Origin of the sequence: Legionella antarctica (assembly GCF_011764505.1) — a bacterium.
Classification (GTDB): domain Bacteria; phylum Pseudomonadota; class Gammaproteobacteria; order Legionellales; family Legionellaceae; genus Legionella; species Legionella antarctica.
Map to the genome: position 1 here is coordinate 2,026,081 of NZ_AP022839.1, position 57,671 is coordinate 2,083,751.

Sequence of the window (57,671 nt, forward strand, 5' to 3'; positions counted from 1 at the left end):
TTTATTTTTTGCTCTTTTAAGAGTTCTATAAAGGAAAGGCCGATGAGGTCTTGTCTGTTTTTATGAAATAGTTTTCGTGCCCCTGACAAATTAATATCTTGAATCACGAGTTCACTGTTTATTAATAAAATGATTGGATTAATTTCATCTTTATTATTTGTACCAAATAAAAGATCGTTGGTAGGTTTCGGTAATGATGAGTTCGGCCTTTTTATTTTTTTTGCCATTGTTTAACCATGAAGTGTAATCTAGGATTGGGATAACTCAAGTACCCGTTCAATATAGCTGGCCAACTTATCCATTGTATTATACTCACGAAACTCATGGTAATTTATACTTACAAGAAATGTTTCATTAATGGTTGCTAAAAAGAAGTACATACAAAGAGAAGAAACGCCATGCACCCAAAATTCTTTATTAATCAGCGCGTTGTCTCCGGTTATATTCCGCCACATTCCCTGTAATTGTTCAAGAATATTTGGTTCAGAAGAAGAGGCATCATTGCGGGTTATTGGCAATTGAAGTTTTTTCTTATCGAGCTTGCTATTCACTGTTAAAGGCCATTTTTCTATCCAGACATAAACAGAGGGATTAACCCACGAAACAACGTGTTGGCTTACTTTTAACTTAATATGATCAAAGCAAAATTTTTGTAGCCAGGGATTAAAAGGTTCGCGGCAATAACATCGATAATGATTATATTCAGTTTTAGTGAAGCATCGTACTAATGGACCGTGTTTTGGGTATAGGTGTACTGCAAGAGAAGTTGTTGGTTTTATTTCATCATATAGAACAAATTGATCATGTGAATTGTTTTCAAAATCAAGCTCTGTTAGAACCAGATTAAGACTATTTTTGTTATTTTCAAACTGTTCATTTGATGAGTCTATAGAAACATGTTGTGGAATTTCCAGATCAATTAACTGTATTAGTTTTTGTATAGCGGCATTAGGAATACTGTCAATAATTATTGGTTTAGTTGGGTTTGAATCTACTAGTTGCTTAATTTTTTTAATATTCAATGTTGGATCATAGGAAAAACTTATCGGTGTTAAATACTCTACAGGTTTATTAATGTGTAAAATAACATCGTATCTAAAATAGTTTAGTTCATTATCATGAGTCCCGTGTTTCACTGAAATATCTACATGTGTTATATCTTTAATATTTGCTTGCAGGGCATAAAAGAATTTAGGTGATAAAACTATTTCAGCATCTCGTGATTTGTAATAAAAACCATTTAAATCAATCGGTTGCTTTTCAGCAGTTGCGCTATTTCTCCTGATTCTTTCCAATAAATATACATCCATCAGTTCCAGCGATCGTACATCTCCAATTATAATGGTAGCTGATCGGGTAGATGCCTGAACAAGTTGGGTTATTGCAGTCACTAATGAATGAATTGATGGTAAATATTGGATAACGGAATTAACAATAATACAGCTGTATTTGTGATGATTGTGGACGTTAAGGATAGACTCGTTTTTAAAGATTGTTTTTAGCAACTGCTGTTTATTTAATCTACTTTCGACGTATTTAAGTGCCTGCGAGGATATTTCCACAACAGTGCAAGCTTGAGCTTTATCAATATATTCCAATAATAAAGAGCCAGTACCACAGCCCACTTCCAAAACATCAGTTAAATCGGATTGCTCAATAATTTTTCTGATAAAATGGTACGATTCGTTAAGTTCCTCAACATTAAATAATTGACCCGTAAATGAACTTTGCCAGCCGCAATTATTAATTATTCCATGTTCAAATTCATTGGCATGTGAGTAAGTTTCATCGTAGATATTTTTTAAAAAATGGGATACATCAAAACCTGGAGAATGGATACTATTTGAAAAGATTTGCTCTTCATCCACTTCAATGTAAGCAGCTAGGGTTTTATAGTAACCTTCCGTCTCATGTACTTTAACAACCGCTCTCTTTACAAATGGTTCTTGCTCAATAACGTTTTCAATTTCTCCTGCTTCAATACGAATGCCACCAAATTTTAATTGATCGTCACTGCGACCCACGTAATAAAGAGAATCTTCATCAGCAATGACCAGATCACCTGTTTTATAAAGTCGCATATTAGTTTTTGGGTGATAAATGAATTTTTCTTGGGTTAGCAGCTGATTATTCAGATACCCACGGGCTAATCCATCACCACCTATGTATAGCTCACCTTGGGATCCTGGAGCTACCCTGTTTAATTGATCATCTAAAATTTCAATAAATGTATTATTAAGGGTTTTTCCTAAAGGGACAGATTCAGAAGTCAGCGGTTTATTTACAAGATAACACATAGACCACATAGTGGTTTCAGTTGGCCCATACATATTCCAGACATTACCCTGCATATAATCAAGATGATCTGCTAACTGTGTTCTAAATTTCTCCCCACCAACAAGAATCTTTATATGACCTTCGTTTTTCCAACCCTGTTTTAAGAGAATTTCCCAAGTTAAAGGGGTCGCTTGTATCACGTTAATTATATTATTTTTTAAATAATATTTAATTTTAACCCCATCTGCCACGGTTCCTTGCTCTGTCAATAAAATAGTCGCGCCACATAATAAGGGCATTAACAATTCAATCAATGAAATATCAAAAGTATAGTCGGTTAAGGCCAGAAATTGATCTGATTCAGTTACTTTGATTTCAGCAATAAGACTTGAAAATAAATTCATCATTGAACCATGTTCAATGAGGACTCCTTTGGGATTACCCGTGCTACCAGACGTGTACATTAGATAGGCCAGATCGTTTGAATTGGCTGAATATAATGGAACATCCTGATTTGTTTTTTTTATAGTTGATGGTACCAGAATGTTAATTTTAGGGTCGATAATTGAACTAAGTTTATCAGGTATATTACTAATGACTACTGTAGCCCGAGAATCTTCAAAAATGAATTTTATTCTGGCGCAGGGTGTAATAGGGCTGATGGGTAAAAATACTTTTCCGAGTTTTAAAATAGCAAGTATGGCAATAATAGTATCTGCATCCCGCTCCATAAATAAAGGAATTATTGGTGTATGATTTCCCAGATCTGAAATGGATTGGGCGAAATCATTTGAGCGTTGATGAAGTTCTTTATAACTAATTGTTATGTCTTGAAAAATAATGGCAGGTTTATCAGGGTAACGTCCTACAGAAATTAGAAAAGAATTTAGAAAATTTATAAACATTTCTGACACCTGTTGAAAATAAAATTAATTATCTCTCCCTGATTCAAAGGAAGTGAATAATATACTATTTTTAAAATTAATACCCGAAGAATTATCTGGATGAATTTTTTTTCTACTTTAATAAAAAGTAGATCGTCTAAAAATGGCAACACTATAACTCCTGTGATATTCTTTACCATTGCAAAATGTTCATTAAATGAGCATGGTTGGTGTTTAAGTTCGAAGCAATTCAATAACGTTTAAGTGATAATTTAAGAGAATTATTTAATGAAAAGAATTAAATCCAGACCAGATCCTACCCCTCAAAAAGCCCAAATTGCTAATTTAAGTCATGATGGTAAGGGCGTGGCGCGCATCAACGGGAAAGCAACCTTTATTCAGGGGGCCTTAACTGATGAAACCGTTGAGTTTCAATATACTCGGGTCAAAAAAGACTTTGATGAAGGGCGATTATTATCTGTTATTGAGCACTCACCATTGCGGGTGGAGCCAAAATGCCCTCACTATCAGATGTGTGGAGGGTGCTCTCTACAGCATATGAGTGAACAAGAGCAAATTTATTTCAAACAAAAGCAGCTTTTAGATTTGTTATCACGATTTGGCCATACTAAACCGCAGATGATTTTACCGCCTTTAACCGGTGCGTATTGGAACTATAGGAATAAAGCTCGCTTAAGTGTTCGCTTTGTTGAAAAAAAACAATCGGCTATGGTTGGGTTTCGCGAACGAAATAATCCTCGATATATTACTGAGATAACTCAATGTCCTGTTTTAAATGCCAAAATTGATGCAGATATAATCCCTCTAAGACATTTAATAGACTCGATGAAAGATAAGCATTGTATTGCGCAGATAGAAGTTGCTGCGGGTGATGACGATATCGGACTTATCTTCCGTAATTTAAAATCGTTAGCTGATGAAGATGAAATCAAAATTGAGCAGTTTGCCAAACAATATCGATATAAGATATTCCTTCAACCAGGTGGTCCAGAGAGTGTTTATTGTTTTTATCCTCCAAACTCCAGTGAGTATTTAGCTTATAATTTGCCTGATTATAAAATTAACTTTCAATTTCATCCAACTGACTTTACTCAGGTAAATGCAGAGCTTAATCGCTCAATGGTAAAACTGGCACTACAGCTGATGGACTTAAAAAATACAGATATGGTGCTAGACTTATTTTGTGGGTTAGGCAATTTTTCACTTCCTATGGCTCAATTTTGTTCTAAAGTAGTTGGTGTTGAGGGCAGTAAAACCATGGTTGAAAGAGCTTACATGAATGCAAAAGCAAATCATCTGTCCAATGTAGATTTTTATGCTGCTAATTTAGATGATATAACGGAAATTAAAAATCTCGTTCGACAATCATTTAACAAAGTACTGATTGACCCCCCGAGATCAGGCGCTCTGGAAATTGTGAAACAGATTGATTCACTTAACCCGGAACGGATTGTATATGTATCGTGTAACCCAGTAACATTAGCACGAGATACAGATATATTAGTAAATCAAAAAGGTTATATTTTGATGAAAGCAGGGGTAATGGATATGTTCCCCCATACGGCACATGTTGAATCTATAGCCTTGTTTGAAAAAGGATAAAAGTCATGGTTAGAGTAAAAGATACCACTCCGTTGTCTTCTGATGGCACTATTGATGTAGGGATGTGGTTACATCAGCTTAGCTCAAAAGGCTACTTGGAAAATCTTGAGCTCATTCGTAACGCCTGCACCTTAAGTCAACTAGCGGGGCAAGAGCATGCAACAGAAACCGGACAAACCTGCTTACAACAAGGTCTGTCTATGGCTGACTTGCTTGCCGATCTTGAAGTTGATCAAGAAACGATAGCAGCCGCTATCATTTTTGAAAATGTTCACTATGCTGATTTGTCTATTGATGATGTAGAGGAACAGCTGGGGCACAATATTGCTAAACTGGTTAAAGGCATAGAAAAAATGAGTGCCATAAACAATTTTCAGGTATTAAATAAATATCCTCAAAATAAACAGCAAATTGATAACATTCGAAAAATGCTATTGGCCATGGTCGATGATGTTCGAGTTGTTTTAATCAAATTAGCAGAACGACTGTGCATCTTAAGGACAGCAGGTCATCTGCCAGAGACTATACGCAAACAACTGGCTACAGAAGCCATGAAGATTTATGCCCCCCTGGCTAACAGGTTAGGAATTGGTGCTATAAAATGGGAAATGGAGGATCTTGCTTTTCGATACTTGCATCCAGATGAATATAAAGCTATTGCCAAAGGACTCAAAGCCAAGCGATTGGATAGAGATAATTTTGTAAACAAGATTGTAGATCAGCTGAACAATCAAATTAAGACAATAGGTGCTCGCCATTTTGCAGTTTACGGTCGTTCGAAGCATATCCATAGTATTGCTAAAAAAATGCAGCGCAAAAATGTAGCTCTTGATGAAATATATGATGCAACCGCTGTGCGAGTTTTGGTAGATACTGAAATCCAGTGTTATGAAGTATTAGGAATGGTTCATACTTTATGGAAGCAGATTCCAGCAGAGTTTGATGACTACATTTTTAATCCAAAACCAAATGGATATCAATCTTTGCATACGGCCGTGGAGGGTCCGGAAGGGCGGGTGTTTGAAGTCCAAATCAGAACGTTTCATATGCATGATTTGGCCGAAATGGGTGTTGCAGCTCATTGGAAATATAAAGAAGGCGGGATCCAACAAAAAGAAAGTCATGAACGCAAAATTGAATGGCTACGTGACGTATTGGCTTGGCATCAGGAAATGGCGACCAACAAAGGTGTTGCTGAGAATATCGCTACAGAGTTTCTTGAAGATAGAGTTTATGTTTTTACCCCGGATGGTGATGTACTTGATATGCAACAAGGTGTAACTCCTCTTGATTTTGCATATCATGTTCATAGTGATTTAGGACATAGATGTCGTGGTGCAAAAATAAATGGGAACATTGTACCGTTAACATATCAGTTAAAAACAGGCGATAAAGTAGAGGTGTTAACCGGTAAGGAAATAAAACCATCTCGAGATTGGATTAATCCTCATTTGAATTACCTGAAAACTGCCAGAGCTAAAGCTAAAGTATTGCATTGGTTTAAGATGCAGGACTATGACAAAAATGTTCAGGATGGTCGAGAATTATTAGATAAAGAATTAAAATCTCTAGGTATAAAATCGGATAAATTAAATGATGTTGCTACTGCGCTGCATTTCAAAAAAACAGATGATCTTTATGCCAGTTTGGGACGTGGAGATATTAAAATGGGACAGGTTGTTAACCGTCTGGCCCCACCAGAAACTTCCGAGCAGAATATTATTAAGTTTGTTAAACCACAGCAGAAAAAACCGGAAGTTACTGGTAGTGATTTAAAAATTGAAGGTGTTGGTAATTTACTTACTTTTACGGCAAGATGTTGTCAACCTGTGCCGGGAGATGAAGTGATTGGTTATATTACAATTGGCCGTGGAGTTTCGGTTCATAGAAGAGATTGTCCAAACATTATTCATGCAAGTGAAAGGCAAAAGCAACGATTTTTACAAGTGAGCTGGGGTAGTTCCACACGAGAAAATTATGTGGTTGATGTCTTGATTAAAGCTTTTGATAGAGCAGAATTATTAAAAGACGTCACCTCTTTATTGTCTAACGAAAAAGCACATGTTTATGCATTACAGACGAATAGTAATCAGCATGAAAATATGGCTTATATCAATTTAACAGTTGAAATCGATGGGTTAAATAGTTTATCTCGATTACTGGCAAAATTAGAACAAATACCCAATGTTTTAGAGGCAAGAAGACAGATATGAGTGGTTGCACAAGACGATAGGTATATAAATCAATTATTATTTTCTGATCTACTTCACAGAGTAAGACGAACAGTATGAACGATAAATTGGACATCCTGGGTCAGCTACCACAGGACATCAAATTTGCAACAGCTTACTATTTACCTACATCTGATTTAATAAACCTATCTACTATTTCTAGGAAGCATTGGAATCTCTTTAAACCCATGTTGGATGTGCGTAGATTTTTATTCCATGTGGTTCATGGTGAGTATCATGCTGTTGTCGGAATGTTGAAAATAGATATTCATTTAATTTTTAAAAAAGGCCAGATATCGGATTGCTCTGGGCGTATTTTTGAATCTATCAGTGGTTTTGAATACTCGCTTTGGGCTCTGGATAAATACATGTGGGAGATGATGCTTGATTGTGTACATCAGGATGAAGAGGGTAAGAAGATACTGACAACATTACGCTCTCAACATCATCAAGTGAAAACAAAAGGTATTACATACTGCTTCAATGGCAATAAATTCACAGAGAATCATTTTGACTTCGAGAATACCATTATTAACGAACTGCAAACTCAATATGATTATCTAAGCCAATCCGATATAAAGGATGATCCTAAAATCTCAAAGCAGTGGAGGGAGGGCGTGGGTGGCGCACAGAAACTTTTTCCTATGCATGTCGTTTATGAATATTGCTCTGATGATCCAACACGAGCAATTAATTCTTGGCCGAAACCATCGACACAGTTTTATAATTGGGGAGCAAAAAACAAAGAAAATTGGTTCGCTATTGACTCCAAACTCGGTATTGAGTTCGCCATATACAAGGGTATGGAACGAGCTGGCGCATTTAACTCGATATTGTTGGGGAAGGATGGATGTTTGGTAGATTTAAATGCCATGAAGACACTGTATCAGTTAAGAACAAAGGAATTTATCGATCTTAAGTCACAATTTAAAGACCTGTCAATGAGTGAAGTCAATGTTTCTCAAATTGCGACAGGTTGTAAATAAAAAAGTTGTAGGACAGTGTTTACATAATAAAACCCGCTATAACTGCCCTATGTTCACTGAGTAAAACATTATAAGTCCGACATGCTGCCCCAATGGACATGAATTCAATTCCAACATGATGTGAGGCTAACTGATTAATAATTGACATTGGAGGAAATGTACCTGCGTTTTTATGGCCAATGATGACGAGTTCTGGTTTTAATTTTAACAATAAGTTAAGATAAGATTCGTCAATGTCTTGAATATGATTAATTGCGACATCACTGATGATTTCTTCTTTAGAAACAATTAAACTAGTTTCATAAATGATGGAATTTATCTGAATTTTCTTATCACTGTATGCTTGAACCGCGTGCTGTTCTGTTGCTTCCAAATTGATATGCATGATTTTGAAATTTCATTGAGTTATAGTATTAACAGTATATCACAGAGGTACATATTTATGAGTCAGTTTCCACGTATCAAACGCTTGCCCCCTTATGTATTTAATACATTGAATCAACTTAAAACAGAAGCTAGGGCGCGTGGAGAGGACATCATTGATTTTGGGATGGGTAATCCGGATCAACCAACACCCCCGCATATCGTAAATAAACTTATAGAAGCAGCGCAAAGGCCTGATACTCATCGCTATTCAATGTCTAAAGGAATACCCCGTTTACGTCGTGCCATGGCTGCATGGTATCATCGTAATTATGATGTTCGTTTAAATAGTGAAACACAAGTACTGGCCACAATTGGATCTAAAGAGGGGCTCGCTCATTTGGCTTTAGCAATAAGTGGTCCTGGTGATACGGTAATAGTACCGGATCCGGCCTATCCCATCCATACCTATGGGTTTATAATTGCTGGTGCCAATGTGAAGCAAGTGCCTTTAATAGACGAATCCCAGTTTCTGATTGCAGTTGAAGAGGCAATTACCCAAAGCTGGCCAAAACCTAAAGCGCTTGTGATTAATTTTCCGGCAAATCCAAGTACTCACTGTGTTGAGTATTCGTTCTTTGAACAAGTTGTGGATTTGGCTAAACGGCATAAAATCTGGATTATCCATGATTTAGCTTATGCAGATATTGTATTTGATGGTTATAAGGCCCCATCCATATTACAGGTTCCAGGGGCAATAGACGTCTCCATTGAAACATACTCCATGTCTAAGTCCTACAATATGCCTGGTTGGCGTGTTGGTTTTGCTTGCGGCAACGAAGAGTTAGTCGCAGCCCTTACTCGCATTAAGTCGTATCTGGATTACGGGACGTTTACTCCGATTCAGGTTGCTGCAATTGCAGCACTTGAAGGCCCTGATGATTGTGTTAGGGAAATCAGGGATCTATATGAAAAACGCCGAAATATACTATGTGATGGTTTGAATGAAATAGGTTGGGAAGTAACGAAACCTAAGGCCACCATGTTTGTGTGGGCACCGATTCCCCCTCATTATCTTTCAATGGGTTCCCTGGAATTTAGTAAATATCTGTTAAAAGAGGCTCAGGTTGCTGTATCTCCAGGAATAGGCTTTGGCCAACAAGGCGATGCTTATGTACGGTTTGGGCTTATCGAGAATAAAGATCGTATGCGTCAGGCATTAAGGAACTTAAAAGCCTTATTTAAACGGGACGGATTGCTTAAGGCTGTATAATATGAATGTTGTTATTGATTCAGAGTGTCCTTTTATTCCAGAACAGTCTAAATCTTGCATGTCTCAGGGAAAGGCAGTACTGAATTTTTTGACCTGTCTCGGATATGATGCAGTTGAAGTTCCTTTGGCAGACGTATTAAGACGAGTTCATCATCTTGAGGGGGATTGGCTTGTCGCAAGTCCTGTGCACTGGCAGGCCACTCATAATGACGCAATGATCGTGGCGGCTGATAAAGATCTTCAACTTGACGAAACCACCTCAAGATACTGGTTTCAATTGTATTCCGAGTATCTTGCAGCCGAACATATTAGTCTTTATTACCATGATGCTGAAACATGGTTATTACAGGCTATAAATAAACCAACTATAAACGCGAAACCGGTACATCAACTAGTAAATCATTCACTTATGCCCGAGTTATCACAGCTCGATTCGACCATGTCTTGGCAAAAGTTTTTTACTGAAGGTCAAATGTTTTTTGCATCACATTCCAATAAATCAACATTGAATGGAGTCTGGATATGGGGCGGAGTTCATTTAGAGGAAAAAAAATCAATTACTGTCTGTGCTGATGAGCATTTTTTTACTATTGCGCAAAATTGTTCTGATAATGTATCCCTTTATAACCCAGGTATATTTATAGAAGAATACTCCATTTTATTAATAAGCAATATGGATATTTTGAGCAAAGAACATAAAGAGCAATTGAAAAAAATACCTGCTTGCTGGTATTGGAATAACTTAGCATATAGCCTTAATGATCTTAATTGGCTTACTCGTCTTTGGAGAAAACTGACTCATGCTCATTAAACAACGCCAGCTAACTACCGATTTTATAAATTTACCCAACGTACCGAATGTTTTAAAGCGTATCTATGCTGCCAGAGGGATCACAGATGAGTCTCAACTGAATAAGCAACTGCAAACATTACTTCCTTTTAATACGCTTAAAGGTATTAATGAGGCATGTGTTCGTCTTGAAACAGCGTTGCGAGAGCAACAGCGCATGCTGATTATAGGAGACTTTGACGCGGATGGTGCTACCTCTACTGCTGTTGGCATTACAGCTTTGCGGGCCATGGGAGCAAAATTTGTTGAGTATTTAGTTCCTAATCGTTTTGAATATGGTTATGGCTTGACTCCGGCTATTGTTGAAGTAGCAAGTAAATGGCAACCCCACCTGATTATTACTGTAGATAATGGAATAGCCAGTTTTGAAGGGGTTGAAACGGCAAATCAATTGGGTATTGATGTATTGATAACAGATCATCATTTACCTGCTGAAACAGTTCCCAATGCTTGTGCCATTGTTAATCCTAATCAACAAGGTTGTGACTTTCCCAGTAAGTCTATTGCAGGTGTTGGAGTTATTTTTTATGTCATGCTTGCATTACGTCGACATCTTGCCAATACCAATTGGTTTAATGAAATGAACTTATCTGAGCCAAATATGGCAAGCTTTCTTGATCTGGTTGCATTAGGGACGGTAGCTGACGTCGTAGGTCTTGATCAAAATAATAGAATTATGGTGAATCAAGGAATGGCCAGAATACGTCAAGGAAATTGCCGCGAAGGAATCAAAGCACTTATTGAAATATCTGGTAGAGAGTGTTCTCGTTTAAGAGAGTCGGATCTGGGATTTGCTATAGCACCAAGGTTAAATGCAGCCGGAAGACTTGATGATATGGCTTTAGGCATAGAGTGCTTAATTAGTATAGACAGGCAACAAGCAAGAAATTATTGCCAGCAACTGGATGAGCTGAACCAGGAAAGAAAAAAAATTGAAATGGGAATGAAAGAACAGGCCATGCTTGCTTTAGATAAATTATCCCTAACTGCCGATTATAAAACCAGCCATTTGCCCATAGCACTGTGTCTTTATGATAAAACTTGGCATCAAGGGGTTATTGGTATTTTAGCTGGGCGAATGAAAGAACGATATCATCGCCCCGTAATTGCGTTTTCTTTAGTTAATGATCATGAGTTGAAAGGCTCTGCTCGCTCCGTCCCTGATTTAAATATCAGGGATGTACTGGCTGCTGTGGACAAAGATTATCCCGGATTAATTACTAAATTTGGCGGCCATGCAATGGCTGCAGGTTTAAGTATTAATATTGACTCCCTTGATGTGTTTCGTAGTGCCTTCGTTACTGAAGTGGATAAGCATCTTGAGTTATCTCAATGCGAAGGGGAGTTACTCACCGATGGACCATTGCAGGAAAAAGACTTGAGTTTGGAAACCGCACATGTTATCCAACAGGCAGGTCCTTGGGGGCAACAGTTTGCAGAGCCAGTTTTTGATAATATTTTTGAGATTCTCGATCAACGACTTGTTGGAACAAATCACTTGAAATTAACTTTAATTTCTCCACAAGGTGGTGATTGCCTTGATGCCATTGCCTTTAATATAGATTTAAAGTCATGGCCAAATCATCGAGTGAAATACATTCATGCTGCTTATAAACTAGATGTTAATTTTTTTCAAGGCAGAACGAGATTGCAATTATTGATACAAACGATGAATATTACTAATCAGGAAGCACTAGAGGCTAATAATTAGAGAGCTGGCGACAATTAGTCTGTCGAGCAACACTTAATTATTGGGCATTTTTAGGTTTGCGTATTCATGTTAACTTGGATGAGTGAGCCTGGTGAACAACATTATTTTTGTACAAATCCTTGTCATCAAGATATAATACGAAGTTTATTCAGGTTTAAATGTAATGGTATTGAATACTGCGTTATCTAAATTGTCTATTGCTCCCATGATAGATTGGACTTACAGCCATTTTCGTGTCCTGATGCGCCTGCTTGCACCCCAGGCTCTTTTGTACACAGAAATGCAAACGCCTGGTGCCATACATAATAACCCAACTCGTGCTTTGTATTTTGCTGGAATTGAACACCCGCTTGCCATTCAGTTAGGAGGCTCTGATCCAGACACTTTGGCCCATTGCGCCATCATCGCCGAAAAGGCCGGATACGATGAGATCAACTTAAATCTTGGATGTCCTAGTGATAAAGTTCAGGCTGGACGTTTTGGGGCCTGTCTAATGAATGAACCACGGCAAGTTGTTCAATGTATTCAGACAATAAAAAAAGCCGTAACTATTCCAGTTACGGCTAAAACCAGAATTGGCATTGACAATCAAGACAGCTTTGAGTTTTTTAGTTTTTTTGCTCATCAGCTCGTTGATGCCGGATGTGATAAATTGATTGTACATGCACGTAAAGCCTGGTTAAACGGTCTGAATCCTAAGCAAAATAGAACAATACCACCCGTTAATTATGATTTTGTGTATCAGTTAAAAAGTGAACTGCCTCATATTCCAATAGTTATTAACGGTAATATATTAACTATTGAAGAAATAAATACTCATTTGGATTATGTGGATGGAGTGATGCTAGGGAGGTTGGCTTGCGATAATCCCTATTTTCTTACCGAGATTCATCATGTGCTTTACCCTGAATTTCCAAAAGTAAAACGCAGTCAGGTATTCATTCAATATCTTGACTATTTAATTGAGGAGTACAGTAGAGGTATTCCATTAAGCCTTCTGGTTAAACCTGTTTTTAATTTGGTTTATGGTATACCCGGGACTAGTCAATGGAAAAAAAAATTAATGACCATTTTGCAATCCAAGGATTTGACCCATTTTGATGAGCTACGCCACTACCTATCAGACATGGAGTTAGCGGAACAAGATACCCCTTGTAAGTTGAGATAACTCCGTTTGCGGTATAGTAAGTTCGATATCCTGTGCTTATTTTTTATTCTGTGTTGTGCTTCCTACGACAACAATTTCAAAATAATCCCCAATTCTTGTGATTAATCATTCAAATCCAAGGTATTCGTGGCATTTTATATTGAATTCTAGTACATTAATGAGTTTGTTATTTGGAACCTCCAGAGGAATATCTAGGCCATGCTGAATACGTTGATCAAGAAAATGTTTGGAAGCCGAAATGAGCGTACATTACGGCGTATGGAAAAGGCAATAATGGCCGTCAATGCATTTGAATCCCAAATGCAGGCTTTAACCGATACTGAGTTGGCTGGAAAAACAGAGCATTTTAAAGCTCGTTTTGCTCAAGGTGAAACTCTTAATGAGTTACTGGCAGAAGCTTTTGCAACAGTCAGAGAGGTATCAGTTCGAACTCTAGGTCTGCGTCATTTTGACGTGCAATTAATTGGTGGAATGGTACTGCATGAAGGCAACATTGCAGAAATGCGTACCGGGGAAGGTAAAACTTTAGTTGCTACTTTACCAGCCTATCTTAATGCTATTAGTGGTCATGGAGTTCATGTTGTAACTGTTAATGATTATCTTGCTAAGCGTGACAGCCAGTGGATGAAACCTATTTTTGAATTTTTAGGGTTGAGTGTAGGGGTTATTTATCCTGATATGTCTCATACCGATAAACAGGCCGCTTATAAAGCGGACATAGTATATGGAACCAATAACGAATATGGATTTGATTATTTACGCGACAACATGGCTTTTAGTCTTGAAGATAAAGTACAAAGGGTACTTAATTTCGCAATAGTCGACGAAGTAGATTCAATTTTAATCGATGAGGCACGTACACCACTAATAATATCAGGTGCAGCTGAAGACAGTTCCGAACTTTATATTAAAATAAACACACTTATACCCCAGTTAACGAAACAAGAAGAAGAGGGTGGTGAAGGTGATTTTACTATTGATGAAAAGCAAAAACAGGCTCATTTAACTGATGCTGGTCATTTGCATATTGAGGAGTTACTCACTAAAGCCAAGTTGCTGGATCCTGGTGAGAGTTTATATCATGCCAGTAACATTATGTTAATGCATCATGTTAATGCTGCTTTAAAAGCACATTCTATGTTTCATCGTGATGTAGATTATATTGTTAAAGACAACCAGGTTGTGATAGTAGATGAACATACTGGGCGAACGATGCCTGGCAGACGTTGGTCAGAAGGCTTGCATCAAGCCGTTGAAGCGAAAGAAGGGGTGTCTATTCAAAATGAAAATCAAACTCTAGCTTCTATAACCTTCCAGAACTTTTTCAGGATGTATAATAAATTGTCTGGAATGACTGGAACAGCTGACACAGAAGCTTACGAATTCCAACAGATATACAATCTTGAAGTCGTAGTTATTCCTACTAATAAACCGATGATGCGTAAAGATGAGGCCGATTTAGTTTATTTGAATCAGATAGATAAATATGAGGCTATTATTGAAGATATTAAGGAGTGTGGTACTCGTAAGCAACCCGTATTAGTAGGTACAGCCTCTATTGAAGCATCAGAATATTTAAGCCAGCTGCTTAAAAAAGTGAATATCAAACATCAAGTTTTAAATGCGAAATTTCATGAAAAAGAGGCGCAAATTATAGCTGAGGCCGGACGTCCTGGTGCAGTGACTATTGCAACTAACATGGCAGGAAGGGGAACTGACATCGTTCTTGGTGGAAGTTTGGTTGCAGATTTAGCTCAATTACCAGAAACCGCGACTGATGAAGAGAAAGAAGCAATTAAAAAAGTATGGCAACAGCGGCATGATGAAGTATTAACCTCTGGGGGTTTAAGAATTATCGGTTCTGAGCGTCACGAGTCACGACGTATAGACAATCAATTGCGTGGTCGAGCGGGACGTCAGGGTGATCATGGAAGCAGTCGTTTTTATTTGTCTCTTGAAGATAATCTGATGCGCATTTTTGCTTCAGAGCGAGTTGCCTCAATGATGCGTCGTTTGGGTATGAAGCCTGGAGAGCCAATTGAACACAGTTTGGTAACTAAAGCCATAGAAAATGCACAACGTAAACTGGAAGGGCATCATTTTGACGTGAGAAAGCAATTACTGGATTATGACAACGTGGCTAATGATCAAAGACAAGTCATTTACACACAACGTGCTTCAATCATGGAAATGTCAGATACAGAAGAAATTGTTGCTATGATGCAAGAAGAGGTACTCTCCGACTTGGTCGATACGTATATTCCGCCGCAAAGTCTTGAAGATCAATGGGATTCTAAAGCTCTAGGTGATGTATTAGCTGACGAATTTAAGATTAAGGCACCAGTATCAGTGTGGATTGATGCGGATCATCACATTCAACCAGAGCAAATTAAAGATAAAATACGTGCTTTGGCAACAGACCTTTATGATGAAAAAGTAAGAAAGACAGGCAGACCAGTGTTATCACAATTTGAAAAATCAGTGATTTTACAAACTTTAGATAATCATTGGCGTGAACATTTAGCTGCCATGGATCAATTACGCCAAGGTATTCATCTCAGAGGCTATGCTCAAAAAGACCCTAAACAAGAGTATAAAAAAGAAGCATACACTTTGTTTACCATGATGTTGGATAATCTAAAGTACGATGTAATCAAGTTATTATTATCAGTAGAAATTCAGACTGAGGAAGATGCTAATGCTGTTGAGGAACAACGACGTGCAGAGCAAATACGTAAAATGAGTCTAAACCATGAAGACCCCTATGGTGATAATGAGAAAAGTCATGATCAAACCTACAAAAGACATGAAAAAAAAATAGGTCGAAATGATCCTTGTCCTTGTGGCTCAGGGAAAAAATTTAAATCTTGTCACGGCAGCCTCGCGTGAAGGTAGCTGTTGCCATTATAACGGATGAGAGAGACCGGATTTTGATTACCCAACGCTCTTATCATATACCACATGGAGGATTCTGGGAGTTTCCCGGTGGTAAGCTTGAGGCTAATGAAAGAGCGGAGCAGGCTCTGATAAGAGAGATTCGAGAGGAAGTGGGTCTTGAGATTAATAAGTTCCAGTTGCTTGGAGAAATTACTCATCAATATCCAGATAAATCAGTCCAATTAATTGTTTTTCAGGTGACTGAATTTAGTGGAAAACCTTCCTGTCTGGAAAGACAACTTAATATCAAATGGATGGAAAAAGAAAAGCTTAATCCTGAAGATTTTCCTGAGGCGAACAAAGGAATTTTTGATTTAATCTCAATAGAGTTAGCCCCTTTAGCCACAGATGATTGCATTAGTTCAAGTGTCTAACGCAAATGGATTCTGGGTATAAAGGGCTCGTCTTAACATTAGCACTGGCATTGCCTATTGCTGCATGGTGCTCCAGCAATCCCCCTTGCGGCGGTCCCACCGATTTACTTTCCATTATTGATCGACCAACTATTGCTGATAGTGTGTGCCTGGTTCCTAATAAATCTATTGTAATGGAATCTGGATACCAACACCTGTCCCTTTTAGGCGGAGGGACTCAACAAAACTTTCCTGAAGCTTTATTAAGGTTTGGTTTGGCAGACGAATTTGAGTTTAATATATTACTTCCTAATTACATTCATCAAAATATACTTCCATATACAGGGTATCAGGCAACCGTTATGGGAGTTAAACATCAAATTGGATCAAGTTCTGAATGGGTTACTGTTATTGATGGCTATGTCATTCTCCCTTCCGGTACTGCCAATTTTGGGAGTGAAAGAATAGGTGGAATAGTTAATGGTCTTTTTGGTTACAATTTTACTTCTGAAATAAATTTATCAGGTATGCTTGGAGTCAGCTCACAAACCCAATCCATTAATGAAGGAGGAATGCGATTCACCAGTGTCAATCCAGCTCTTGTATTATCCTGGTCAAAAGAAAAAGTTAGTGTTTATTGGGAAATATATGGCCAAAGTAAACCCTCGCCAGAGGATAATGCCGGGCTCAATACCGATGCAGGAGTCATTTATCTGATTAAAAAAAACATAGCTATAGATTTGGAGGCTGGACAACGTATCAATGGTAGCCTTGGTGGATTTAGCCATTTTTGGGGCGCAGGTATATCCATTCAATTTTCTTAAAACGCTGATAAGGCTTGGAGTCCGAGCGTCCTAATGATACAACCCTTCATGAATAGCTCCTATTTCATTTTCTCTAGAGGTTGCTCATGGCTCGGCAAGTTCTAATTTAAAGTGCGACAGTCAACAAAATTTACAGTCAATGAATTTTTCTATACCAATATATCAACAAAACATTCTAATATAGTAAAAATAAGACAATTAGTGGGGATGTTGTTCATGCCATTTGAAAAATCCGTGAAAATAAATGATTGGGCAATGAATCATGGAGTAGAAGCAGAGGATTCAGCCAATGATTATCAAGGCCAAACCTGGCAATTTCGCGTAGCAATTCTTCCCACTAAAACAAATCTTGAGAGCGCATTAAATGCGTTAAATGGATTATCTGTATTTAATGGTCCAAATCATCCAACAGCCAAGATAATTCAAATTGAAACCAATGATTTGACTCAGTGGGATGGAACGCTAGCCGATGCCGCTGATCGCGATCAACGGGGTAAAGAATTATGTGTTTATTTGCCCTATAATTCTGTGACAAATAAATTTTTATTTGATCAAGCTTATATTAAAAATTTGATGTTAGATATATGGAAAGCACTACAGGATGCCGGGGTTGAAATTAGTTACATTACACCCAATCAAGGTGAAGAAGAAATAAAAAGTGATCCTACAGTTTTAACACCATTTTGCTATTCTTCGTTCAAGCCATATTCTGCCCCGGAAGGGACTTTATATTCTGATAATTATAATCCCAACGGACATCCAGATCCTCTAGATGGGCTTCATTTTTCTGTTGCTGATTTGAGGGGTAAAGGTATAACCAATTTTGATGCTCAAACTGTCAGTAAATCTCGTATCCATTACATGCAGGATCATTACCAAATTACCATTCAGCAGTTAAATAAAACGATTGAGGAATTAACAAGCAGAGCAAAACCGAGCTCATATGCATCATCAAAAGATCGCATTAATCAAGCGCTCGCATCAAAGAATGAGAAGTTAATTAACGATTTGTTGACGGATTTACAGCATAATTATGTAAGTTTTTACACGTGTTTTCCTACTAAGTTTAATAAGGGATCTCGGTTCCCTATTTTAGAGGAAGGTCACATAAACTATTTAATCAATAAAGCCGAATTCAAGGAAAAGAAAGAAGTTTTAATTAAATTACAAGAAAAAACCGATGAAATAATTCAACAACTCCTGGTAGATTTAATGGCAGAAAATTGGCCGATTGATAAACCAGATGAGGCCGTGATTCGTGAACTTGTAAATACATTTCCTTTTGAGCTTCAAGCAGCAGTTCCCGTAACCTACTCAACAGTGCGCCAGTACTGCATCCCAACTATTTTATTTCGTAAACTTTTTTGCTATTTTATCTTTAATTTAAAACTGAATGATAGAATGTCCAAAGATGTTACCAATAAGAAAATTTTTGTCTGCAGTTGGGTTGATCACTGTAGTTCGTAAAGAGTTTCAGAAAATCAAATCTCCCCGTGATGCTGCGCCAGGGAAAAATGTTATTTCGTTGACGGATTGTTTGATGTCTGCCTTTGCGATGTTTAATCTCAAGTACCCTTCATTACTCCAATTTGATAGGAGTCACCGACTGGATCCCCAAGTTCAACATAATTTAGGAACTCTTTATGGCATTGAACAGATCCCTAGTGATACGTACATGCGCGAGCGATTGGATGAAGGAGCCCCATCTACTCTGCGTAAAGTCTATAAGCGGTTATTTGCCTTTCTTCAAAGAGGGAAATCCCTGGAATCTTATCGTTACCTAAACGGTCGTTATTTACTGGCTGGGGATGGAACTGGATTTTTTGCATCCAATGTAATTCATTGCGACCAATGTTGTATTAAGCATGATCACAAATTATCTGTAGTTTTAACCACAAAGCAATCTATTACCGACCTATCTCTGAAAGCACGTAGTTATATTTTAGCTAATCCACTACGAACATATTTTGCATTATGGTATATAGATGACCACAAAAAAATTACTTTGATTCCAATTAAAGATATCGATAGTTTGCCTACATTGCTGCATGATAAAAAAATGTATAAGGAATTATCAAAAGAAGTTAAGGCGGAAATAGAGCTGGCCATCAAATCCTATCATTATGCTCGATTTCCTGACGAGAAGGTCTCGTATTACCACAATATGTATTGCGCAGCCATAGTTCACCCGGATAAAAAAGTGGTTATTCCATTTGTACCAGAACTTATCATGAAAGAAGATGGCGATACTAAAAACGACTGTGAACGCAACGCTTCCAAACGGTTATATAGGGATTTGAAACGAGAACACCCACACTTAAAAGTCATTGTCGTTGAAGACAGCTTGGCTTCAAATTACCCTCACCTCAATGAGCTTAAAAACCTGGATATGCAGTTCATAACGGGTGCTAAAGAAGGGGATCACAAAGCACTATTTAAATGGCTCAACGAACATGAGTGTATTACTTATGAGCACAAAACAGAAGACGGGGTGACGCACAGTTACCGTTATATTAATGGCGCACCACTCAATACAAGCCATTATGATTTTAAAGTAAATTTCATGGAGTACTGGGAAACAAATAAAAAGGGTGGCAAGCAACATTTTAGCTGGGTCACTGACATAACGATTACCAATAACAATGCTTATGACATTATGCGAGGAGGACGTGCGAACTGGAAAATAGAAAATCCCATATTTAATACACTCAAAAACCTAAACTACCACTTTGGTCATAATTTTGGACATGGATATAAAAATCTCTCGACCATGCTAGCCTTATTGATGATGCTCGCTTTCTTTGTTGATCAGGTTCAGGAGCTTTGTTGTAATATGTTCCAAAAAGCACTAAAAATGCGCCAATCAAAAATTGGTCTCTGGGATAAAATGAAACGCCTATTCAGTGAATATTTTGTTGATAATTGGAATGATTTATTTAACGCAATTATTCATGGGCAGGAGAAAATCAAACTTAATCCCATTAATACCTCATAGCATCTTATTTTTGAACACGGCTATTGTTTTGGTTTTAAATGAGTTTTTGAGTTTTGATAACGATTAGTGCTTGTTTTGCAATCAGATGATTTGTGAATTGCTTGTTGCTGCCCATGAGGAATAGATAGGGAATATTCTATTACCTATCGGTGGGGAGAAACTGGTAGCGGGAACCGCTGAGCTTCAAGCAATTCAACGCCTACTTGCCCATATTAATCATGAACGTTTAATCATTGAAAAAGAAGAAACAAGATATATAAAACTGCAAAATTTAATCCCCCAATCTGACAGTCAAACTTCTCAGGCAATGGAAGCTACTCGTATCGGCGGTATAGCAGGTTTAATTGGATTAACTATCGGTGCAGCACTTGGCGTTACTCTTGTGTTGACGGGTGTTTTTGCGCCATTTGGTCTTGGAGTTTTAGGCGCTGTCGCGCTTGCGTCTGCAATGGGAGTTGGTGCTGGACTGTTTAGTGGGGGAGTTTTTGGAGTGCTTGCATTCAAAAATAGAACATCAGTAGAGACTGGGAGTACGTTGACTCAAGATCCTCAATCAGTGGTACAACCATTATTAACTCAAGAGTCTTCTAAAAAATTAAGTAAATTAACTTCTGAGATTTCCAGTTGTCCCGAGCGCACTACTCAAAACTCTCTAACGCAGAAAAATAGAAAAAACGCCGGTGTAGTTTCAAGCAATCCTGCAGTTGATATTTCTAACCCAGTAGAGGACCAACCCAGTGGAGAGATTGATCAATTTAAACCATAGTTGAATTTGTGCTGAACATTAAAATGAGGTTGCTAAACAAATCAACTAAAGTCAATATACAAAGCTGAGTGATCCGAAACTTCGTCATCCATAACGGTAAACTCATTAACTACAATCTCTGGTGAAGTAAGAATGTAGTCGGCAAATTTTTCTTCTTTGGGATAAAATCGGGTTCTTGTCGAGCGTATGTTGTTAATTCTTACCAAATTGATCATTCCCTGCTCTAGTATCTTCATGCTCTGTGTATCCGGCCTTAAGTTAAAGTCTCCACATAAAATTTTAGGGGTGTTTATTGTGTCCATAAAATGACGAATACGTTTGGATTGATTGATTCGTTCCGGGCTATCTTTTTTCCCTTTGCCATTCCAAAGACCATGTACATTGAGAACAGAGTAAATTTTCTTATTAATTTCACATTCAATCCACTGCAGGTTTCTATCGTGATTAAGACCTATTCCTGGATAATGTTGCTTTTGATGAATGTTAATTTCTCCTTCAGCAATGAGATCAATACTATTTTTAATCAGCATAGCAATTCCATAAACATTTTCTACGGCGGGTTTAAATATAGCGTTATGTATAGTGGACCCCAAAAATGAGACAGTGGTGTAAAATAGAAACCATTGTTAAACGGGGTACCAAGTGGCTAAAAAAAAATTTACATCTGACTTCAAAGCAAAGGTAGCAATTGAGGCATTAAAAAGTCACAAGACGACCAATGAATTGGCATCTGAATTTGAGGTGCATGCAACACAAATCAATCTGTGGAAAAAACAATTACTGGATGGAAGCAAGCAATTGTTTAGCGGCAAGCATGACAAAGACATGGACTCCATCATACAAGAACGAGATCGATTATACACGCAAATAGGCCAGCTAGCGGTTGAGTTAGACTGGCTTAAAAAAAAGACCGGTCATCTAAGTTGAGCGTGCGGGAGAAGCGAGCCATGATTGATGTCAATCACCCTACACTCAGCATCGTACGCCAATGTGCATTGGTTAATTTGTCACGCGCTAGCTACTATCGCACTGCTGGCGAAGGAATATGTACCGAGAGCCCAGAGAATCTGGCTTTGATGGTCTTGATTGATGAGGAATACATGCGCCATCCTTTCTATGGAAGCAGAAAGATGCGTTCTTATTTACGTCGCCTTGGCCATGACGTTAACCGTAAGAGAGTGCAGCGTTTGATGCGGATCATGGGTCTGGTTTCAGTGGCACCAAAGCCGAATACGAGTAAAAAGAACAAGGAACAAAAGGTTTATCCCTACTTGCTACGTGGTTTAGTGATTGATCGACCCAATCAGGTTTGGTGCACCGATATTACCTACGTTAGGATGCAAGGAGGCTTTGTATATTTGGTGGCAATAATGGACTGGTATAGCCGCAAGGTGCTCTCTTGGAAGGTATCAAACAGCATGGATGATGACTTTTGTGTAAGCGCGTTGGAGAGCGCCATCAGGCTCCACGGCAGGCCTGATATTTTTAATACGGATCAAGGCTCCCAGTTTACCAGTAAGGCGTTTACCGATGTTTTAAAAGACCATGACATCAAAATTAGCATGGACGGGAAAGGTCGATGGATGGATAATGTGTTCATTGAACGGCTATGGCGTTCAGTCAAATATGAAGATATTTACATAAAAGAATACGGAACAGTTTTAGCACTACGAAATGGTTTAAGGGTGTATTTCAAGTTTTATAACGACGAAAGACCTCATCAATCATTTGGAATATACACGCCGTCAGAGGTTTATGCTGGCCTATATGAGGCTGCAGCGTAATGGAATGCCTGTGGATATGTGGACGCGTCCTGCGGATCAGCCATCGCCCTTCGGGACATGTGGACAAGCCATGGATAACAAAAAGACGTTATCCACCGCTTGACCACACTCGATGGCTTCGCGCCCACATACCCACAGGCTCAATAACAGGTGTTTCATTAACTGCTATTGTGGTTGACTCGTGTGCTACGCACCCTCGTCAACGAAAGAAAGTAGAATTAAAGTTATATCTTAAATTAAACGGATCGCTGTCTTGACAATGGGGTCCACTGTAATGTTCTGGAAGCAGTTTTTTTAAATCAGAGAATATATTAAGGCTTAACTCCCTTTCTTTATCAACTATAGTACGATGAGCGTTATAGTAGACCTCCTGAAGACAAAAAATATCTACATCTCGATGCTCATGAATGAATTTCAATAGGGGGTTTCTAAGATGGCCTCCCCAGATATTTAAGGTTATCAATTTCATTTACAATTGGTTCTCTTTATGAGGCTGCTATTGTTTTATATCTGACAAAAAGCAATTTCCATATTAACCGCATTGTCGCGTATTTCCTGATTTGTTGATAACTCGTATAGTCTGATTGTTAAACTATGATGACCTAGTTGTAGTTTTGGAATAATTCCCATCAGTTTATCCATTTTCAATAAAATCAAATGATTCACGGATTTTGGGGAGATGCTATGTTGGTAAAATCCGTTATACGCAACAATTGGAATATATTGCGTTGCTTCTCGTAAAAGTGCCAAATAAATTGCCACGGTTTGTTCCAAATCCTTTAAACAATGGACCCATTGATGAATGCTTTTTTGTCTTAGTAAAGGATCCAGGTCAAACCAAGACACCAAATGAGGCGAGTTAAACTCACACTCCTTAGTATTTGGATGATGAATCTGTCTCAATATTTTCAAAAACTCATCATCGTGTATTGAATTACTAAAACGTCCAGGAACATAATTTAAAACATGAATTTGTGTTGCTAAATTATCAAATATTGGGGTGGTTTCGAGTAGATTATTTTTTTTTAAAACGTGTTCAATACGAATTAACTCTTTAAGAAATCTACTTTTTAATTCCGGCTTTTCAATAATATCAACAATTTCAATAATATGTTTTAAAGCAAAGCGATGGATGACTTCGTGGGATTCATAACATGCTTGATTGATAGTTTTAAATAAAAACTCCAGTCGTAAGGCAATTCTTGATAAAAAATGTGTGGCTAATTGAAAAGTAATTGTGTCGTTATACATAATCTGGCCATCCCTAGCGTAATCCGACTTCTAGCACTCAGTATTTTATCTCAGTGTGGTAAAATATATTGTAATTTTCTTCACACACTGTGCTCATATGAGTCGTTTTGCGCTGATTAACACTCAAAAATATTACAGTGCGAAAGTCCGTTTTTTGCACCTAGAATAACATAAAAGTCATTGAAAATAAAAGACATCTTGGTTTTTCAAATAGACTTTTATTCCACGACTAATGGGCTTCTTGTGTGTATTGAAGCACTTCTAAGGATAAGTACATTCATATTAATTTTTATTTGCTGATCACATTCGATGTTCATATGATACAAAATTAAGATACTTTAGATGTAGTTTTTCCAAGGCCTCTTTTAATAGATCAAGGCCTGAATCATTGATGAGTACATCGTCTGCACTTCTTAAACGCAAATTATCATCTGGTTGAGCGGATAATATAGCCAGGGCTTGCTCTTTAGAACATTGATCCCGTTCCATAACACGGGATATTTGCAGTTTTTTCGGCGCAGTAATTACTAATATTTTATTTAGGTATGGATAGTCCTTCTTATCTAGTAACAGCGGAATCTCAACAACACAGTACGGCGTGACACATGAATCAACCTTATTTTGCAAGTGCTTGCGAATCAGGGGATGTAACAGAGCTTCTAACCACTTACGTTCATTAGGATTAGAAAAAATAATATCCCTTATTAGCTTACGATTAAGCTCGCCGTTTTCGAGAACTATATGAGAACCATAATGTGCTATAATTTTTTCATATGCAGGTTTTTTTTTAGCTGTTAACTCTTTGGATATTGTATCTGCATTAATCACCATTACCCCAAAACTTGCAAAGATTTTGGCAGCTGTAGTTTTTCCGCTGGCTATATTACCAGTTAATCCAACAGCAAAAACCATTACAATCTAACTCCCTCTTGAAAACTCACACAGGTTACCAAATTGATATAACAAGTTTCGGGAATTGTACTGTTTTCTTTACAGTAAGCCCTGGCTCCCAAAGCTGCATCATCCCGTTGTGCATAAAAATTGCTTTGCCAAGGTACCGCAGTTCGATCTAATGCGGTACATTTCCACATAGGCCTTGTACTCATGCCTTGATTAAACCCCTCACAATCAGCCTTTGAGGCCTTACAGCTAGAAGGTGTTTTACTTTCTTTCTTACATGTTGCATAAGCAATATTGAGCGCTGCTTTTTGATAGGTGCTTTTTGCAGACCATTGTAGGTTTGCATTATCGTGGGTTGTACATATCCAATAGTTACTTCTATCCAAGTAGGGCGCTGTTATTCCACTGCCGCAGTAAAACGTAAGTAGCAGCAAACAATATTTAAAGGTGTGACTCATTTTCTTCTCCTTGTAACAGGTTAATTAATTTTTCAATAGATAACGCTTTTGAAAAATACCAACCCTGAAAAAACCTTACTCCATTTTCTGATAGATAATTAACTTGTTCACCAGTCTCAACACCTTCCGCTATAATAGCTAAACTTAATCGTTTCGCCATACTAATAATGGCATCATTTAACGACTCTGTAATTGCTTTTGTACCTATGGCCTGAATAAATAATTTATCAATTTTAAGATAGTTAAAGGGAAAGTTATTTAAATAACTAATACTTGCATGTCCTGTACCATAATCATCTACAGCCAAAGAAAATCCGGCCTGACGTAATTCCTGCATTTTTAGGAAAAAAATATTATTATTTTTATCTAATAAATCGCGCTCGGTTATTTCCAAAATAATTTGAGTAGGAGATATAGCATATTCCCTAACTAATGAATTGAACTTATTAAAAAAAGTTATATCAGTAAAATGTAATGCTGATATATTAAAAGCGAGATGAAAATATGGATAACTGTTTAAGATGTTCCTGGTTTGATTAAATGCAATTTCTATAATTTGTAAGGTAATTGGCACAATTAAGCCGTTAGATTCTGCCTCCTCAATAAATAAGTCAGGCATGATTATTTGATTTTGCTTGTCTTGCCAACGTAATAAAATCTCTGCTCCTGTATATCTGCCTTTTTCCCTGTCAAAAAGAGGCTGATACTCAGGGTAAAATTCATTGTTTTTTATAGCTGATTTCATCGCGCCGAGGAGTGAGTAACGTTTCGCGAGGATATTTTTCATCATTAAGTAAAATAAATATGAAGCCATAATAATGATTAAACTGGCTAGGATTTCGCTATATACTAAATAACGCAGGGCAGTATTTTCATTCTCGAAAACCACTACACTGACCCCAGGTATACTATATAGTTTATTAAAAGCAAACATTGTCTTATAGGTGGTCGGAGATAAAGAACCGAGATGGTTGCTCAGTACCCACCTTGAACGATCCTGATTAGATTCAACTCTTAAAATAGTTTTTCTCTCATAGCTATTATAAAGTTCGATTCTGCTCAAACTATGATCTGATGACGAGATTACGTTTTTAATAGTCGAAGCAAGAGTAAGGATAATTATATTATAACTTCCCATTCTCTGTTGAATTAAATAAACAGGCTGATCGAAGACTTTAAGATCGAAGGGGCCTGAAATACTCCTCCTGCGTGAATTCGATAAATTGAGTCCTTGAATATCATCCAGAGTAGAGCAGATGAGGTTTTTGCTATTTCTGATTATTAAGCCTGCAATTTTAGGATCATTAAGTGAGATGTGCTTCAAGTGAGGGGTTAATCCTGTTTTGCAATTCGAAAAATTCTTTTCAGGTACAGGCAGGGTATATACATCCTGGAAGAGATCCTCAAAAACCTTGTCCACATTATTGCTTAGTTTAAGTGCTGCTTTGGATAGGTCTCTATAGGACCTGTTCAGGCTCATTTGCCAGTTAATATACAAGCCAATTAGAAGCAGAATAATGGTAATTAGAATCCAGTAAATGGTGAATCGTTTAAAAATTACTTTTGATGGTTTTAGGGATAATTTATACATGACCTTGCGCTTTAATATAAGCTGCTTTTATAGAGTTTAGTGTTATTTGAGCTAATTTCCCAATAATTTCATTATCTGTATTTAAAGGAGGGAGCCAGTAGAGTGTTTTTCCTATGGGTCTAATCAGAGCCCCATATTTTAAAGCTTGCTGATACACCTCATTGCCTATTCTATAATCTCCAATGTCAACGAGATCCGCTGCCACAACAGCCCCAACTCCTCTAACATTGTTTAATTTACCAGACTCATCAGCAACCTGTTTTAGGAGACCTAGCATGGTATCCCCCAGACTTTGTGCCTGATTAACGGTGTTTTCATGGTGCATGGTTTTAATTGTGGCTAAAGCCGCACATACTGCAAGGGGATTACCGCTGTAGGTGTGGGAATGTAAAAATGAGTTACCGGTTTTGTAATCAGTATAAAAAAGATCATAAATGGAACTATCAATCATTACACAACTGAATGGAATAGACCCAGAGGTTAGACCTTTCGATAAACAGATTAAATCAGGTTCAACACCAGCATGATCACATGCCAGCCATTGTCCGGTTCGACCAATGCCAGTCATGATTTCATCAGCAATCAGATAAATGTCTTTTGATTTAGCCCATAAAGATATTTTTTTTAAAAAATCAGCACTGTAACATAACATCCCCCCAGCACCTTGAATGACAGGTTCTAAAATCAAAGCGCAGATGTTATCGCTGATTTTATCTAATTGAGAGACAACAGTTTCCCATTCCTTATCACAACAAGCCCAGAGAGGATCATTTACTCCAGTTACATAGGGAATATTATCAATAAAATGACAGGGAACACCGAAGGATTTATAGGGTTCTTTATAGATACCCAAGTCGCTTACACTCATTGTGCCGAGTGTCTCCCCATGGTATCCATTTTTAAGAGCTATGAATTGAGTTTTATCTTTGTGCCCCTTGATTTGATTAGCATGGATTGCTAACTTCATTGCAATTTCAACAGCACTTGCCCCATCACTTGCAAAAAAGACGTGCTGCTTACCCGTAATTTTTGTTAATTGCTCGGCTAACTCAACTACAACAGGATGAGTAGTGTTCGCTCCAATTACATGTTCAAACCGCTTCAATTGATGTTTAATAGCTGAAATAACAGCAGGATGTCCATGTCCGAGCGATTTACACCACCAGCTTGATATCGCATCAATTAATGGTCCTTGATTCGTATAAAGATAGCTGCCTTGTGCATAGTCAACCACTAGAGGTGGACAATTCTCAAAGTCTTTCATTTGCGAACACGGGTGCCAAATATGTTTTAAATCTCTTGAGATCAAATTTTTTACGTTGACCATTTTTAAAATTTTGGTTGACAAGTTTAACTGCCACTCTATCATGTTCATTATTATGAATAGAAGGGGAACGTTGTGACTGAGGTAAAAAAAAACTGGTCCATATCAGAGATTGCAGCAATTTATCAACAACCATTTAATGACTTACTGTACCAAGCTCATAAAATACATAAATTACATCATGAATCAAATTCCCTACAGTTCGCTACCTTACTAAGTATCAAAACAGGTGCATGCCCTGAAGATTGTGGCTATTGTTCGCAAAGTGGTCATTTTAAAACTCATGTTGAAAAAGAAAAGCTAATGCCTGTAGCTGAAGTTCTTAAAAGTGCTCAGGAAGCAAAGGACGGAGGGGCAAAACGTTTTTGTATGGGCGCTGCCTGGCGATGCGTCCCTGAGAAAGCGATGCCCGAATTAAAAGAAATGATTGAAGGGGTCAAAGCTTTGGGTTTAGAAACGTGTATGACTCTTGGTATGTTAAATCAGGATCAGGCAGTAAGCCTCAAAAAAGCTGGCTTGGATTTCTACAATCATAATATAGATACTTCTCCATCTTATTATGAAAAGGTAGTTACTACCCGTAAGTTCAGCGATCGCCTTGAGACTCTGAATACGGTTCGTGCTGCAGGAATAAATGTGTGTTGTGGTGGTATTTTAGGCCTAGGAGAGACACGTGAAGACCGTATAGAGTTTTTATTGACTTTGGCCAATATGGAGGTTCCTCCCGAAAGTATACCGATTAACAGATTGATACCTGTAGAAGGTACCAGACTTGCAAAAGCACAACCTGTAGAGGGTATCGAATTAGTCCGAACTATAGCTACTGCCAGAATACTCATGTCGCAGAGTGTTATTCGTCTTACAGCGGGGCGAACTGAAATGAGTGATGAACTCCAGGCCTTATGCTATTTTGCTGGTGCCAATTCAGTTTTTATTGGTGATAAATTACTAACGGAAGAAAATCCACAACGTGCTAAGGATAAAGCTCTTTTTAGTAAACTTGGTTTAACAGAGATGGTATAGATGAGTTTAACTGAAAAAGTTAAAAGCTACACTGAACAGCTAAATCAGCAAGGACTCTTGAGAGTTAGGCAATTGTATGAACCTGCCAATTCAGCGTTGATTCATTTTGACAGTAATGATTATTTATCATTAACCCATGATAAACGCCTCGCTAAGGCATATCAGGATGGATATGCTTTATATCCAGTAGGTAGTGGTGCTTCGATGTTGCTGAGTGGTTATCATCCTAATCATCACGCGGTGGAGCATGCTTTTGCTAACCTACTCAGTGTTGACGAGTGTATTCTATTTTCCTCTGGATATGCTGCAAATCTGGCTCTTACAGCTTTATTAGGTAAACTTAAAATCCATTCCCTGATTGATAAAAGCATACATGCCTCTGTTTATGATGGGTTAGCCTTGTCACGAGTCAGTTATTCACGTTACCGACACAATGATTTAAATAATTTGGCGCTGAAGCTAAAAGCAGTTCCTTTCAATTCAGTTGTATATACAGAAGGAGTTTTTAGTATGAGTGGTCGCATTGCGCCTCTGTCAAAAATTTCTGATCTTTGTTTTAAGAATAAGACAGAACTTCTGGTGGATGAAGCTCATTCCTTCGGCGTTTTTGGAAATCAGGGAAAAGGAGCCGTGGATTACCATGGATTAACCCAAAAAGAAGTCCCTCTTCGAATTATCCCGTTTGGCAAAGCATTTGCATCTCAAGGGGCTTTGATTGCTGGAAAAAAAGAGTGGATCGATGCCCTTTTACAGACGGGACGTTCCCTGGTGTACTCTACGGCGATAAGTCCTGCTTTGAGTTATGGCTTGTTAAAAACTTTAGATATTGTGGCTTCCTCTGATGATAGACGACAAAAATTAGCAGAACTCATTAAACTGTTTAGAGAGCACATCAAGCGCTCCCCATTACAGTGGAGTAATTCAGAGACTCCCATCCAACAACTACAGTTGGAATGTCCTCACTTGGCGTTACACTATGCTAAAGAACTCAAAAAAGAAGGTTTTAGTTGCTCAGCTATTAGAACTCCAACAGTAAATATCAAGTCTACTGGTTTGCGTGTTATTCTTAATTACCGCCACCAACCAGAACAAATTCAACAATTATTTAAAAAATTGCATGATATTGATGAACATACACATTAATCGCTACGGGCAAGGGATACCGTTGGTACTATTTCATGGATGGGGGTTTGATAATCAAATCTGGTTATCATTAATTCCTTCTCTTCAAGATCGCTATCAATTGATATTAGTTGATCTCCCCGGTTTTGGTTTGACCCCCATGATGGATTGGCACACCTTTAAAGCTCATTTACTAGAGGAGTTGCCGGCCAACTTTGTTTTAGCCGGATGGTCGATGGGGGGGCTTTATGCCACAAGATTGGCGATAGAGGCCCCTTATAGAGTGCGTTGTTTAATAAATATATGCTCATCCCCCCGGTTTATTATGGATGGTTTATGGCCCGGCGTAGCCAAAAACGTGTTTCTTAATTTTTATAGAAACCTGTCTACTGATATTAATAAAACGCTTTATGAATTTATTGCCTTGCAATTAAACAATGATAAATTTAAATTTGTACTGGGCGTTCCGCCAAGTCCAGAGGGTCTGGAAAAGGGTTTGACTGTTTTAGACACATGGGATTTGCGCGAAGGAATAAAAAATCTTGTCCAACCAACGTGCTTTATGTTTGGTCGACTTGATCCAATTACACCTGTTAAAACGATGAAGGCCATGCAGCCCCTTTATCCGAACTTTAAATATGTTCTATTTAACAGAGCAGCTCATATGCCTTTTTTGTCGCACACTGAACTATTTATTGAAAAAATTTTAGAGTTTATCAAATGAAACGATATTTTATTACTGGTACTGATACTGATTGTGGCAAAACCTATGTCACTGTAAAACTGGTTGAATACTTTACCAACTCAGTAGCACTAAAACCTGTAGCTAGTGGGTGTATGGTTATAGAAAATGAATTAGTCAGCACGGATGCCCAACAACTGCAAAAAAATAGCTCTTTATCGTTAGATGAAATTAATCCGTGGCGATTTAAGTTACCAGTTTCACCCCATATAGCATCGAAAGAAGAGGGAATCAGTCTCTCGATAAAAGAAATAGCTGATTATTGTATGGATTTTCATTTAACAGGGGTTGAATCGCTTTTTATTGAGGGAGCAGGGGGGTTAATGGTTCCCTTAAATGAGAATGAAACCTGGATAGATTTTTTAAAACATACAGGCATTCCCGTTATACTAGTTGTTGGATTAAAATTAGGTTGCATTAATCATGCACTGCTTACCGAAGCGGCTTTGAAAGCCAATAAAATTAAGTGTGTGGGCTGGATAGCTAATTGCCATGATCCTGATATGTTGGCGCTATCAGATAATATCAGTACACTAAAGCGTATTCTAAAATTTCGCTTATTAGGGACTGTTTCCTATTCTAGTGGTCTTTCTAATGTCCAGAAGCAATTATTCTGAGGATAGGGTGGTTCATTATTTAAGGTATGAGGTGCTGTTGTATTTAAGATCTGGCTTAATTAAATTAATTATTCTTCAACATCAGAAGGCCGGCCATACACTTATCTGAACGAAAATATTTGTTTTATTAACCAACGGTTTGTAATGAGTTAATTAATAATGTGATTTAACACTATAAATTGTGACTCATGTATAAAGTGAAGGTCTGAAATCATGTCACTCTTGCAGTCCAGGAACTTAACCCACTTATAATGCGACAAATGTTGTTCATACTCTGTTAGTTAGTTATAATCGATTGTTAAATTAATGTTATTTCCAGTTAACGGAGTTTTTTCGATGCCAATTTATGAATATGAATGTAAAAGTTGTCATCATCATTTTGACTTAATACAAAAAATCAATGCTGAACCGGTAAAACAATGTCCAATATGTTTTGATAATTCAGTAGTTAAGCTGGTTTCTGCTGCTGGTTTCCAACTCAAAGGTACAGGTTGGTATGCTACTGATTTTAAAACAAAGGGTACTGCACCCAAGGATACTTCTGATAAAAAAGAAGAGTTTACTACTACCAGTACAACAGCAGCCAAGGATAATCCTCCTGCCCCGAGCAAAGAAAAATCAACTAAAGGTGATTCTGCGTGAAGCACATGTCGGTACGAAGTTACTTGCTTGCGGGTTTAGTCGTATGGTTACCTATACTGATCACCATGGGTGTTCTTCGTTTCATCATTGATTTACTGGATAATACGCTGGCTTTAATCCCTAGAGCCTATCAACCAGAACAATTGTTCGGTATACACATTCCGGGGCTTGGCGTCATATTGTCGTTGATTTTGCTCGTTAGCACCGGGATTTTTGCCACCAATTTTTTTGGTCAAAGATTAATGACTTGGGGGGAATCACTGCTTTCTAGAATTCCATTAGTTCGCTCTATATATAATTCAGTAAAGCAAGTAATTCACACTATTTTATCTACGAACAGCGAGGCCTTTCGCAAAGTATTATTAATAGAGTATCCTCGCAAAGGCCTATGGTCTATCGGTTTTCAAACGGGGGCAGTGAACTCTGAAATCAGCGATATAGTAAATCAAGAAATGGTCTCTTTGTTCGTGCCGACAACGCCTAATCCCACCTCCGGTTTTCTTATTATGATTCCTAAACAAGAAGCCATCGAATTAAATATGAGTATTGATGAGGCGTTGAAATTTATAATCTCTTTAGGCGTCATGCAGTCTAATACTGCCATGCCATTAGCTACAAACAATAAAAATTAAATAGGTGGTTTTATGCGCACACACTACTGTTCTGCAGTGAATGAATCAAGTATAAATATGGAAATCAGCGTCTGTGGCTGGGTACATAACAGACGTGATCATGGTGGTGTGGTTTTTTTGGATATTCGCGATCGTTCTGGTTTATTGCAAGTTGTTTATGAGCCGGAAAACAAAGACACATTTTCTATTGCTGAAAAACTGCGATCTGAATTTGTTGTACGTGTCACCGGACTAGTGCGCAGAAGACCTGATGGTATGATAAATGATAGAATGGCCACAGGCAGTGTAGAAGTCATTGGTACTAAACTTGAAATTCTGAACGAGTCACCTACCCCCCCATTTTTGCCCGATGACCACCAAGTAGTCAACGAGGATTTGCGTTACAAATATCGTTATATTGATCTGCGTCGCACTGCCATGCAAAATAAAATGACATTAAGACATAATTTAAACAGGTGTATACGCGAATATCTAAACCAAAAGGATTTTCTGGATATTGAAACGCCCATGTTAACCAAGGCCACTCCAGAAGGTGCACGTGATTACCTGGTACCTTCACGAGTTCATCCTGGAGAATTTTATGCATTACCTCAATCACCACAGTTGTTTAAACAATTATTAATGATGTCAGGATTTGATAAATACTATCAAATTGTGCGTTGTTTTAGAGACGAGGATTTGCGTGCCGACAGACAGCCCGAGTTCACCCAGCTTGATATAGAGATGGCATTTATCGATGCAGAAGATATTTTATTGTTGATAGAAGGTCTATTAAAAAATGTGTTCAAACAAATTCTTGATGTGACTCTACCTGATAAACTACCAAGAATGTCCTATGCAGAAGCAATGCAGCGATTTGGCAGTGATAAACCTGATTTACGCAATCCTTTAGAGTTGGTTGATGTTGCTGATCTGGTAAAAAACTGTGATTTCAAAGTATTTTCCACCGCTGCCAATGATGTTGAGGGTAGAGTAGTTGCTTTAAAATTACCTAATGGCTGTGATCTGAGCCGAAAAGATCTCGATGGCTATGGTCAATTCGTTACTATTTACGGAGCCAAGGGACTTGCTTATATCAAAGTTAATGATCTTTCCGGTGAGATGTCTGGATTACAGTCTCCTATTTTGAAATTTTTATCTGAAGATACGATTCAGGCCATATTGAAACGTGTTGAAGCACAATCTGGTGATGTGGTTTTCTTTGGTGCTGATAAAATCCATATTGTAAATGAATCTATGGGGGCATTAAGAGTTAAACTGGGACAAGACCGAAACCTGTTAGGTGAAGGATGGAAGTTATTGTGGGTTATTGACTGGCCTATGTTTGAAATGGATCATCGAAATAATAAATTGCAGCCTATGCATCATCCATTTACATCACCTCAAGAGTTATCCCCAGAGGCACTGCGAGCTAATCCTGCTAAATCAGTAGCAAAGGCTTATGATATAGTCATTAACGGATATGAAATTGGTGGTGGTTCCATTCGTATTCATCAGTCAGATTTACAACAGACCGTATTTGAGTTGCTCGGAATTAATGAACAGGAAGCACAGGATAAATTTGGTTTTCTCCTCGAGGCACTTCAGTATGGTGCACCTCCTCATGGAGGAATTGCTTTAGGTATCGACAGGTTAGCGATGTTGCTTACTGATTCAACATCAATTAGAGATGTCATCGCATTTCCAAAAACGCAGACCGCATCATGTCTTTTAACCAGTGCACCATCCCCAACAGGAAATGCACAGCTTACTGAATTAGGAATCAGACTTGCGCCGACTATTAGCACAAAATAACTTATACCATAACACCATCAATCTTAAAGATTGGTGGTGCTTTTCTTTAGTTTTTTTCTTGATTTTTTTGTTTGTTAGTACTCATGTCAATGCAGTACCTGGTAAAATTACCCCTGTTCCTAACAAAGAAAGTAAAGCAACCCTTATTGAATATCTGGCCCAGGAAAAAACCCGTTTAACCATCGCTATTAATAATGCCGCTCGCAATACCTTACCCAAAAATGAGCAAGAATTTAATACAACAATGCAGCAAATTACCTCTATGCTGACTATGACCAGTGCTAAAATACAGAGTCTGGAGGGTTTTCTTGATAATCAGAACAAACAACAAATAAATCTAAATTTAAGACTAAACTATCTACAACAACTCCCTCTGGCCAGTGCAGAAGTAAGTATTCAAGAACGGGTCGCTAAAGTAGAAACGTTACTTACAGTAAATAAAAAAACCATTGAGCTTATTAATGAAAATTTGGAATTAGCTAGAGAGTTTGAAGGATCATTAAAAGAAGAAGTACACGAATTACAACTTTGGAAGCGCAAATATGAATTAGAACAAAAACTTGTTTTAATTAAATCCAGTAAAGCAAAATTAAACCAGGAGCTGGGGCAACTTTATCAAGCTAATCTTGGTAATCCTGATAAAAAGCATTCAGACAACAGTGCCAAGGCTCTGATAGGACATGAGATAAACTTACTGATTAATAATCAGCATATTGCGCTCATTCATCAAAATATAAATGCACTGAATATACAAAAAATGGTAATAAAGGCAAAAATTTTATTGCTTAAAAATCTGGATACTAAAACCTTACAGACAGTAAGTGATACATACAGAGAGAGTATTAAACAATATATTAATATTGAAAAATCATTGCAGCAAATGCAGGTTTCAATAAGTAATGAAGCCAGTCTTTCAGTTGAGTCCAGTATGAAAAACTCGTTTGGCTCGTTACAAAAGGCGCTAAATACGCAGATTGAAGACGCTAGATTACAAAGAAAAATGGTTTTGCAAGATATGGATGACATTCAAAATCAACTTAAAAAACTTATTTCTTCGCGCCAAAGTCTTGCTGAATATAATTTGGATAGTTTGCCCGTTATACTTCATAAATTAGTTGAAATTCCCAATTTACTTTATACCTATCTTAAAACTTTAACTTTGAAAGTTTATGATAGTTATACTTGGCTTGATACATTTCCTGCAACGATTTTGTGGGTAATACAGGCATTATCTATTGCCATTTTCTTTATGTTGAATCGGCTTTTAAAAACCTTGAGTAATGACAAGGAGCGTTTCAGATTGACAGGTTATCTTTATGATGGTGCGTTGGCCATTGTACAAAGAAACGTACCCTATCTTTGTTTGTTTATCATGTTGTGGTCGGTGTTGTATCTTACTAATATTTCATTTGCCAACTATCAATTACTGTTTAATTTAATTTATGTCTGGTTCACATTTAGAATATTAATTTTAATTGCACGTCTGGCTTTACTGGAACGAATCTCAGACTCTTCCGGTAAAGATGTAAAATTATATTATCGGTTAAAGTGGTTACTTTTATTTGGGGGCTGGACTACTGCCTTAATGGTATTTAGTCATATATTTCCTTTGTCTTTATTATTACAGGATATCTTTAACCGGTTATTTATGCTGTTCATTTTAGCCGTTTCTCTAGTTGCCTGGAAAAGTAAGGATGTAATTCCCTATTTATTAAGACCATTCTTAAAATATAAAAAGAGATATTTTAAGAATGCGATTTCTTTACTGGTTATCCTGGTACCCATTACTTTATTTACAACAGCAATTATTGGACTATTGGGTTTTGTTAATTTAGCCTGGACAATGTCTCGCTATCAGGCTTATCTGTTATTAGTTTTGGTGGGTTACATTCTCATCAGAGGATTACTCTTTGACGCATTAGAACTTTTTTCGGAATGGATGATCTCATCCTTGCGGAATGGATGGCTCTGGATAGAAGTATTCTTAAAACCAATTGACAAAATTCTTCGTATTATTTTGCTTTTGTTCAGTGCGCTTATTTTATTTCAGCTTTTCGGTTGGCACTCTGACTCTTTAGTCATGATTGGTCTGGAAAAAATGGCACAGTACTCTATTGTTAATTTAACAGGCATTCACATTACAGTTAAAAGTACTATAGAGTTTTTTGTTTTGCTGGCAATTTTTATTTGGGCGTCCAAATGGACACGTGAATTTTGTTATCGCTGGCTGTATAAAAATGCAAAGGATGCGGGAATTCGCAACAGCTTATCCGTATTCAGTCAGTACGCCATTATTTTATTGGGGGCATTTATAACGTTACACGTGCTTGGCCTCGATTTTAGCGGTATGTCTATGGTACTAGGTGGTTTGGCAGTAGGTATGGGTTTTGGTTTAAGAGACTTTGCCAGTAACATAGTTGGAGGCATAATGCTTCTTATCGAAAGGCCAGTCAGAGAAGGGGACTTGATTTCTCTCGGCGAATATGAAGGTCAAGTGACGCATATTGGCATCCGATCGATGCGAGTTTCTTCATGGGATAATATGGAGGTTTTAATACCTAATGCAGAAACTTTTAACAAACCATTTACTAATTGGACTCTACAAGACAGTATTGTGAGAACAGTAATTCCGATTAAAGTCTGTCGAGCTGATGATCCTGTTATGATCCAGCAATTAATCCTTGATGTGCTAGCAATTATTCCTGAAATACTTCCTGAGCCGCCTGCACAGGTTTTTCTTAAGAAAATTGATGAAGCATTAATTGAGTTTGAGGCGCGTTATTTTATTAATGTTCAGGTGCATACGCGATTTGAAGTTCGCTCAAATGTGCTTTTTGCCATTACTGCCCAATTCAAGGCTGCGGGGGTTAGACCTCCTGTAGAACCAATTTCTGTGGAGTTTAAAGAAAGACATGGTGAATTCCTTACTCAAAAAAATACCGCCGAAGACTGAAGAAGAACTAAGCGAACGCTGCAGCTGGATAGAAGCCTTTAGTTTCAGTCAATTAGCCATGAGTTTAGGACTAGCTATTCCAGCTAGTCCTGTTCGTAGAAAAGGATGGGTTGGACAAGCTCTTGAGTTGGCCTTAGGAACTGATGCAAGTAACAAATCCATCCCAGATTTTCAGTATCTAGGGATAGAACTTAAAACACTTCCTATCGCACCATCTGGTAAACCAACAGAATCCACTTTCATTACCTCAATTCCCCTGTTAACTATTCATCAACAAAATTGGAAGTCATCACAGTGTTATGCAAAGCTGAAGCGGATTTTATGGATTCCTATCGAAGGTGATACAAATATTCCATACCCCCAAAGAAGAATAGGTCGTGGATTTTTATGGTCACCTGATTTGCATCAGGAGTCGATACTAAGTGCTGATTGGGAGTATCTGACATTACAAATAAGCACAGGGAACCTTGAAACAATAGATGCCAAAGCTGGAGAATATTTACAGGTAAGACCAAAAGCTGCGAATGGAAAGTCCCTGTGTTATGGTTATGATAGTGAAGGGAATAAAATAAAAACTTTACCCAGAGGCTTTTATCTGCGCACTTCTTTTACTGAGCATATAATAGCCCAACAGAGAAATTAAGATAAAAACTTGTTCCCTAATTCTAGTGTTTATAATTTAGTTGCTATAACGTCCAGTACATCCCAGTTAACCGACTCACCATTACTTCCTGACTGTTTATAACGACGATTTAAGAAGTATCGAATTTCGAATCCATTTGCGTTTAAAATACTACTTAACTCATCTTTACTTATGCCATATGCTTGACCATTCTTTACAAAGGTATGATCATTACCAAAAAAGGTAACTGCAAAGATTGCATCGGGCTTCGTATGTTGACTAATTTTTCTGATGAGCTCTGGTAAATTATTTTTATCTCCAAAAGGTAATGCAAAAAATGACAGTACTAAATCATAATCCCCACTTAAAATTGCGTTCTCAAAGTCTGATAATTGAAAGTTAAATTTGCCATTAATATATTTCATTCGCTCGGTAATTAGTTCTCCTGCTCGTTGCGAAGTATCCACGCTGGTAACATCCCAACCTAATGCGGCAAGATTAAAATCAACATCACCTGCTCCTGATCCTAAATCAAGGGCTCTATAGTTTGATTTGTTCTGGAATGAACTGCTCATGACTTGATTATAGAGGTAGTAAATGTTTTTTCCGACTGAACCATCAAGATACGCCTGCCAATTATCTTGATTTTGATTAGCAAAAGACATATTTCCCACTGTTATGAGTAAAAAATAAGCTATTGTAGATATTTTAAATTTATACTTAGTGCACCCATTCATAGTTGTGGATCTCCTTGTGCTTAAGATAGCAACAGAGGATTAGCTCCAAGCAACCTTAAGAATCATTAGAACAAAGAGGCGTCAATGTAATATATATGAGTAAAAATTCCAATAATGTTTTTTTCTGGCTGTTTCTTGCGAGAGAAGTTGGAGGTTACCCGTGGGCAAATTATTAGATATTAAGCCTGATTACTTACATTTCTCAGTTTTAATGAATCCGCCATTCATAGTATTCAATGAAATTCAAAGCAAAAAAAAGCCCCAGGATATGGGGCTTTGAACAGGTTAGTTCTAAGGGCAAGATAACAAGATATCTTCAGCAATGCTCCTCCCAAAGATCTCGATCGCTGCCAGCCAAGGAAGCGAGGAACGAGCGAGGCTGGTAGTCCCTGGTAGCCTTAGAGCCGGATGTTTTGCCGCAGGCAAAATATAAGGCATCCGAAAAGGCGTCAGTCATTGGGGTAGCGTTGTTTTTGAACCCCGAATGGGGTGAAAAAACAAGCGGACACAGGACGGCCAGGGCCGCCGGAGGCATACTTGTCGCGTTTGCGAGTCGATTTCAGCCATGGATGGCTAAAATCAATCACGAGCTTAGCGACACTATCGTTATTTTAATATTTTGATCAATTGCTTTAATTTGCCGGCTTCGAGCACGTCGCCAGCGTCCTTTCTCATCCTGTCTGTAGCCAGGCCAATCCTCCTTTAATCAGATTCTCTTACCAGTTCAGGAAATAAACCGCCATCCTGCTCGTGATAGTTTCTATGTCGAAATCGGACCATGTGTTTTGCAAAGGCCTTCTTTTCTTCACGTCTACTCGCTGATTGTGTTAGTTCAAGACCATGCTCACCCATCATTTGATGAAAGGCTGATTAGTTTAATAGCTAGTTAGAGCTGGAGGGTGAAAAGCTTCCCATGAGAACACTTGGTAATCTATTTCTTGCTGTCTCAACAGGTTGTCTTATTTTTGCTGCCATTATGTCTCTAAAATCAGGACTGGTAGCAAAATATTTAATTGCCTGTTCCAATCCGTTAAATATCCCTACGTCAAAACCACGTGTTTCTACATTAACTTTTAACTCACGAATTCGATTGAGATCAGCGACAGGTTTTGCTGCTGTGGAAAATAAAGAAAATGCAGAAGACAGAGCAGTATAACCAGTTGAGAGGACGTTGGATAAGCCTCTTGTTTGTTCTTCTGCTGTTATCTCTTTGGTCCAGGCAAGCATAAATTCAGTGCTACACAATGGAGCGATTAACTTCAACATGCGTTGGATTTCAGGGTAAGCCAACTTATCTATATTTTCAGTACTTACTACTGGATTGTAATTTTCCAGCCCACCTTTTAAACACCAATTGTAAATAATTTTCATTTCTGCGAGTTGTTCAAAAAAATCAGTCATACTGAAACGTTCAAGAATATATCCAGCAACGCCGAAATAAAGAACAGCAGTTAAAAAATAATTAGCAAAGGCTGGAATGGGCAAGAAAAATCCTGCAACCCAGGCGCCTCCCCAAGTGGTTAAGCCAGAGCTCATCGCTTGAAAGAGATACATTTGGTTTGCAGTAAGCTCAAAGTTATCGATGTAATTTTTCAATGCTCGTGTATGTTCTTTATTATCCAGATCAAAAGGAGATGAGGTCAGGGATCTTAATTGTTCAGTTCGTTTAGCCCGTTCTGTTGCAATTTCACTCATTTTGATAGAGTTTATCTTACCCATACCTCTCTCCTTGAAATAAATACTTTAATTGGAAACAATCCAAAGATTGTACGAAGTTTTAAGCCGGCTCTATATTAATTAATAATTTTGAATCAGCTTCATAGAGTTTCAATAGATAATCCCTTTTATACTATATTTTTTGTTATTAATGAATGGAATTATACCCGGAAGTTGCAGAAATTTAACATTTTCAATGGTATGATGTATAATCCGACAAATTTTGTAAATTTAAGACATTTTTTGCATGGGCAATACAGTAAAAACACTTATTATACCTACAATGATTGGTGAGTTGGCTTCTGAAAAGACTCCATTAATTGCGGCTTTGACGTCTTTTTTTGACACTGATAAAATGGAAGGGGTCTGGGCAAGTCACAAAGAATATGAGTACACCTATAATGACATTACTTATCAATTTAGTTTTACTCAATCGATTTTAAAGCGTAAAAGAAAAGAGGGTAAATCAGGAGTAAGGTTTGATATCTACGATCCTGAGACAACACCACTTGGTAAAGGAGGCTATGGAATTGTATACCCTGTTGTAGGAACTATTTGTTTTAAGGCAGAACAACCCATTTTAAAAGCTGGCAATCACAGAATCGTTAAAATTCAGGATCATAGTGTAAAAGATTATTCGGCTGAAATAAGAAAAGAATATAAAGGGTTAATACAAGCAGGGCATCTGCATGTGAAACCACCTGTGTTTACAGACGGATCTGATGGAAAAAAAAGTTATTTAATCATGGATCTTGCGACAGGAGTTGCATTAGAAAAAATACTTCATCCTAATAAACGTGCTGAGATTAGTGATCAAATTCCAAATTTAACAGTATCAATTCGTTTAGAATTAACAATAGCTCTACTCAATGCTATTAAAACTCAGATCTTGGATAGAAAACTCATTCACAGAGATATAAAGCCCTGGAATCTTTTAGTCGATTTAAGTAGATCACCTCCAACAGTTACTGTTATTGATTATGGGTTTAATCTGGAAGAGGGCGAGCAGGATCATCGTAAAGTTGGAACCAGAGCATACAGGTCTCCTGAGTCATTTTCAGCCTGCCCAATTTATTCAATAAAGTCTGATGTATATTCAGTTGGAAGAGTCTTGAGTTATTTGTGGGGGGATAATTATCGAAATTATTATTTAGGCCATGATAGAGATTGGGATTATATAAAAAACAAGTCTGAAAATGTACAATTATTCCATGATCCTGATATTAAATTTTTTCTCAGTAAAGAAGAGCAAAATAATATCAGAAAATATATAAACCAGATGCTGAGCGATGATCCCAATATGCGATCCACGATCGAGGAATCAATTGCTCAATTTTCCCAAATTAATTTACAACCCTATGAGAATTTGAATAGGCATAGATCTTCTGAATTAGATCCAGATTTGTTTAAAATTCAATTAAATCAGCAAATTCAAGCAATTCGAAACCAGTTGAGACGTTTACAAATTAAAGAAGGAAATCTTAGACAAAGAGGATATGTTGATGCTGCAGATACAATGCAAAATTTAATCGATGAGCTCAGTATAAATACTGAATTGCTAGCAAGAAAACCTGAGTCGTCTATTCTCCTTGGGTATCGAAGATGTTGTTTACAGGAAATAAATACTGCAAAAAGCAAAGTGCAAAATCACAGAGACTCATGGTGGCTAGTTGCAGAAGTAGCAACAGCAATTGGTTTACTTGGAGTAGGGTATTTAATTGCTATTGGTATCAATTACATTAATACCAATAGAGTTGGTTTATTTTCTCAAACTGAATCAACTCAACTTATCGACGAAGTTAAAGATTTCATTATTGATTTTGACTCATAACCGCTTATAGTGATATGGGTCCGCATGTCTGGAACAAAATTAAGGAAAAATAAGAGCTATTCATCCATCATTTATAGTTAAAAATTCACTCAAATTAACCTATTTAAACCTACTCAATACCGTATGAATAGTGATTGCTACTACGAATTGTCTTAGGTCATTTTACCACAACTCTATCAGAATGACTTATCCACAAGTCCACAGGTCAGGAGAGCTTCACTTTCTCGTATAGGCCTGTGGGCCTTGTGGGTAAGTCATGACGCTCTCATTTAGGGTTTATGGTCTTTTCCGGCCATAATACACCTCTGCGGGCGTTAAATAATTAAAGGACTGGTGAAGCCTTCGGTTATTATAATACTCAAAATACTCCGTTAAGGCCAGCTCAACCTCTTCAATTGTATCAAAATCATACCGGTAGATTTTTTCTTGCTTAACACTACGCCACAATCGCTCGATAAATATATTATCTAAATAACGTCCTCGCCCATCCATGCTGATAGAAATGTGGTGAGATTTTAGCGTATTTATCCAATCTTTTGAGGTAAATTGAGAACCCTGATCCGTGTTAAAGATCTCACAACGCGAATGCAGCAAAGCGTTTCTAAGCGCCTCAATACAAAATTCAGCCTCCATAGTAGGTGAAATAGCCCATCCAATCACATAACGACTATACCAGTCCATAATAGCTACTAAATACACATGCTTTCCTTTCATGCGGATGTAGGTGATATCTGCGGCCCAAACCTGATTTGGTTTGGTGATATCCACCTCTTTTAATAAATAAGGGAACACCTCATGCTCCTTATTGGGAACGCTTGTATTTGGCTTTGGGTAAACAGTCGATAACCCCATCATTTCCATCAACTTTTTTACTCGACGTTTACCAACAGGATAGCCTACTTCTTTTGACAGCCATCTTGCCCGCTTAATTTTACCTTCACATGGATACTGCAGATAGTGCTCATCAAGTAGCGCCATAAGCGCTTCATCTTCGACAGAAATGGGCTTGGCACTATAATAATAACTTGAAACAGGCAAGTCTAATAGCAAGCATTGTTCACGAATGGTGAGCTCGGCAAGAGGATCAATCATGACGCGCTTTTCATCCAGACTAAAGTTCATGCTTTTTTTTTAGCCAAGATAGCTGCGCTTGAAGTCGACCAATTTCTTGATATAATGCCTCAACAAGCTGCTCTTGGGACTTGGCTTCTTTTTCATTAGCCCCAGAGAATAAATCGTTAATGGCTTTGATGGCCGATTGCTTCCAAGTTTTTACCTGCGTTGCGTGAACACCGTATTCACTGGTAATTTGCGCTTGTGTGAGTTTCCCCTCAATCGCAGCTAGCGTTATTTTTGCCTTCTTGGCCGCCGTATAATAAGCTCGCTTTTTAGACATTTTATTCTCCTCTTTGTATTAAGAAGAATAGCTCTTAAAAAACCTTTTTTTGTGTCCAGAAAACCGCGCCTATATTACACTTCCTGCGTACCGCTTTTATGCGTGTTATTTAGAATGATGTATAAAATTTTCGAAGTGATATATCCCCCTACAGCGTAATAATCAGGCAGTTAAAATTGCTGAGGGTCGTTTAGGATATGTTGCTTGACGGAGTGGATCAGTTAGCAACAGACTTTAAAACCTTTTGTCCATAGAGGAGCATTATGAATTATTCAATCTTATTAAAAATGATGCGTTTTTGGCCGCCTTTTTTAGGGGCTGGAATCAGTGTCAAAAAATTCAACTCTAATCACACATACATTTTAGTTCAAATGAAGATGCGTTTTTGGAATAGGAATTATGTCGGAACTCATTTTGGTGGTTCATTGTACTCCATGACCGACCCATTTTACATGTTGATGTTAATGAAACTCCTTGGAAAGGATTATATTGTTTGGGATAAATTGTCGACCATCCGTTATAAAATCCCTGCTAAAGGAACTGTTTATGCAAAATTTCTATTATCATTGGAAAAAATTGAAGAAATTCGTCTGGAACTTGAAAACATCACAAAGCTTGAGCCTGAGTTTACTGTTGAAATAACTAATGAAGAAGGAAATGTGGTTGCTGAAGTAAAAAAGGTACTTCATATATCTAAAAAATAAAGAGTAAACCGCACTGTTGATGCCCAAATATTTTCTGAGAGTGATTTTGAACAGGAGCATACCTTAGAGAAGATCCTAAATCCAAAGTGTTCGCTGTATACTATAATTAACAAGAAAGCCTGGGTTCAATGATAAATGGATATTTCATACTAAGGAGCTTATATTATGTTAAGTTGGGCGCTTGTCTTTTTTGTCATTGCATTAATCGCGGCAGCATTTGGTTTTAGTGGCATTGCAGTAGCTGCCGCAGGAATTGCAAAAATATTATTCTTTTTGTTTTTAGTGATATTTGTAATATTTCTCATAATGGGTTTAATGGGACGCCGAGGACCGCCACCTTCTGTATAGGGAGTGACTCTTGCCAGATCTCTCCGGCAAGAGCAACCCAATCAATAACAGACAACCACACTGTCTGTTTTATTGGACACCATTTTAATAGTTATACCCGTATTTGTTCAAATATTAACACGCTTTTCAATTTCACTGGCATGTGATCTTACAGTTTCTGCTATTGGGATTTTTCCACATATCCAGCCCAGACTGGCAATGAAACAAAAAATAAATTAACTTTTTTATAAATAAAGTCTATCAATTCTATCTATAATTTGACACGTATACTGTCTTACCCTCTAATTTAAGAAGGAATATTATGAAGCAAAGGCTTTTGGGAGTAAATGGTCCGCAGGTTTCAGCTATAGGACTTGGTTGTATGGGGATGTCTATAGTGGACCCCAAAAATGAGACAGTGGTGTAAAATAGAAACCATTGTTAAACGGGGTACCAAGTGGCTAAAAAAAAATTTACATCTGACTTCAAAGCAAAGGTAGCAATTGAGGCATTAAAAAGTCACAAGACGACCAATGAATTGGCATCTGAATTTGAGGTGCATGCAACACAAATCAATCTGTGGAAAAAACAATTACTGGATGGAAGCAAGCAATTGTTTAGCGGCAAGCATGACAAAGACATGGACTCCATCATACAAGAACGAGATCGATTATACACGCAAATAGGCCAGCTAGCGGTTGAGTTAGACTGGCTTAAAAAAAAGACCGGTCATCTAAGTTGAGCGTGCGGGAGAAGCGAGCCATGATTGATGTCAATCACCCTACACTCAGCATCGTACGCCAATGTGCATTGGTTAATTTGTCACGCGCTAGCTACTATCGCACTGCTGGCGAAGGAATATGTACCGAGAGCCCAGAGAATCTGGCTTTGATGGTCTTGATTGATGAGGAATACATGCGCCATCCTTTCTATGGAAGCAGAAAGATGCGTTCTTATTTACGTCGCCTTGGCCATGACGTTAACCGTAAGAGAGTGCAGCGTTTGATGCGGATCATGGGTCTGGTTTCAGTGGCACCAAAGCCGAATACGAGTAAAAAGAACAAGGAACAAAAGGTTTATCCCTACTTGCTACGTGGTTTAGTGATTGATCGACCCAATCAGGTTTGGTGCACCGATATTACCTACGTTAGGATGCAAGGAGGCTTTGTATATTTGGTGGCAATAATGGACTGGTATAGCCGCAAGGTGCTCTCTTGGAAGGTATCAAACAGCATGGATGATGACTTTTGTGTAAGCGCGTTGGAGAGCGCCATCAGGCTCCACGGCAGGCCTGATATTTTTAATACGGATCAAGGCTCCCAGTTTACCAGTAAGGCGTTTACCGATGTTTTAAAAGACCATGACATCAAAATTAGCATGGACGGGAAAGGTCGATGGATGGATAATGTGTTCATTGAACGGCTATGGCGTTCAGTCAAATATGAAGATATTTACATAAAAGAATACGGAACAGTTTTAGCACTACGAAATGGTTTAAGGGTGTATTTCAAGTTTTATAACGACGAAAGACCTCATCAATCATTTGGAATATACACGCCGTCAGAGGTTTATGCTGGCCTATATGAGGCTGCAGCGTAATGGAATGCCTGTGGATATGTGGACGCGTCCTGCGGATCAGCCATCGCCCTTCGGGACATGTGGACAAGCCATGGATAACAAAAAGACGTTATCCACCGCTTGACCACACTCGATGGCTTCGCGCCCACATACCCACAGGCTCAATAACAGGTGTTTCATTAACTGCTATTGTGGTTGACTCGTGTGCTACGCACCCTCGTCAACGAAAGAAAGTAGAATTAAAGTTATATCTTAAATTAAACGGATCGCTGTCTTGACAATGGGGTCCACTGTAGTCCAGGGCGTATGGACCAGGAAATGACGCTCAATCAATTAGAGTAATTCATAGAGCGATAGAATTAGGGGTGACCTTCCTTGATACTGCTGATATGTATGGTTGGGGGCATAATGAAGAATTACTTAATAAAGCCATCAAATCACACCGCAATAACATTACCTTGGCAACTAAGACGGGATTTGCCAGAAAATCACAGGGCGCTCAGGATTATTATATCGATGGTTCTCCAGCCCATATCAAAGAAGCGTGTGATGCTAGTTTAAAACGCTTAGGAATAGATATAATAGATTTGTATTATTTACACCGGGTAGATCCCCAAATACCTATTGAAGAATCAATTGGTGCAATGGCTGAATTAATAAAAGCGGGTAAAATTCGTCACATTGGTATTTCAGAGGTCAAACCGGAAACTATTCGGCGAGCGTCAAAAGTTCATCCTATTGCAGCAGTACAAACAGAATATTCTTTATGGGAACGGCGTCCAGAAAAGGAAATTATACCTACTTGTCTGGAGTTAGGAATTGCCTTTGTAGCTTACAGTCCTCTAGGGCGCGGTTTTTTAACGGGTACGATAACCAATATACATCAATTAACAACCGATGACTTTAGACTGCGATTGCCACGTTTTCAAGGGGAAAACTTAATTGCAAATCAAAAGCTTATTCGTAAGTTTAAAAAAATAGCTAAAGAGAAGCACTGCCGTTTGAGTCAACTAGCATTAGCATGGATATTAGCTCAATCGACATCAATTATTCCAATTCCCGGAACCAAGAAACTTTCGTATCTTGAAGAGAATCTGGAGGCTTTGAATCTTGAATTATCTCCAGAAGATCTAAATCACCTTGGGCATTTATTTTCGCTTAATCGTGCTAAAGGTAATAAATACCCCAAGGAATTTGAACGTGAAGCCTAATTAATTTCAAAAGAGATTGTTCTTAAGGAGTTGTTTGATTTTATTCGTTCAGTATGAATGAAATTTCACCGCTTCGCTCAAGGGTTCCTTTTTTTACCGAGGAAATATCCTCTGAACCATGTTGAAATCTTAGTGCCTGTTTAATATCATTAGGTGTGATTCGGCAAGAGGACATACTTTTTTCAATGTATTTTCCATTTTTAATGAGGCAAATTTTCTCACCTTTAATGTATTTACCAATCCAGTGACTTTTATACCCCATATATGAAAGAAGACGGTGTATCGCTACAATTAAAGTACAAACTACCATCGATGGAAGGGTAGGGACGGATTTGACAATGGCTTCACCTAATATGGCACCAAGAATGATATAAATAATAAAATCTAAAGGAGAATGGTTGCCATAGAGACGGGTAGAGTTTGTGCGGAATAAGAAGATCGCATATAGCGTGATAATAATAGCTCTTATATAAAGGTCGTAATTAAATAAGTCATTCCAGCCAAAAAATTGAGCCATTTGATAGTTCCATTTATTAAATATTAGTATTTTTTATACTACTCAATGTAATTTAATGATAATTCTTCTGCAGGATAAATCAACATTATTTTCTTTATAAACAAACAGGGTGCAGATAGAAATTAATCACGTTAGGAATCTATTTGATTTTTTAGCGGTCACCATCAATGCAGGAAGATATTTGTTACTATACCGTATAATATAATGCTCACAATGATTTTACCGGGTAAAAGATAGAGCGCAGAATTTAGCCGGATGATTTCTCAATTTCCAGAACGATGATAAACTGAATATCTTTTAAAGAGAGTTATAATGTACTATTTTTTAGCCCTGGTTTTAGCTGCTACAACGATGAGTGTGGCAGCTGGTGATATAATATAGGCGCGGTTTTCTGGACACAAAAAAAGGTTTTTTAAGAGCTATTCTTCTTAATACAAAGAGGAGAATAAAATGTCTAAAAAGCGAGCTTATTATACGGCGGCCAAGAAGGCAAAAATAACGCTAGCTGCGATTGAGGGGAAACTCACACAAGCGCAAATTACCAGTGAATACGGTGTTCACGCAACGCAGGTAAAAACTTGGAAGCAATCGGCCATCAAAGCCATTAACGATTTATTCTCTGGGGCTAATGAAAAAGAAGCCAAGTCCCAAGAGCAGCTTGTTGAGGCATTATATCAAGAAATTGGTCGACTTCAAGCGCAGCTATCTTGGCTAAAAAAAAAGCATGAACTTTAGTCTGGATGAAAAGCGCGTCATGATTGATCCTCTTGCCGAGCTCACCATTCGTGAACAATGCTTGCTATTAGACTTGCCTGTTTCAAGTTATTATTATAGTGCCAAGCCCATTTCTGTCGAAGATGAAGCGCTTATGGCGCTACTTGATGAGCACTATCTGCAGTATCCATGTGAAGGTAAAATTAAGCGGGCAAGATGGCTGTCAAAAGAAGTAGGCTATCCTGTTGGTAAACGTCGAGTAAAAAAGTTGATGGAAATGATGGGGTTATCGACTGTTTACCCAAAGCCAAATACAAGCGTTCCCAATAAGGAGCATGAGGTGTTCCCTTATTTATTAAAAGAGGTGGATATCACCAAACCAAATCAGGTTTGGGCCGCAGATATCACCTACATCCGCATGAAAGGAAAGCATGTGTATTTAGTAGCTATTATGGACTGGTATAGTCGTTATGTGATTGGATGGGCTATTTCACCTACTATGGAGGCTGAATTTTGTATTGAGGCGCTTAGAAACGCTTTGCTGCATTCGCGTTGTGAGATCTTTAACACGGATCAGGGTTCTCAATTTACCTCAAAAGATTGGATAAATACGCTAAAATCTCACCACATTTCTATCAGCATGGATGGGCGAGGACGTTATTTAGATAATATATTTATCGAGCGATTGTGGCGTAGTGTTAAGCAAGAAAAAATCTACCGGTATGATTTTGATACAATTGAAGAGGTTGAGCTGGCCTTAACGGAGTATTTTGAGTATTATAATAACCGAAGGCTTCACCAGTCCTTTAATTATTTAACGCCCGCAGAGGTGTATTATGGCCGGAAAAGACCATAAACCCTAAATGAGAGCGTCATGACTTACCCACAAGGCCCACAGGCCTATACGAGAAAGTGAAGCTCTCCTGACCTGTGGACTTGTGGATAAGTCATTCTGATAGAGTTGTGGTAAAATGACCTAAGACAATTCGTAGTAGCAATCACTATTCATACGGTATTGAGTAGGTTTAAATAGGTTAATTTGAGTGAATTTTTAACTATAAATGATGGATGAATAGCTCTTATTTTTCCTTAATTTTGTTCCAGACATGCGGACCCATATCAATATAACCCCAGAGAAATACTCACAACTATTTAAAAACTATGATGGGTGTTTTCTTATTTATAGTGTCAATAACCATAAGATAATTAGTGAATATAATCCCAAAAACCACTGTAATCAACGCATTGCTCCTGATTCTACTTTTAAAATTCCTTTATCCCTGATGGCTTTTGATCAGGGCATTATCAAACAAAAAACAGTGTTTAAATGGGATGGTAAAAAAGGAATATTGTCAGAACATGATCGAGATCAAACCCCGGATAGCTGGATAAAATATTCAGTTGTTTGGGTTTCTCAACAAATTACTCCACAATTGGGTTATCCCCTAATCAAACGTTATTTAGATGTCTTTGATTATGGTAACCAAGACTTTACTGGGGACTCCGGGAAAAATAATGGGCTCAAGTATGCCTGGTTATCAAGTAGTTTAAAAATATCTGCTGTGGAACAACTTCATTTTTTAAATGCTATGGTAAGTAATAAATTACCAGTTACCCATGAAGCTATAGTTAAAACAAAAGACAATATGTATTTGGGAAAACTTGCGAACGGAGCTGATTATTATGGTAAAACCGGTTCCGGACGGCACGGGCGTAACGAAAGAGAAGGTAATCCCAGCCAAATACGTGATGGTTGGTTTGTAGGTTTTATTGAGCAGGGTAAACAAACATATATTTTTGTAAGTAATCTTACTGATAAATTGGCACAAGACTCTATAGAAAACTCGACTATAAACCTAAAGCCATTTGGAAGCCAACTACTTTTAACAATCACTATGCAACTGTTAAATGAGTATTTTGCAAAGTAATTGTCAGAGTTTAAATAAAAATGATTCTTCATCCTTGAAAAATGAGATAAATAAATGTCAGGCACGCGTCGCTATCAGGGCTTTGATGTATTTAACCCTGATATTCATGCCAATTTAACTCAGCTTCTTCTTTATTTGCTAATTCCATCTCTGAAGCCTCTTTAACGTGGCTGCCAAATAGCCCCAATTGACTTAGCAAAGGTGCATTAGGGGAGACAGGAGCTAGAACACTACTTTCTTGAACTTCATTAAAGTGAGTTAACATCTCATCTGGGAGTATAGGTAAGTAGTCTATTTCAAAGCGGCTTATCATCTCGTCTGGGAATGATAAGAGGGGCTCTTCATGACGCTCATTACTGAAATCAAAGGGCACTGAATCAATAGGGTGTTGATTATAAAAATTGTGATATAGAGATAAGTCAACGAGCCTTACCCTATATTGATTCTTATTTTTGACTTTGCATATATCTTTAACTCCCGTAAGCGATTTATCCAGTTTTTTCAAGCTCTCAGCAGTCTCAGAATCCACCAAAAAACTTAATTTTCCGTTTAAGCTCTCTCCTGAGGGTAGTTTCTCTAGCAAAGCCCTCAGATCTAACATCTCTTCGGGAGCAATACCTTTCCTTTTTTTTGTTTTTTCAAGATTAGAAAAGCTCGTTTGTTTTCTTTTATTTGTCGGCCTGACTTTAAGGAAGGTTTCATCCTCATTACAGAAATCTTTTAAATCAGGAATTGTATCTATATGTATTTGCTGTAGTTGTTTGTGGCAGTACGGTTTAATTTTTTTGCACAAACTATCAAGAAGTAACCCGTCATTAATTTCTTTACGCAAGTCTTCTTTGCTTAAAATCGCACCTAAAAAGCCAATATGAGAAGACCTGGATTTACCATTTGCCAAGATCACTATAGAATCATGCGCTCCGGGGTATGAAGAAATAAAATGACTAATAGAGATATTCGTGACCAGGCTAAACAGGGCATCTAAATTCCTGGAGCCACCACCATGCCCTAATACCATAACCAGAGTATCGCAGGAAAAGCCTGCGTTGATTAAAAAGCCAAGGCGAGTCATCTCGCTGTCTTGAGCTAAGGGTAACAACAAGGATTTTAAAACGTCTAAATTCATGGAACCACCCCCATGTCCCAGCACGGTCACTATATGCGCACAGGTAAAACCTGCTTGAGTGAGCAAGGTAAAGTAGGTTGAATTGCTGTCTTGTGGTGAGGGTAACAATATCCCTATTAATGCTTCTAGATTATTCGAACCCCAATCATTATCCAATACGGTCACCATATGCTCGCAGCTAAAGCCTGCTTCAATGAGCAGGTTAAGATAGCTCCTCTCGCTGTCTTGTGGTAAGGGCAACAACAACTTGTTTAAGGCCTCTAAATTTTTGGAGCCACCAGTATGGTTTAGAACTCTCACCAGTTGCTCGCATGTAAATCCTGCTTCAGTGAGCAAGTTAAGGTAGGTACTCTCGTTGTTTTGAGGTGAGGGCAAAAACAAGTCTATTAAAGCGGTTAAATTATTGCAACCTCCAGTATGCCCCAGTATTGCCACCAGATGATCGCCAGAAAAACCTGCTTGAGTAAGCTGGCTAAGATAAGTTGACTCAGTGTCTTCTGTTAAGGACAATAGCTTTTTCAATGCCTTAAAGTTATTGTCACCACCTTTTTGCCCAAGTATCTTCACCAGATGTTCACAGGTAAAGCCTACGTTAGTTAACAGGCTGAGATAAGTCGTCTCGCTATCTTGAGTCAAGGTTAACAAACTTTTTAAAACATTTAAATTCTTGTAACCGTCATCCTGTCCCATTAGTGTCATGAGATGTTTAATATAGGCGCGGTTTTCTGGACACAAAAAAAGGTTTTTTAAGAGCTATTCTTCTTAATACAAAGAGGAGAATAAAATGTCTAAAAAGCGAGCTTATTATACGGCGGCCAAGAAGGCAAAAATAACGCTAGCTGCGATTGAGGGGAAACTCACACAAGCGCAAATTACCAGTGAATACGGTGTTCACGCAACGCAGGTAAAAACTTGGAAGCAATCGGCCATCAAAGCCATTAACGATTTATTCTCTGGGGCTAATGAAAAAGAAGCCAAGTCCCAAGAGCAGCTTGTTGAGGCATTATATCAAGAAATTGGTCGACTTCAAGCGCAGCTATCTTGGCTAAAAAAAAAGCATGAACTTTAGTCTGGATGAAAAGCGCGTCATGATTGATCCTCTTGCCGAGCTCACCATTCGTGAACAATGCTTGCTATTAGACTTGCCTGTTTCAAGTTATTATTATAGTGCCAAGCCCATTTCTGTCGAAGATGAAGCGCTTATGGCGCTACTTGATGAGCACTATCTGCAGTATCCATGTGAAGGTAAAATTAAGCGGGCAAGATGGCTGTCAAAAGAAGTAGGCTATCCTGTTGGTAAACGTCGAGTAAAAAAGTTGATGGAAATGATGGGGTTATCGACTGTTTACCCAAAGCCAAATACAAGCGTTCCCAATAAGGAGCATGAGGTGTTCCCTTATTTATTAAAAGAGGTGGATATCACCAAACCAAATCAGGTTTGGGCCGCAGATATCACCTACATCCGCATGAAAGGAAAGCATGTGTATTTAGTAGCTATTATGGACTGGTATAGTCGTTATGTGATTGGATGGGCTATTTCACCTACTATGGAGGCTGAATTTTGTATTGAGGCGCTTAGAAACGCTTTGCTGCATTCGCGTTGTGAGATCTTTAACACGGATCAGGGTTCTCAATTTACCTCAAAAGATTGGATAAATACGCTAAAATCTCACCACATTTCTATCAGCATGGATGGGCGAGGACGTTATTTAGATAATATATTTATCGAGCGATTGTGGCGTAGTGTTAAGCAAGAAAAAATCTACCGGTATGATTTTGATACAATTGAAGAGGTTGAGCTGGCCTTAACGGAGTATTTTGAGTATTATAATAACCGAAGGCTTCACCAGTCCTTTAATTATTTAACGCCCGCAGAGGTGTATTATGGCCGGAAAAGACCATAAACCCTAAATGAGAGCGTCATGACTTACCCACAAGGCCCACAGGCCTATACGAGAAAGTGAAGCTCTCCTGACCTGTGGACTTGTGGATAAGTCATTCTGATAGAGTTGTGGTAAAATGACCTAAGACAATTCGTAGTAGCAATCACTATTCATACGGTATTGAGTAGGTTTAAATAGGTTAATTTGAGTGAATTTTTAACTATAAATGATGGATGAATAGCTCTTATTTTTCCTTAATTTTGTTCCAGACATGCGGACCCATATCAGTTCGCGGGTAAAACCTTCGTTGTTTAAACGGGTAAAGTACGTTGACTCGCTGTCTTGAGTTAAAGGCAATAATAAATCTCTCAAGGCTTCTAAACTCAGATTACCATGAGCATGCTTTAGCAGCCTCACAAGATGCTCGCAGTTAAATCCTGCGTCAGCAAAAAGGTTAAGGTAAGTTGACTCGCTGTCTTGTGAGTAGGACTGCAACAAATCTTTTAAGCTATTTAAGCTCTTGTACCCCACATGTTGTCCCACTATGCTCACCAGATGTTCACAGCTAAACCCGGCTTGAGTGAGCTGGCTTAGATAGGTCATCTCTCTATCTAGTTCTGAGGGCAACAGCAATTTTGTTAAGGCGTTTAAATTTTTGGAGCCACCAGTAAACTTCAGTATCTTTGCAAGATGATCGCAGGTAAACCCTGCGTTAGTAAGCAAGCTAAAGTGGGTTGTCTCCCTGTCTTGCGGGAAGGGCAGGAATAAGGTTTTCAAGGCGTCTAAATTTTTAGAGCCACCTTTATCCCCCAGTATTGTTACCAGATGCTCAACGGTAATGCCTGAATTGGTAAGGTGATCAAGAAATGTGATTTCACAGCCATGTCTAAAGGGGAATAGCAGTTTTTCCAGGGCAGCCAAATTTTTGGGGTTTCTGTTTATTCTTTGAACCTGATCTAAGGAAAAAGGGCCATCTAATACTAATTTCTGGTAATTGCTATCGGTTAAATCAAAATTCATTTGTTTCTTATGTGTTTATTAAAATCATATAGTATCATATTTGATCTTTAAAGTATCATGAATCGATTAACAGGGATGAATTTGACATTCTATTGAACAATAGCCCCATATTTAGTTCTGCGCCTAATTAGACCGATTTTTTACCTGGGCTTGTAAAATGTGTTGGGAAAGTAATTGTTCTTGTGAATAAGTTAGTCCATTAAACGAGACGGCAGTTCTATAATGAGTTTCAGTTTGATATTGACTATAAACCACTTGTGCATCAACAATAATTGGAGTCATCTTGGGTTTGGTGTATATAACAATCTTTAGATTTGTTTTTTCTTTAATCTGATCATTTGTTTTAAAAGTCATCCCACTCAAACTGATATTCACGCTATGCATTTGAATTTTACTTAATACCAACATCTGAGATAAACAATCTATTTTTGCATTTAACAGGTTAAAATAATGCGCCCACCCCGGTTCATTTACCCTTATTGCATGAGTCAATTCAGACATTTCATAATCTATATTTTGAAAATATTGCGCAGCCTCTAATTTTTTTTGATTTTTATCACTGGATAATTGATTTATTATGGACAAATCAGAACAAAATTGCCCCGGTTCTATAATTGCATAATCAAAGTATAAATTATCATCTATTCGAAAATATTGACGCTTTTCATTTATTGACATAATGTCTCCATATTGATTTTATGAAAAAACATCGTTTCGTTCATCAAGAAATTTATAAATTAAGACGATTATTGCTACTTTAAACGAGTATTAAAAATACTTAACAGTGTTGTTTTCGTTCAGTTTCAATCATAACTATAGACATTTTTTTGGGCTCTGTCGAAAATAGAAAAAATTCAGATGAAAATCTCAATTACGATTGGCACTTTCGAACGTGATATGTGCACGCTAGACTCCATTGGACATCCACAATATACATCGGATTTATAATAAGTCTAATCTTCGTATGCAAAAGGCTTCTTATGAAATACAAAAACAGGCTCACTGCCTCGATATTATTCTGTAGATCCAAAATAAGGCAATTTACAAACATAAACATTTTATGTTTGCACAGTCGCCTGGACTATAATTAAATAAATACACTGTAGTTGGTATTGAGAATACAAAATGAAAATTGCAATAATTTTTCCTAATGTGGAATATACTAACATTCCTTTTGGCCACTTATATCAACTTGCTAAAGTTGGCATTTCAAATATCATTATTTTACTCAATGAGGATGAGTTTAAAAAAGCACATACAACAAAGTTTGTGGTTTTTGATCATACAGACCCTCAAACAGTGATACAGCATTATCAGTCGCATAATGATCAACTTAAAATCGAAGTTATAAATACAGATAAAGCTACTACAGTGGAAGAAAAATTAGATTTCTATCAGAGGCACGCAGAAGGTCAATATCAACTCAATCTCTTTCTTTGCAAAGAATCCATGCCGGGCGTAAGTGTAGAGTTAAGTGCGAAACCACCAGTAACAAATACTACAGAATATACATGTATCCCTTTTTTTAAAAGAACTGAGCGAAATAAACTGCCTTTATTCCAAACCCCTTGTTCCTCAGATCAAGCAATTAAACTTTTGCAACACGATTTAAATCCCTGTCTTTGTTATAAAATGGCTAATTTTGATGTGTTACATTATCAATGGCTATTTAACATTTTTGTTGAATTAATCAGCCTTAAAATAAAATTACATGAGGGAAAAGGGGATGAATTGTTACCTCAGTTGAGCAATTTAATTAATGATTTCAATAAAAATATAAACGACTTGGAAAAGACGGAAATTGACTTCAAAAAAACTCATAAAAAAACATATGCTACATTCGATGCCCCCGATGTAATCACACGATGGCAGCATGATAAAAATGCTAAAAAGAAGGTGAATCTCGAGGATAAGCTGCCTAAAATAATAGGTAAACTGGTCAAACTTTATGACAAATTGACATTAAAGGAAAATATTAGTCTTTCAAATGAGAAAGATGAAATCGATATTGAAGATAATGTCGAACGAAAAAGATTTGAATGAACATATCGAAGGCAAACCGTTTGGATAGTAAGCCAGTTGCAAATAATATATAATTGCATGGCTAAAGTGCTCGATAGAATAGGTGCTCCAAATTTCAGTGGTTTCTAAGCAATTCTGTGGTTATCTGATCTTTTATAGCCAAATTTTAAGCACTACTTTATCATGATTTCTACTTCGAAGCTGTTTTGGCCAAGATTCCAATTAGCAATTTAGTTGTCATTACCGTGTTCAAAGATAGTTCTTG

The 57,671-nt window shown here is 37.8% G+C and carries 50 protein-coding genes and 2 pseudogenes (1 of these 52 running past the window's edge); 34 read left to right on the forward strand and 18 right to left on the reverse strand.

What is annotated here, in order from left to right; translation table 11 throughout:
* Both HRS36_RS09710 and HRS36_RS09715 read right to left on the reverse strand, forming a co-directional pair.
* A protein-coding gene (locus tag HRS36_RS09710; RefSeq protein WP_173237157.1) for an ATP-binding protein crosses the window boundary here: on the reverse strand, positions 1-227 show its 5' portion. The gene continues 2,200 nt to the left of window position 1, outside the view; the window shows 227 of its 2,427 coding nt (coding positions 1-227); its start codon is at positions 225-227; its stop codon lies beyond the left edge, outside the window.
* A gap of 21 nt (positions 228-248) precedes the next feature.
* Positions 249-3,182, reverse strand: a complete 2,934-nt coding sequence (locus HRS36_RS09715) for an amino acid adenylation domain-containing protein (RefSeq protein WP_173237158.1) — start codon at positions 3,180-3,182, stop codon at positions 249-251.
* A gap of 267 nt (positions 3,183-3,449) precedes the next feature.
* Between HRS36_RS09715 and rlmD the strand changes: the two genes are divergently transcribed.
* From rlmD to HRS36_RS09730, 3 genes are all read left to right on the forward strand, one after another.
* Positions 3,450-4,784: a 23S rRNA (uracil(1939)-C(5))-methyltransferase RlmD gene (gene rlmD / locus HRS36_RS09720; RefSeq protein ID WP_173237159.1), complete on the forward strand. Its 1,335-nt coding sequence runs from the start codon at positions 3,450-3,452 to the stop codon at positions 4,782-4,784.
* 5 nt (positions 4,785-4,789) lie between these two features.
* Positions 4,790-6,997 (forward strand): GTP diphosphokinase, encoded by a 2,208-nt coding sequence (relA, locus tag HRS36_RS09725; RefSeq protein ID WP_173237160.1) that lies wholly within the window; start codon positions 4,790-4,792, stop codon positions 6,995-6,997.
* Positions 6,998-7,071: 74 nt separating this feature from the next.
* A complete protein-coding gene (locus tag HRS36_RS09730; protein ID WP_173237161.1) occupies positions 7,072-8,001 on the forward strand; it encodes an F-box protein in 930 nt (309 codons plus the stop codon).
* A 19-nt stretch (positions 8,002-8,020) separates the two neighbouring features.
* Here HRS36_RS09730 and HRS36_RS09735 read toward each other — a convergent pair whose 3' ends face one another.
* Positions 8,021-8,386, reverse strand: a complete 366-nt coding sequence (locus tag HRS36_RS09735) for an Mth938-like domain-containing protein (RefSeq protein ID WP_173237162.1) — start codon at positions 8,384-8,386, stop codon at positions 8,021-8,023.
* A gap of 57 nt (positions 8,387-8,443) precedes the next feature.
* Between HRS36_RS09735 and alaC the strand changes: the two genes are divergently transcribed.
* The 10 genes from alaC (at position 8,444) to HRS36_RS09785 (ending at position 21,241) form a co-directional block, all read left to right on the forward strand.
* Entirely contained in the window at positions 8,444-9,637 is a 1,194-nt protein-coding gene (gene alaC / locus HRS36_RS09740; RefSeq protein WP_173237163.1) for an alanine transaminase, read from the forward strand.
* Position 9,638: 1 nt separating this feature from the next.
* Positions 9,639-10,448 carry a hypothetical protein gene (locus HRS36_RS09745; protein ID WP_173237164.1) on the forward strand — a complete coding sequence of 270 codons (810 nt, stop codon included), beginning with the start codon at positions 9,639-9,641 and terminating at the stop codon, positions 10,446-10,448.
* On the forward strand, positions 10,438-12,198 hold the full coding sequence (gene recJ / locus HRS36_RS09750; protein WP_173237165.1) for a single-stranded-DNA-specific exonuclease RecJ: 1,761 nt from the start codon (positions 10,438-10,440) through the stop codon (positions 12,196-12,198). Before HRS36_RS09745 ends, recJ begins: the two co-directional genes overlap by 11 nt.
* Positions 12,199-12,361: 163 nt before the next feature.
* Positions 12,362-13,366, forward strand: a complete 1,005-nt coding sequence (dusA, locus tag HRS36_RS09755; protein ID WP_173237166.1) for a tRNA dihydrouridine(20/20a) synthase DusA — start codon at positions 12,362-12,364, stop codon at positions 13,364-13,366.
* Between the two features lie 198 nt (positions 13,367-13,564).
* The gene (secA, locus tag HRS36_RS09760) at positions 13,565-16,255 is read left to right on the forward strand and encodes a preprotein translocase subunit SecA (protein WP_173237167.1); all 2,691 of its coding nucleotides are present in this window, start codon (positions 13,565-13,567) and stop codon (positions 16,253-16,255) included.
* Complete coding sequence (gene mutT, locus HRS36_RS09765) at positions 16,252-16,677, forward strand: 8-oxo-dGTP diphosphatase MutT (protein WP_173237168.1); 426 nt, start codon at positions 16,252-16,254, stop codon at positions 16,675-16,677. Before secA ends, mutT begins: the two co-directional genes overlap by 4 nt.
* 5 nt (positions 16,678-16,682) lie before the next feature.
* Entirely contained in the window at positions 16,683-17,480 is a 798-nt protein-coding gene (locus tag HRS36_RS09770; RefSeq protein ID WP_173237169.1) for a transporter, read from the forward strand.
* A 216-nt stretch (positions 17,481-17,696) separates the two neighbouring features.
* On the forward strand, positions 17,697-18,947 hold the full coding sequence (locus HRS36_RS09775; protein ID WP_173237170.1) for a hypothetical protein: 1,251 nt from the start codon (positions 17,697-17,699) through the stop codon (positions 18,945-18,947).
* On the forward strand, positions 18,892-20,475 hold the full coding sequence (locus HRS36_RS09780; RefSeq protein ID WP_173235428.1) for a hypothetical protein: 1,584 nt from the start codon (positions 18,892-18,894) through the stop codon (positions 20,473-20,475). Before HRS36_RS09775 ends, HRS36_RS09780 begins: the two co-directional genes overlap by 56 nt.
* 307 nt (positions 20,476-20,782) lie before the next feature.
* Positions 20,783-21,241 carry a hypothetical protein gene (locus HRS36_RS09785; protein WP_173237171.1) on the forward strand — a complete coding sequence of 153 codons (459 nt, stop codon included), beginning with the start codon at positions 20,783-20,785 and terminating at the stop codon, positions 21,239-21,241.
* Positions 21,242-21,282: 41 nt separating this feature from the next.
* Here HRS36_RS09785 and HRS36_RS09790 read toward each other — a convergent pair whose 3' ends face one another.
* Positions 21,283-21,771 carry an endonuclease/exonuclease/phosphatase family protein gene (locus tag HRS36_RS09790; RefSeq protein ID WP_226905444.1) on the reverse strand — a complete coding sequence of 163 codons (489 nt, stop codon included), beginning with the start codon at positions 21,769-21,771 and terminating at the stop codon, positions 21,283-21,285.
* A 112-nt stretch (positions 21,772-21,883) separates the two neighbouring features.
* Here HRS36_RS09790 and HRS36_RS09795 point away from each other — a divergent pair.
* Positions 21,884-23,025: pseudogene (locus HRS36_RS09795) on the forward strand (IS3 family transposase).
* Positions 23,026-23,529: 504 nt separating this feature from the next.
* On the opposite strand, the gene zapD reads toward HRS36_RS09795, so the two are convergent.
* The 5 genes from zapD to bioA form a co-directional block, all read right to left on the reverse strand.
* Complete coding sequence (zapD, locus tag HRS36_RS09800) at positions 23,530-24,276, reverse strand: cell division protein ZapD (protein ID WP_173237172.1); 747 nt, start codon at positions 24,274-24,276, stop codon at positions 23,530-23,532.
* A gap of 300 nt (positions 24,277-24,576) precedes the next feature.
* A complete protein-coding gene (gene coaE, locus HRS36_RS09805) occupies positions 24,577-25,188 on the reverse strand; it encodes a dephospho-CoA kinase (protein WP_173237173.1) in 612 nt (203 codons plus the stop codon).
* A complete protein-coding gene (locus HRS36_RS09810; RefSeq protein ID WP_173237174.1) occupies positions 25,188-25,634 on the reverse strand; it encodes a hypothetical protein in 447 nt (148 codons plus the stop codon). Before HRS36_RS09810 ends, coaE begins: the two co-directional genes overlap by 1 nt.
* Positions 25,618-27,225, reverse strand: coding sequence for an EAL domain-containing protein (locus HRS36_RS09815; RefSeq protein ID WP_173237175.1), 1,608 nt, complete (start codon positions 27,223-27,225; stop codon positions 25,618-25,620). Before HRS36_RS09815 ends, HRS36_RS09810 begins: the two co-directional genes overlap by 17 nt.
* A complete protein-coding gene (gene bioA, locus HRS36_RS09820; protein ID WP_173238505.1) occupies positions 27,218-28,552 on the reverse strand; it encodes an adenosylmethionine--8-amino-7-oxononanoate transaminase in 1,335 nt (444 codons plus the stop codon). Before bioA ends, HRS36_RS09815 begins: the two co-directional genes overlap by 8 nt.
* Positions 28,553-28,624: 72 nt before the next feature.
* On the opposite strand from bioA, the gene bioB reads away from it, so the two are divergent.
* The 9 genes from bioB (at position 28,625) to mutH (ending at position 38,717) form a co-directional block, all read left to right on the forward strand.
* The gene (gene bioB, locus HRS36_RS09825; protein ID WP_173237176.1) at positions 28,625-29,572 is read left to right on the forward strand and encodes a biotin synthase BioB; all 948 of its coding nucleotides are present in this window, start codon (positions 28,625-28,627) and stop codon (positions 29,570-29,572) included.
* Positions 29,573-30,715: an aminotransferase class I/II-fold pyridoxal phosphate-dependent enzyme gene (locus HRS36_RS09830; protein WP_173237177.1), complete on the forward strand. Its 1,143-nt coding sequence runs from the start codon at positions 29,573-29,575 to the stop codon at positions 30,713-30,715.
* Complete coding sequence (locus HRS36_RS09835; protein ID WP_173237178.1) at positions 30,699-31,418, forward strand: alpha/beta fold hydrolase; 720 nt, start codon at positions 30,699-30,701, stop codon at positions 31,416-31,418. The genes HRS36_RS09830 and HRS36_RS09835 overlap by 17 nt, the downstream gene beginning before the upstream one ends.
* Entirely contained in the window at positions 31,415-32,053 is a 639-nt protein-coding gene (gene bioD / locus HRS36_RS09840; protein WP_173237179.1) for a dethiobiotin synthase, read from the forward strand. Before HRS36_RS09835 ends, bioD begins: the two co-directional genes overlap by 4 nt.
* Before the next feature lie 336 nt (positions 32,054-32,389).
* Positions 32,390-32,695, forward strand: coding sequence for an FmdB family zinc ribbon protein (locus tag HRS36_RS09845; protein WP_173237180.1), 306 nt, complete (start codon positions 32,390-32,392; stop codon positions 32,693-32,695).
* On the forward strand, positions 32,692-33,327 hold the full coding sequence (locus HRS36_RS09850; protein ID WP_173237181.1) for a DUF502 domain-containing protein: 636 nt from the start codon (positions 32,692-32,694) through the stop codon (positions 33,325-33,327). The genes HRS36_RS09845 and HRS36_RS09850 overlap by 4 nt, the downstream gene beginning before the upstream one ends.
* Before the next feature lie 12 nt (positions 33,328-33,339).
* Positions 33,340-35,121 (forward strand): aspartate--tRNA ligase, encoded by a 1,782-nt coding sequence (aspS, locus tag HRS36_RS09855; protein ID WP_173237182.1) that lies wholly within the window; start codon positions 33,340-33,342, stop codon positions 35,119-35,121.
* A complete protein-coding gene (locus HRS36_RS09860; RefSeq protein ID WP_173237183.1) occupies positions 35,096-38,074 on the forward strand; it encodes a mechanosensitive ion channel domain-containing protein in 2,979 nt (992 codons plus the stop codon). The genes aspS and HRS36_RS09860 overlap by 26 nt, the downstream gene beginning before the upstream one ends.
* On the forward strand, positions 38,034-38,717 hold the full coding sequence (gene mutH / locus HRS36_RS09865; protein ID WP_173237184.1) for a DNA mismatch repair endonuclease MutH: 684 nt from the start codon (positions 38,034-38,036) through the stop codon (positions 38,715-38,717). The genes HRS36_RS09860 and mutH overlap by 41 nt, the downstream gene beginning before the upstream one ends.
* 29 nt (positions 38,718-38,746) lie before the next feature.
* Here mutH and HRS36_RS09870 read toward each other — a convergent pair whose 3' ends face one another.
* The 3 genes from HRS36_RS09870 to HRS36_RS09880 form a co-directional block, all read right to left on the reverse strand.
* On the reverse strand, positions 38,747-39,361 hold the full coding sequence (locus HRS36_RS09870; protein WP_173237185.1) for a class I SAM-dependent DNA methyltransferase: 615 nt from the start codon (positions 39,359-39,361) through the stop codon (positions 38,747-38,749).
* A gap of 774 nt (positions 39,362-40,135) precedes the next feature.
* Positions 40,136-40,288: a hypothetical protein gene (locus tag HRS36_RS09875; protein ID WP_173237186.1), complete on the reverse strand. Its 153-nt coding sequence runs from the start codon at positions 40,286-40,288 to the stop codon at positions 40,136-40,138.
* 27 nt (positions 40,289-40,315) lie between these two features.
* Entirely contained in the window at positions 40,316-41,152 is an 837-nt protein-coding gene (locus HRS36_RS09880; protein WP_173237187.1) for a hypothetical protein, read from the reverse strand.
* 244 nt (positions 41,153-41,396) lie between these two features.
* Between HRS36_RS09880 and legK1 the strand changes: the two genes are divergently transcribed.
* Positions 41,397-42,980 (forward strand): Dot/Icm T4SS effector kinase LegK1, encoded by a 1,584-nt coding sequence (legK1, locus tag HRS36_RS09885; RefSeq protein WP_173237188.1) that lies wholly within the window; start codon positions 41,397-41,399, stop codon positions 42,978-42,980.
* 276 nt (positions 42,981-43,256) lie between these two features.
* Here the strand turns inward: legK1 and HRS36_RS09890 are convergent, their stop codons facing one another.
* Both HRS36_RS09890 and HRS36_RS09895 read right to left on the reverse strand, forming a co-directional pair.
* Entirely contained in the window at positions 43,257-44,102 is an 846-nt protein-coding gene (locus HRS36_RS09890; protein ID WP_173235473.1) for an IS3 family transposase, read from the reverse strand.
* A complete protein-coding gene (locus tag HRS36_RS09895) occupies positions 44,092-44,376 on the reverse strand; it encodes a transposase (protein WP_173235475.1) in 285 nt (94 codons plus the stop codon). Before HRS36_RS09895 ends, HRS36_RS09890 begins: the two co-directional genes overlap by 11 nt.
* A 263-nt stretch (positions 44,377-44,639) precedes the next feature.
* Between HRS36_RS09895 and HRS36_RS09900 the strand changes: the two genes are divergently transcribed.
* The 4 genes and pseudogenes from HRS36_RS09900 to HRS36_RS09915 all read left to right on the forward strand — a co-directional run bounded on the left by HRS36_RS09900 (position 44,640) and on the right by HRS36_RS09915 (position 48,196).
* Complete coding sequence (locus HRS36_RS09900; RefSeq protein ID WP_173237189.1) at positions 44,640-45,080, forward strand: DUF4442 domain-containing protein; 441 nt, start codon at positions 44,640-44,642, stop codon at positions 45,078-45,080.
* 165 nt (positions 45,081-45,245) lie between these two features.
* A complete protein-coding gene (locus tag HRS36_RS09905) occupies positions 45,246-45,428 on the forward strand; it encodes a DUF1328 domain-containing protein (RefSeq protein ID WP_173237190.1) in 183 nt (60 codons plus the stop codon).
* Positions 45,429-45,864: 436 nt separating this feature from the next.
* Positions 45,865-47,006: pseudogene (locus tag HRS36_RS09910) on the forward strand (IS3 family transposase).
* 344 nt (positions 47,007-47,350) lie between these two features.
* Positions 47,351-48,196, forward strand: coding sequence for an aldo/keto reductase (locus HRS36_RS09915; protein ID WP_267313899.1), 846 nt, complete (start codon positions 47,351-47,353; stop codon positions 48,194-48,196).
* Positions 48,197-48,236: 40 nt separating this feature from the next.
* On the opposite strand, the gene HRS36_RS09920 is transcribed toward HRS36_RS09915, so the two are convergent.
* Positions 48,237-48,713 carry a DUF421 domain-containing protein gene (locus HRS36_RS09920; RefSeq protein WP_173237191.1) on the reverse strand — a complete coding sequence of 159 codons (477 nt, stop codon included), beginning with the start codon at positions 48,711-48,713 and terminating at the stop codon, positions 48,237-48,239.
* A 450-nt stretch (positions 48,714-49,163) separates the two neighbouring features.
* On the opposite strand from HRS36_RS09920, the gene HRS36_RS09925 reads away from it, so the two are divergent.
* The 3 genes from HRS36_RS09925 (at position 49,164) to HRS36_RS09935 (ending at position 51,355) form a co-directional block, all read left to right on the forward strand.
* Entirely contained in the window at positions 49,164-49,448 is a 285-nt protein-coding gene (locus HRS36_RS09925; protein WP_173235475.1) for a transposase, read from the forward strand.
* Positions 49,438-50,283, forward strand: a complete 846-nt coding sequence (locus HRS36_RS09930; RefSeq protein ID WP_173235473.1) for an IS3 family transposase — start codon at positions 49,438-49,440, stop codon at positions 50,281-50,283. The genes HRS36_RS09925 and HRS36_RS09930 overlap by 11 nt, the downstream gene beginning before the upstream one ends.
* A 250-nt stretch (positions 50,284-50,533) precedes the next feature.
* On the forward strand, positions 50,534-51,355 hold the full coding sequence (locus HRS36_RS09935) for a penicillin-binding transpeptidase domain-containing protein (RefSeq protein WP_173237192.1): 822 nt from the start codon (positions 50,534-50,536) through the stop codon (positions 51,353-51,355).
* A 91-nt stretch (positions 51,356-51,446) separates the two neighbouring features.
* Here HRS36_RS09935 and HRS36_RS09940 read toward each other — a convergent pair whose 3' ends face one another.
* On the reverse strand, positions 51,447-53,180 hold the full coding sequence (locus HRS36_RS09940; protein ID WP_226905445.1) for a hypothetical protein: 1,734 nt from the start codon (positions 53,178-53,180) through the stop codon (positions 51,447-51,449).
* An 85-nt stretch (positions 53,181-53,265) separates the two neighbouring features.
* On the opposite strand from HRS36_RS09940, the gene HRS36_RS09945 reads away from it, so the two are divergent.
* Both HRS36_RS09945 and HRS36_RS09950 read left to right on the forward strand, forming a co-directional pair.
* Positions 53,266-53,550 (forward strand): transposase, encoded by a 285-nt coding sequence (locus tag HRS36_RS09945; protein WP_173235475.1) that lies wholly within the window; start codon positions 53,266-53,268, stop codon positions 53,548-53,550.
* Positions 53,540-54,385: an IS3 family transposase gene (locus HRS36_RS09950; RefSeq protein WP_173235473.1), complete on the forward strand. Its 846-nt coding sequence runs from the start codon at positions 53,540-53,542 to the stop codon at positions 54,383-54,385. The genes HRS36_RS09945 and HRS36_RS09950 overlap by 11 nt, the downstream gene beginning before the upstream one ends.
* A gap of 195 nt (positions 54,386-54,580) precedes the next feature.
* Here HRS36_RS09950 and HRS36_RS09955 read toward each other — a convergent pair whose 3' ends face one another.
* Both HRS36_RS09955 and HRS36_RS09960 read right to left on the reverse strand, forming a co-directional pair.
* On the reverse strand, positions 54,581-55,384 hold the full coding sequence (locus HRS36_RS09955) for a hypothetical protein (RefSeq protein WP_173237194.1): 804 nt from the start codon (positions 55,382-55,384) through the stop codon (positions 54,581-54,583).
* 123 nt (positions 55,385-55,507) lie between these two features.
* Positions 55,508-56,062 carry a PilZ domain-containing protein gene (locus HRS36_RS09960; protein WP_173237195.1) on the reverse strand — a complete coding sequence of 185 codons (555 nt, stop codon included), beginning with the start codon at positions 56,060-56,062 and terminating at the stop codon, positions 55,508-55,510.
* 447 nt (positions 56,063-56,509) lie between these two features.
* On the opposite strand from HRS36_RS09960, the gene HRS36_RS09965 reads away from it, so the two are divergent.
* The gene (locus HRS36_RS09965; RefSeq protein WP_173237196.1) at positions 56,510-57,427 is read left to right on the forward strand and encodes a hypothetical protein; all 918 of its coding nucleotides are present in this window, start codon (positions 56,510-56,512) and stop codon (positions 57,425-57,427) included.
* Positions 57,428-57,671: the final 244 nt, after the last annotated feature.

What these genes read in the sequence shown, in the direction of transcription:
- HRS36_RS09715 (WP_173237158.1), bottom strand. Translation starts at nt 3,182, where the DNA reads ATGTTTATAAATTTTCTAAATTCTTTTCTAATTTCTGTAGGACGTTAC.
- rlmD (WP_173237159.1), top strand. Translation starts at nt 3,450, where the DNA reads ATGAAAAGAATTAAATCCAGACCAGATCCTACCCCTCAAAAAGCCCAA.
- relA (WP_173237160.1), top strand. Translation starts at nt 4,790, where the DNA reads ATGGTTAGAGTAAAAGATACCACTCCGTTGTCTTCTGATGGCACTATT.
- HRS36_RS09730 (WP_173237161.1), top strand. Translation starts at nt 7,072, where the DNA reads ATGAACGATAAATTGGACATCCTGGGTCAGCTACCACAGGACATCAAA.
- HRS36_RS09735 (WP_173237162.1), bottom strand. Translation starts at nt 8,386, where the DNA reads ATGCATATCAATTTGGAAGCAACAGAACAGCACGCGGTTCAAGCATAC.
- alaC (WP_173237163.1), top strand. Translation starts at nt 8,444, where the DNA reads ATGAGTCAGTTTCCACGTATCAAACGCTTGCCCCCTTATGTATTTAAT.
- HRS36_RS09745 (WP_173237164.1), top strand. Translation starts at nt 9,639, where the DNA reads ATGAATGTTGTTATTGATTCAGAGTGTCCTTTTATTCCAGAACAGTCT.
- recJ (WP_173237165.1), top strand. Translation starts at nt 10,438, where the DNA reads ATGCTCATTAAACAACGCCAGCTAACTACCGATTTTATAAATTTACCC.
- dusA (WP_173237166.1), top strand. Translation starts at nt 12,362, where the DNA reads ATGGTATTGAATACTGCGTTATCTAAATTGTCTATTGCTCCCATGATA.
- secA (WP_173237167.1), top strand. Translation starts at nt 13,565, where the DNA reads ATGCTGAATACGTTGATCAAGAAAATGTTTGGAAGCCGAAATGAGCGT.
- HRS36_RS09770 (WP_173237169.1), top strand. Translation starts at nt 16,683, where the DNA reads ATGGATTCTGGGTATAAAGGGCTCGTCTTAACATTAGCACTGGCATTG.
- HRS36_RS09775 (WP_173237170.1), top strand. Translation starts at nt 17,697, where the DNA reads ATGCCATTTGAAAAATCCGTGAAAATAAATGATTGGGCAATGAATCAT.
- HRS36_RS09780 (WP_173235428.1), top strand. Translation starts at nt 18,892, where the DNA reads ATGTTACCAATAAGAAAATTTTTGTCTGCAGTTGGGTTGATCACTGTA.
- HRS36_RS09785 (WP_173237171.1), top strand. Translation starts at nt 20,783, where the DNA reads ATGGAAGCTACTCGTATCGGCGGTATAGCAGGTTTAATTGGATTAACT.
- HRS36_RS09790 (WP_226905444.1), bottom strand. Translation starts at nt 21,771, where the DNA reads ATGCTGATTAAAAATAGTATTGATCTCATTGCTGAAGGAGAAATTAAC.
- zapD (WP_173237172.1), bottom strand. Translation starts at nt 24,276, where the DNA reads ATGTATAACGACACAATTACTTTTCAATTAGCCACACATTTTTTATCA.
- coaE (WP_173237173.1), bottom strand. Translation starts at nt 25,188, where the DNA reads ATGGTTTTTGCTGTTGGATTAACTGGTAATATAGCCAGCGGAAAAACT.
- HRS36_RS09810 (WP_173237174.1), bottom strand. Translation starts at nt 25,634, where the DNA reads ATGAGTCACACCTTTAAATATTGTTTGCTGCTACTTACGTTTTACTGC.
- HRS36_RS09815 (WP_173237175.1), bottom strand. Translation starts at nt 27,225, where the DNA reads ATGTATAAATTATCCCTAAAACCATCAAAAGTAATTTTTAAACGATTC.
- bioA (WP_173238505.1), bottom strand. Translation starts at nt 28,552, where the DNA reads ATGGTCAACGTAAAAAATTTGATCTCAAGAGATTTAAAACATATTTGG.
- HRS36_RS09830 (WP_173237177.1), top strand. Translation starts at nt 29,573, where the DNA reads ATGAGTTTAACTGAAAAAGTTAAAAGCTACACTGAACAGCTAAATCAG.
- HRS36_RS09835 (WP_173237178.1), top strand. Translation starts at nt 30,699, where the DNA reads ATGAACATACACATTAATCGCTACGGGCAAGGGATACCGTTGGTACTA.
- bioD (WP_173237179.1), top strand. Translation starts at nt 31,415, where the DNA reads ATGAAACGATATTTTATTACTGGTACTGATACTGATTGTGGCAAAACC.
- HRS36_RS09845 (WP_173237180.1), top strand. Translation starts at nt 32,390, where the DNA reads ATGCCAATTTATGAATATGAATGTAAAAGTTGTCATCATCATTTTGAC.
- aspS (WP_173237182.1), top strand. Translation starts at nt 33,340, where the DNA reads ATGCGCACACACTACTGTTCTGCAGTGAATGAATCAAGTATAAATATG.
- mutH (WP_173237184.1), top strand. Translation starts at nt 38,034, where the DNA reads ATGGTGAATTCCTTACTCAAAAAAATACCGCCGAAGACTGAAGAAGAA.
- HRS36_RS09870 (WP_173237185.1), bottom strand. Translation starts at nt 39,361, where the DNA reads ATGTCTTTTGCTAATCAAAATCAAGATAATTGGCAGGCGTATCTTGAT.
- HRS36_RS09875 (WP_173237186.1), bottom strand. Translation starts at nt 40,288, where the DNA reads ATGATGGGTGAGCATGGTCTTGAACTAACACAATCAGCGAGTAGACGT.
- HRS36_RS09880 (WP_173237187.1), bottom strand. Translation starts at nt 41,152, where the DNA reads ATGGGTAAGATAAACTCTATCAAAATGAGTGAAATTGCAACAGAACGG.
- legK1 (WP_173237188.1), top strand. Translation starts at nt 41,397, where the DNA reads ATGGGCAATACAGTAAAAACACTTATTATACCTACAATGATTGGTGAG.
- HRS36_RS09890 (WP_173235473.1), bottom strand. Translation starts at nt 44,102, where the DNA reads ATGAACTTTAGTCTGGATGAAAAGCGCGTCATGATTGATCCTCTTGCC.
- HRS36_RS09895 (WP_173235475.1), bottom strand. Translation starts at nt 44,376, where the DNA reads ATGTCTAAAAAGCGAGCTTATTATACGGCGGCCAAGAAGGCAAAAATA.
- HRS36_RS09900 (WP_173237189.1), top strand. Translation starts at nt 44,640, where the DNA reads ATGAATTATTCAATCTTATTAAAAATGATGCGTTTTTGGCCGCCTTTT.
- HRS36_RS09905 (WP_173237190.1), top strand. Translation starts at nt 45,246, where the DNA reads ATGTTAAGTTGGGCGCTTGTCTTTTTTGTCATTGCATTAATCGCGGCA.
- HRS36_RS09920 (WP_173237191.1), bottom strand. Translation starts at nt 48,713, where the DNA reads ATGGCTCAATTTTTTGGCTGGAATGACTTATTTAATTACGACCTTTAT.
- HRS36_RS09925 (WP_173235475.1), top strand. Translation starts at nt 49,164, where the DNA reads ATGTCTAAAAAGCGAGCTTATTATACGGCGGCCAAGAAGGCAAAAATA.
- HRS36_RS09930 (WP_173235473.1), top strand. Translation starts at nt 49,438, where the DNA reads ATGAACTTTAGTCTGGATGAAAAGCGCGTCATGATTGATCCTCTTGCC.
- HRS36_RS09935 (WP_173237192.1), top strand. Translation starts at nt 50,534, where the DNA reads ATGCGGACCCATATCAATATAACCCCAGAGAAATACTCACAACTATTT.
- HRS36_RS09940 (WP_226905445.1), bottom strand. Translation starts at nt 53,180, where the DNA reads ATGACACTAATGGGACAGGATGACGGTTACAAGAATTTAAATGTTTTA.
- HRS36_RS09945 (WP_173235475.1), top strand. Translation starts at nt 53,266, where the DNA reads ATGTCTAAAAAGCGAGCTTATTATACGGCGGCCAAGAAGGCAAAAATA.
- HRS36_RS09950 (WP_173235473.1), top strand. Translation starts at nt 53,540, where the DNA reads ATGAACTTTAGTCTGGATGAAAAGCGCGTCATGATTGATCCTCTTGCC.
- HRS36_RS09955 (WP_173237194.1), bottom strand. Translation starts at nt 55,384, where the DNA reads ATGAATTTTGATTTAACCGATAGCAATTACCAGAAATTAGTATTAGAT.
- HRS36_RS09960 (WP_173237195.1), bottom strand. Translation starts at nt 56,062, where the DNA reads ATGTCAATAAATGAAAAGCGTCAATATTTTCGAATAGATGATAATTTA.
- HRS36_RS09965 (WP_173237196.1), top strand. Translation starts at nt 56,510, where the DNA reads ATGAAAATTGCAATAATTTTTCCTAATGTGGAATATACTAACATTCCT.